We start from the raw sequence: 43,655 nt of genomic DNA, 5'->3' as shown, positions 1-43,655 counted from the left end.
GCCCAGAATGCTCAGCACGCCAATCAGGTCCGTGCGCACGGCCAGCGCATCGCCCAGGCGGCGCCGCACGATGTCGGCCGCCAGGCGGGCACGGGCTTCGGCCTGCACCCCGGCGTATGAAATTTCTGCTTCGGCCAGCCAGCCGCCGCGGTAGCAGACATTGACTTTCAGTTCCTCGGGCCGGGGGTGTCCGGTGATGCCATGCACGGCCACACGGTCGCGGCCCAGCACCTCTACCGAGGCGCCGCTCAGGTCGGCCACGACGTCGGGTGTCAGGTAGCGCGCGGGGTCGTGCACTTCATACAGCAGCTGTTCCTTTACCGTGCGCGCATCCACCGCGCCGCCGGTGCCGTCGGCCTTGCCGATGACGAAGCCGCCGTCGGCGTCGATCTCGGCAATGGGGTAGCCGGCCGCGTGCACATCGGGCACTTCCTTCAAGCCGGGCACGCAGAAATATCCACCCGTGACCTGCAGGCCGCATTCCAGCATATGGCCCGCCATGGTGGCGCGCCCCAGCCTCTGCCAGTCGTCCATGGCCCAACCGTAATGGGCCATGGCCGGCCCCACTGTCAGCGACGGATCAGACACGCGGCCGGCCACCACCACCTGCGCGCCGGCCCGCAGCGCATCGGCAATCTCGGCCGCGCCCAGGTACACGTTGGCGCTGACCACGTCCATGCCGTCCAGCCGCGGCCCCAGGCGTTCGCGAAGCAGGGCGCGCTGTTCGGGCGTGTTCAGCGCATCGCCGTGCACCACCGCGATGCGCGGTGCGGGCAGGCCCTGGCGGCGCGCCAGTTCGGCAATGCAACCCGCCGCCGCCGGGGGGTTGGCCGCGCCGAAATTGCTCACGATGCGGATGCCATGGCGCAGGCAGTCGGCCAGCACGGGGGCCAGCAGGTCTTGTAGCAGGGGTTCGTAGCCGCTGTCCGGGTCGGCATTGCGGGCCAACTGGGCCAGGGCCAGCGTGCGTTCGGCCAGGGTCTCGAAGATCAGCGTGCCGCCGCCGCGTGCAATCAGCGTTTGCACCACGGCCTGCGCGCCGTCGGTGCGGTCGCCCGAAAAACCGGTTGCGCAACCGATCAGGAAAGGAGAAGCAGCCATCTTGGGTCTCATAGCGCGGCGCCCGTGGCGCGTTTGCGATCAGGCGACTATAGGCAGGCTTGCTTCATAAGTGAAATAGAAATATAAGATCAATTAATCCAAAATTTCTATGAATTTATCCGCCCGTCAACTGCGCGCCTTCGTGGCCTTGGCCGACGAAAAGCACTTCACCCGCGCCGCCCAGCGCTGCCACCTGACCCAACCCGCGTTCAGCGCGCTGATACGCGCCCTGGAAGAATCCGCCGGCGTGCGGCTGTTCGACCGCAATACGCGCAACGTGGAACTCACGGCCGAGGGCCGCGTGCTGGACGCATCGGCCCGCCGCCTGCTGGGCGAATTCGACGTGGTCGTGGAAGACTTGCGCGACCACGCCGCGCGGCGCCGCGGGCGCGTCACGGTGGCTGCCTTGCCCTCGCTGGCCGCCGGCTGGCTGCCGGGCCTGCTGGCCCGCTTCCACCACGATTACCCCGGCATCACGCTGCAGTTGCGCGACGCCTTGCTCGACCCCTGCCTGGACATGGTGCAGGCGGGCGCGGCCGATTTCGCGGTGGCGGCGCAGCGCGCCGACATGTCCGACCTGGAAAGCGAGTTCCTGCATGCCGACCGTTTTTTCCTGGTGTGCCGCAAAGACCACCCCCTGGCCGATAAAACGCGCATCCGCTTGCGCGACCTGGGCCGCTGGCCCCTGATCCAGCTGGCCCGCGGCAGCAGCGTGCGGCGCCACCTGGACGAGGCCCTGGGCGGCGCGCCCACCCAGCCCATGCTGGAGGTGGAACACCTGGCCACCGTCACCGGCCTGGTGTCGGCGGGGCTGGGCATTAGCGTGGTGCCCGCCATGACGCTGTTCCACTTCCGGCGCGACGAACTGGCCATCAAGCCCCTGGCCGGCAAGCCCTTGACCCGGCCGCTGTACCTGGTGCGCCGCCAGGGCCGCAGCCTGTCGGTGGCGGCGCAAACGCTTTACGATCTGCTGCTGGAACACCGCGAACAAATAGGCGCAGAGCAGGGGTGAAGCATGGGTATCGGCCGCCCGCGGCGGCAACCCGCCGCTTTCGCAAATGCCTATTGCTGATTACACTTCAATAGTCCAGTCTGTCCCGACTGATCTTCCAAGGATACGGCCCATGAGCAAGCAAATCATCCATACCGACGACGCCCCGGCCGCCGTTGGCCCTTACTCGCAAGCAGTAGCCGCCACGGGCACCAAAACCGTCTACCTGTCCGGCCAGATCGGCCTGGAACCCGGTACCGGCGACCTGGTATCCGAAAACTTCGATGCCCAGGTGCGCCAGGCTTTCGCCAACATGACAGCCGTCATCGAAGAAGCTGGCGGCACCCTGAACGACATCGTCAAGCTCACCTTGTTCCTGACCGACCTGAACAAGTTCACCGCCGCCAACGCCATCATGGCCGAGCTGATCCCGCAGCCGTTCCCGGCCCGTTCCACCATCGGCGTGGCCAGCCTGCCAAAAAACGCGCAGTTCGAAGTCGAGGCCGTCCTGGTCCTGTAACGCCAGGCTCCTGCTCATGCCCGCCACCGCCGCGGCACGCAAAGCGCCGGTAGCCCCCACGGGCGCCGGGCGGTCGCTGACAGATGTGCAGCGCAAGCTGCACAGCCTGGGCCTGATAACGGCCGACGATTGCATCCTGCATTTGCCGTTGCGCTACGAAGACGAAACCCGCGTAGTGCCCATCGGCTCGCTGCGCCCGGGCGCAGCCGCCCAGGTAGAAGGCGAAATCCTGCGCAGCGAAATCCTGTACCGGCCGCGCCGCCAACTGACCGCGGTCATGGCCGACGACAGCGGCGAACTGCAATTGCGCTGGCTGAATTTCTACCCCAGCCAGCAGAAACAGCTGGCCATCGGACGCCGGCTGCGCGCGCGCGGCGAAGTACGCGGCGGCCTGTTCGGCCGCGAAATCGTGCACCCGCGCATGAGCAGCGCCGACACGCCATTGCCCGACGCGCTGACACCGGTATACCCCAGCACCGACGGGCTGTCCCAGCCTTCGCTGCGCAAAGCCATCACCCAGGCCCTGCAGCAGGCCGACCTGAGCGACACGCTGCCGCCGGCGGCGCTGCAGCGCTACGGCCTGATGCCATTCGAACCCGCCATACGCCTGCTGCATGCCCCCCCGCCGGGCGTGTCCGAGCAAGACCTGATCGAACGCGGCCACCCCGCCTGGACGCGTATTAAATTCGACGAACTGCTGGCCCAGCAGCTGTCGCTGGCCGCCGCGCGTGCGGCGCGGCGTACCATCCAGGCCGAACCCCTGCCGGCCGCAAGCGGGCAGGGCGGCCTGGTGCAGCGCCTGTACGCCGCGCTGCCATTTCAATTAACCGCCGCGCAGCAACGCGTGGTGCGGGAAATAGCCGCCGACCTGGCCCAGCCGTACCCCATGCACCGCCTGCTGCAAGGCGACGTGGGCAGCGGCAAAACCGTGGTGGCGGCCATCGCCGCCGCCCAGGCCATTGCCTGTGGCGCCCAGGTGGGATTGATGGCGCCCACCGAAATCCTGGCTGAACAACACTTCCACAAGCTGGTGTCCTGGCTGCAGCCGCTGGGCGTGAACGTGGCCTGGCTTAGCGGCAGCCAAACCGCCAAGGCCCGCCGCCAGGCGGCCGCCAGCGCGGCCGACGGCAGCGTGCAACTGGTGGTGGGCACCCAGGCCCTGATCCAGGACCACGTCGAATTCCAACGCCTTGGCCTGTCCATCGTCGACGAACAGCACCGTTTCGGCGTGGGCCAGCGCCTGGCGCTGACGCGCAAGGGCGAAGCCCCGCAAGGCCGCATCGTGCCGCACCAGTTGAACATGAGCGCCACCCCCATTCCGCGCACGCTGGCCATGACATTCTTCGCCGACCTGGACGTTTCCGTCATCGACGAACTTCCGCCCGGGCGCACGCCGGTGGTTACCAAACTGGTGTCCGACAACCGCCGCGAAGAAGTCATCGCCCATATTGCCAATGCCGTGCGCCAAGGCCGGCAGGCCTATTGGGTGTGCCCGCTGGTCGAAGAAAGCGAAGCCCTGCAGTTGCAAACCGCGGTCGACACTTATGACGCCATGTGCGCCGAACTGCCCGACCTGCGGCTGGGCCTGGTGCACGGACGCCTGCCCCAGGCCGACAAGGCCGCCGTCATGCAGGCCTTCCGCGACGGGCAAATCGACCTGCTGGTGGCCACCACCGTCATCGAAGTGGGCGTGGACGTGCCCAATGCATCGCTCATGGTCATCGAACACGCCGAACGTTTCGGCCTGGCCCAGCTGCACCAGCTGCGCGGCCGGGTGGGGCGGGGCAGCGCCGAATCCGTGTGCGTGCTGTTGTACCAATCGCCCTTGTCGCAAGTGGCGCGCCAACGGCTGCGGGCCATGTTCGAAACGTCCGACGGTTTCGAGATCGCCCGCCGCGACCTGGAGCAGCGCGGTCCCGGTGAGTTCCTGGGCACGCGCCAATCGGGCATGGCGCTGCTGCGCTTCGCCGACCTGGAATCCGACACCGGCATTGCCGAGCAGGCCCGCGACGCCGCCGCCTGGCTGCGCGCCGAACATCCCGCCGCCGTGCAGGCACACCTGGCGCGCTGGATGCGTGGTCGAGAAGACTTCCTGCGCACATGAAACCTAATTGTCTTTCCCGTCGTCAAAGCTCGTTCCATACAAGGTACGCATTGCCATGACTCTGACCGAACTCAAATACATCGTTGCGGTAGCGCGCGAGCGGCATTTCGGGCGTGCCGCCGAAGCCTGCTTCGTCAGCCAGCCCACGCTATCGGTGGCCATCCGCAAACTGGAAGACGAATTGGGGGTCACGCTGTTTGAACGGGGCGGCGCCGAAGTGGGCGTAACCGCCATCGGCCAGCGCATCGTCACGCAGGCGCAGAAGGTGCTGGAAGAAAGCGCCAGCATCAAGGAAATCGCCCGCCAGGGCCACGACCCGCTGGCCGGGCCGCTGCGCGTGGGCGTCATCCATACCATCGGCCCCTACCTGCTGCCGCGCCTGGTGCCCCTGCAAATTGCCCGTACCCCGCAAATGCCGCTGCTGCTGCAGGAAAATTTCACCCTGCGCCTGGTGGAACTGCTGCGCCAGGGCGAAATCGACTGCGCCATCATGGCCTTGCCGTTGCCCGAAGCCGGGCTGGTCACCCAGCCGCTATACGACGAACCCTTCGTCGTGGCCGTGCCCCGCGACCACGAATGGGCCGGCCGCGAAGCCATCAGTTCCGAAGACCTGAAGCAGCAGACCATGCTGCTGCTGGGCACCGGCCATTGCTTCCGCGACCAGGTGCTGGAAGTCTGTCCCGAGCTGTCGCGCTTTTCCGCGGCCAGCGACGGCATCCAGCGCACCTTCGAAGGCTCGTCGCTGGAAACCATACGCCACATGGTGGCCGCCGGCATCGGCGTCACCGTGCTGCCCGTCACCGCCATTCCCGAAACCCCGCAGCCCAAGGCGCTGCTGCGCTACCTGCCGTTCGAAGGCCATCCGCCCGAACGCCGCGTGGTGTTGGCGTGGCGCCGCAGCTTCCCGCGCCTGGCCGCCATCGAAGCCCTGGCCCAGGCCGTGTACGAATGCGATCTGCCGGGCGTAAAGATGCTGGCCAACGAAGCGGCTACCGCATAAGCGAATCTCTTCAGTGGTATTCTTCCTCAGTCCCTGTCCTTAGATAAAGGAGCACTACATGGCCAAGTCGTCCAAAGCCGCCGGCGCCACCGCCGTTCGCATCAACATCGGTATTTCCGACAAAGATCGCACCGCGATCGCGGGCGAGCTTTCCAAGGTGCTGGCGGATTCCTACACGCTGTACCTCATGACGCACAATTTCCACTGGAACGTCACCGGTCCGCTGTTCAACACGCTGCACCAGATGTTCATGACCCAGTATTCCGAAGAATGGGCCGCGCTGGACGACATCGCCGAGCGCATCCGCGCCCTGGGCGTGCATGCCCCCGGCACGTACCGCGAATTCGCCAAGCTGTCGTCCATTGCCGAACCGGGCGACGTGCCCGACGCCATGGAAATGGTGCGCCTGCTGGTCAAGGGCAACGAAGCCGTTTCCAAGACGGCCCGCGCCGCCTTCGACAAAGCCGATGGCGCCAACGACCAGCCCACGGCCGACCTGCTGACCCAGCGCATGGACATCCACGAAAAGAACGCCTGGATGCTGCGCAGCCTGCTTGAATAAGGGCGCCTGCCCCGGTCGACAGTTCCACCGGCTTCCCCTGGCGGGAAGCCGGTGTCGTTTCCGCCGTGCCCAAGCGCCAGCGGCAACTTCATCGTTCTATTCCGCATGACGCCTGTTTCCGCAAATTTTTCCCATGTGCCCGCCTGCGTGCTGATCACCGGCGCCACCGGCGGCATAGGCGGCGCCCTGGCGCTGGAATACGCCCGCGCCGGCACGGCCACGCTGATCCTGCAGGGGCGCAACCGCGGCCGCCTGGACGAACTGGCCCAGGCCTGCGGCCAACTGGGCGCGCGCGTCGTACTGCATGAACTGGACGTGCGCGACCACGACGCCTTGATCCAGTGGCTGACCGAAATGGGCGCCACCGAAGCCCCCGACCTGGTCATCGCCAATGCGGGCGTCAACATCAATACCGGCCCCGGGCAGCAGGGGGAAACCTGGAGCGACATGCACGGCCTGTTCGACGTAAACGTCAAAGCCGCACTGGCTACCGTGCATGCCAGCCTGCCCGCCATGCGCGCGCGGCGCAGCGGGCAAATCGCTTTGGTCAGTTCGCTGGCCGCCTGGCGCGGCCTGCCCGAAACACCCAGCTACAGCGCCAGCAAGGCCGCCGTGAAAGTGTATGGCGAAGCCATGCGCGACCTGCTGGCGGGCGAGGGCGTAAACATCAACGTCATCATGCCGGGGTACGTGGAATCGCAAATGTGCTTCGACATGCCCGGCCCCAAGCCCTTTCTGTGGAAGGCGGACAAGGCCGCGCGCATCATCCGGCGCGGCCTGGCCGCCAACAAGGCGCGCATCAGTTTTCCGTTTCCGCTGAACCTGGGGTGCTTCCTGCTGTCCGTCATCCATCCCGCCGTGTCGGGATGGATACTGAAACGGCTGGGCTATCGTGGCTGATTCCTGGGCCGGCGCGCTGGCCGCCGCCTACCTGGGCGGGCTGCTGCTTTCCTGGGTCGTCGAAGCATTGCTGCAGCCGCGCCCCGCGGCCCCGTGGCGCAGGCCGCCCGCCGCCTGGGCCGCCCATACCGGCACCTGGACCCTGGCCTTCGCCTTCACGCTGTTGCTGTACCAAAGGCCGGTGTTCGCGGCCATCAACGCCCTGGCGCTGGAACTGGTCATCGTGGTGGTCAGCAACGCCAAGTACAAATCCCTGCGCGAACCCTTCGTCTACGCCGACTTCGAGTACTTCACCGATGCCATCCGCCATCCGCGCCTGTACCTGCCGTTCCTGAACGTGTGGTCGGCCGTGCTGCCGCCCCTGGTATTCGCGCTGGCCTGCATTGCCGCCTTTCGCTACGAAACCAGCCTGCCCAGCCAGATGGGCAGCGCAGGCGCGTACCTGGCAGTGGTTGCCGCGCTGGCCCTGGCGGGTGCATGGCTGTGCCGGGCCCGGCCCGGGCCCATGGCCTACGACGCCATCGCCGACCTGCGCGCGCACGGCCTATTGGCCTGCCTGTGGGCCTACGCCCGCGCCGAAAGGCTGGCCCCGGCGCTTGCGCCCGTCCCGTGGCCGGTATTCCCGCCCGGCGCTGCCTTGCCCGACCTGGTCTCGGTACAAAGCGAATCCTTCTTCGACCCCAGGCCGTTCTACCCAGCCTTGCGCCCCGAGCTGCTGGCCGGTTTCGACAAACTGTGCGCCGAGTCCTGGCAGTACGGGCAGACCAGCGTGCCCGCCTGGGGCGCCAACACCGTGCGCAGCGAATTCGAATTCCTGACCGGGCTGCCCGCCGAATCGCTGGGCGTACACCGCTTCCAACCCTACCGCCGCCTGGCCAGGCAGGGCGTGCCGGCACTGGCCAACCACCTGCGCCAGCAGGGCTATCGCACCGTGTGCATACATCCGTATCACCCGGGCTTCTACCGGCGCGACACCATCCTGCCGCTGCTGGGCTTCGACACCTTCATCAGCCTGGACGCCTTCACCGGCAGCCCGAATACCGGCCCCTACATCGGCGACGCCGAAGTGGCGCGCAAAGCCCTAAGCCTGTTGAATGATGCCGACCCTCGGCCCATCTACCTGCACCTGATCACCATGGAAAACCATGGCCCGCTGCATTGGGAAAAAGCCGGCCACGCCGACCACCAGGCCACCACCCGCGCGGCATTGCCCGCCGGTTGTGACGACCTGGTCGTGTATGCGCGCCACCTGCGCAACGCCGACGCCATGTTCGGCATGCTGGCCGACGGGCTGCGGGGCAGGGGCCGGCCAGCCAGCCTGTGCGTGTTTGGCGACCACGTGCCCATCATGGCCGGCGTCTACCAGGCCCTGGGCGAACCCGCCGGCACCACCCCGTACCTGATCTGGGCCAACAGCGACCAGGCGGATGCCCAACGGCGCGATATCGCCCTGAGCGACCTGGCCACGGCCTGGCTACGGCAAGCCGCGCAGCAGGCGAAGCAGCAGCCATAAAAAAAGGCGGCCGAAGCCGCCTTTGCAAGAACATACAGAACTATCTATTTGAAAGGCCGTATCAAGCCGCGCGCTTGCGCTCCGCCCAGTACGAGTAGGTGCGCAGCACATGCAGTTCCAGCACCGCCTGGCCCTGGGCGCCGTGCACCGCGGCGGGAATTACCGCCTTGCCGTTCGTCCAGCGCATGGCCACACCGTGCACGTCCTGCACCGGATGCAGTCCGGCCAGGCCGCTGTCCAGCAGGTCGATATCGCGGCGGCCCGCCTCGTCCTCGATGGTAATGCGGGCGAGGCCCACACCCACCTGGCGCAGGTCGCGGCGCGGATGCGCCGTGGTGTCACGCACCACCGACGAGCGCGACAGAATGCGCAAGTCGCTGGCTTGCACGCCGGCCGGCAACACAAAGCGCATCACGCCTTCCAACTGGCCGGCCGTTTCCGGGCGCACTTCCTGGCCATTCACCTCTACGCGCAGATCCGGCTCTTGCACACGCATCGACTGGGTCAGCGTCTCGGCGCGCTTCAGCAGATGCTTGCGCAGCGCCTCGAGCACGGGGCCCGAGCGCAGCACCTCGATGCCTTCGACCTGCGGCCGTCCTTCGGCCGGCCCGAAGTCGGGGTGCATGGCCACGCTGGCCGCATTCTGGAACATGGAGCGGTTGCCCGTATCCACATACGACTCGGCCGGCACGCCTTCGGCCAGCAGGATGTCGAAGCTTTCCAGCTCTACGTGGAAGTATTCGAACACCGGGCGCGCGAAGTCCTGCGTAATGGTCTTGCCATTCACCAGCAGCATGGCCGGCACCAGCTTGCCGTCGAAGAACACGTGGTGCCCCGGCGACAGGGTCAGGTCACGAAACGGCACGTTCTGCGCGAAGGCACCCTTCTGGATCACCACCGGGAAGGCGCGGATGGCGTCCTTGGCCGGAATGCGCGACTTGCGCAGCGTGCGATAGCCCAGCCACTTCACCGTGGCCACGCCGCCGCTTGCCGTCAGCACCTTGTCGCCCGCTTTCAGGTCTTCCACCTTGGTTTCCCCGTCCGGCGTGGCAATGTGCGTGCCTTTCAGGTAGCAGGCGTAGGTCATGTTGCCGCCTTCGAACGTGACCAGGGCTGGATCCAGGCCTTCGGCTCCGAACCGGCCCACCACGACGCCGAGGTCGTTCGTGAACACCAATTCGTCGCCTACATACGAGCCGCCAGTGGCCCCAATAACCTGAATCTGGTCGCCTTCGGTAATGCCCGTGATATTCGGCGGCGTGGAGACGTCCAGGTTGACACCGGTGGCGTCGAAAATCAGCGTGGAACTGCCGTCGCCATCCATGTTGACGTTAACGGTGTTCAACAGGCCCACGTTCAGGAACGCAGGCGTCATCTCCATGCTGGCGCCTTCCGCCAGGTTGTAATTGAACGTGGTCAGCGCACTGACGCCAGCCAGGCCTGTGAGTTCTACACTGGCGTTTTCTCCCACGTTGATGGTGTGGTTGCCAGCGATACCCAAGCCCAGCGTCTGGTTGATTTCCAGGACGTCGGTAGAGCCGCCCGTGTTGGTGACATTCAACGTCGAGCTGTTGATCAGGTTGACGTTTACTGTCAACGAGTCGCCTTCATAGGTTCCCTGATCGACAGTCTGGGTCGCATTGCCGATGCCAAGATTGATTGTTGCCATGAAGCACCTCTAGGGTTTCTTTCGTTATCCGAGGCGGGTAGGGCATGGAGGCCTGCATGCACTGAAATAAATTGTGCAATACCCGCAACATGTGAGTTGCTCGAGGGCGCAGGCTGTCCCGCTGCCATGCTGTGAGATGGCAATCAAGATAGGATCTGTAGGGGGCGCGCTGCGGTCGAGAGACGGGCTACGGGCGCGCTAGGAGGGCGGCGACATCATCTTTCTCCCATATGGAAAGCTTGCTGTCATGCAGGGCGGAACGGTCCTGCAGGTAACTGCCACTCACACAATCCGAAATGGAGTTACTGCGACGAAGGCTATAGGAAGATATTGAGATGTTAATTTCAAATTATTTTTATTTGTTAAGGGATAAGGCTCAAAATATCTCTATAAATTTCAATATAGTGTGAAAAGTGAGCTGCTTTTGGTCTTGTGTGTGTTTCAGTGTCGATTGGCTGTTGTAACATTTGAGATATTTTAAATTTATTTGATTCATTTTGATGTGATGATTTCGTGCTTTTGGCACAGATGTTGCCAGGCTACATGCCATCCTGGTGTTGGCTGGTTGGCATGATTCGTAACTCATCTGAGGCTTAGCAGCCTTTCTTTGGGGCTTAATGCAGGCATCCCGCCGCCACTTACACCACTGACCATGAAGACGAAATGGCAGTCGGCGCGCATCCTCACCACCAACCCGTTATTACCGATATCCGGCAGAGATCAAGGGTCGGTCGACCCATTGGCGCAAAGTTGCTGAATAGCCATTCGGAGAGCGGCTTGCAGTCTGGGGTGGGTAGTGATCTGCAGGAGCGTTGGCGGTAACTATTGAAGGTGTTTAGACGACGGTCGCGTAAATTGCTTTAGGTTCACTGCCAATTGGGAGAACTGGTTACGAATAGTCGAGTCCAGGTCTGTTAGCATTGCCCGCGCGCCGCCATTCAAGGAGCTTGTCATGCCACTGAAGTCTCATCTTGTCCGTTTCTGCACGCTTGCCGGTTTAGTGTTTTCGTTGCTAATGGCGTGTACTGCCCACGCTCAGACTAAATTGGTTGTGGGTTACCAGTTGATCGTAGGCCCGTTTCTCTCTGCTATTGCGGATGGCAGCTTCGACAAAGCATTGAGGCAGGCTGGTTACGAGGTGGACTGGCGCCAGTTCTCCTCCGCAGGTGATATTTCGACAGCGCTTGCCTCTGGGCGAGTGCCGGTGGGCGTGCTCGGATCCACCGGCATCACTGCCGCTGCCACGCGCGGGGTGGATATGGAGTTGTTCTGGATTCTGGACGATATCGGCCAATCCGAGGCTTTGGTGGCCCGCAACGGATCTGGAATTAATAATCCTCAGGACTTGAAGGGTAAGCGCGTGGCCACGCCATTCGTTTCCACCTCGCATTTTCATCTATTGGTGGCTTTGAATAGACTGTGGGGGATTGATCCCCGTGAACTGCGCATCTTGAATATGCAGCCGCCTCAGATCGTGGCTGCATGGCAGCGTGGTGACATTGATGCTGCTTACGTATGGCCTCCAGCCTTGGTCGAATTGCAGGCGTCGGGTAAGACGATCGCAGACTCGGAATCGATTGGCAAAGCCAGCGTGCCGACTTTTGATGGTTTAGTAGTTGACAAGGCATGGGCCCAAAAGAATCCTGAGTTCATGGCAGCTTTCACGCGGGTGCTCGCAGAAGCATATGCTGAGTATCGGGCTCATGGTGCGGACTGGACTCCTGATTCGCCGCAGGTGCAGGGCATGGTCAAATTGATTGGTGGAAAACCTGACGATATCGTCCAAGCTTTGAAGCTGCTTGGTTTCCCCACTGCAGAGGAGCAGATCTCCCCCCAGTGGTTGGGAAGTGGGAAAGAGTCCGGCGCTGCCAAGGCGCTTGTTGCTAATGCACAGTTCTTGAAAGAACAGAAGCAAATCGACTCGACGCTACCGGACTATATAAAGCACGTGAATGCCAGCTATGCGCAAGCTGTTGCGCAATGATGGCCACCCGCTCTTCAGGCCCCAGAAACCACATATGAACATGTCGTCGACTATCAGCCCACCCAATATCCGGACGCTGCGTGCCGAAGACGTTGGCGTTACGTACCCGGGCGTTCATGACAGTGAGCCTGTCGTGGCATTGCAGGGGGTCAATCTCAATATAGAGCCGGGAGAGTTTGTGGTCGCGTTGGGAGCATCCGGCTGCGGCAAGACGACGCTGCTCAATTTGTTGGCTGGGTTTTTATCTCCATCGCAGGGGCGAATTACGTTGGCCGGCCAACCTATCCAAGGCCCGGGTGCGGACCGTGGCGTTGTTTTCCAGAAGCATGCATTGCTACCTTGGCTAAACGTGCTGGATAACACCGAGTTTGGTCTCAAACTGCAGGGGGTCCCTCGCGCCCACCGCCGCGCGCGAGCTATGGAGAACTTGGAACTAGTAGGCCTACAGGACTTTCACCAACATATGATCTATCAACTTTCTGGCGGAATGCAGCAGCGTGTTGGTATTGCTCGCGCCCTGACCTGCGATCCGGCCATGCTGCTGATGGATGAGCCCATGGCGGCACTTGATGCTCTGACGCGTGAGACCATCCAGGAACTACTACTGCGTATTTGGCACCAAACCGAGAAAATGTTCTTCTTTATTACCCATAGTGTCGAAGAGGCGTTATTCCTCGGTTCCAGGCTGATCGTAATGTCACCACGACCTGGTCGCATCACTCATACATTTGAGTTAAATTTCAATCGTGATTATCTTGAAAATCGCGACAGTCGCGGTATCAAATCAAGCTCGAGTTTTATTGCTATGCGAGAACGCATACTCAGTATAATTTATGGAGATGAGCGAGGAAGCAGTTGCATCGAGGCGCGTAATGCCTAAGTTCTGGCCGCTCTTGAAACGAGAAAAAACTACGGCTGGCGCTGCTTATGGGTCTCCTGGCTCAGGGCGCAGCGAACATATCAGCATCATTACGGTCGCAATACTGGTAGGGCTTTGGATCCTGGCGACTTCTATGGGGTGGGTAAAGCCTCTTTTTCTGCCATCGCCCGCAGCCGTAGGCAAGAAGTTGGTAGTTGCGATGACTGACGGAATAGCTGGATCTACACTGCTGGAGCACGCAAAGGCGAGTTTAATACGAGTGTTTGGCGCATTTTTTTTGGCATGCGCCACCGCAATTCCTGTCGGCATTCTGATGGGCGTGAACCGTTATATGCGCGGTTTTTTCGATCCTATAATTGAGTTTTATCGCCCGCTACCTCCTTTAGCGTATCTTCCCATCATTATTATTTGGTTTGGAATAGGAGAGTTCCCCAAGATTCTGCTCATTTATTTGGCGATCTTTGCTCCGATGGCGATAGCAGCGCGTGCAGGTGTGCGATCAGTTTCGATTGAGCAAATACACGCGGCCTACTCAATGGGGGGAAGTTCGCCGCAGATCGTTTTATACGTCATTTTGAAAGCGGCCTTGCCAGATATTTTTACTGGCATGCGCATCGGCATAGGCGTGGGCTGGACTACATTGGTGGCGGCAGAGATGGTCGCGGCAGATCGAGGGCTAGGTTTCATGGTGTTGAACGCTGCCCAGTTCTTGGCAAGCGATACAGTAATCATGGGCATTGCCGTGATCGGTTTGTTCGCTCTAACCTTCGACTTATTGATGCGGCATTTGATGGCTCGCGCAATTCCTTGGCATGGGCGAAATTAGGCGCCTTTTAATCAGCATAGTGAAGCCGTGGTGGCTTCCTTGACGTCAGCAAAGCAGAGGCGCATGTGTTGAATCACGGGTGTATCTAATATCGACACCCATTCGGCGTGCGAAAGCTACCAATGAGGCCTCGTGGATTCGCTATGAATCCATGGCAGCATGTTAAGGAGCCCAGGGCTTGTCGTGGACTAGTTGCCCAGCCATGCTGGAGTTGGTGCGCCTTCAAGGGCATCCGTATGGAAGGCGCTCCATCCTCTGCAGCCTTGGCACTTTTATTTACCCGGAATTTGCTCAAGCCGATCAATCGTGCTTTGCAGCAACCGCACCATATACACAGCATCGACAGCAGCTTTAGATACGGCTGTTTTCGCCGGTGTCTCGCCCTGAACAAGAAGAGTAGAATGATTCAGAACGCCGCTCTGAATTGCTGACTTGACTAGCTCCAGTGCGATTTCCTTTGTGGTAAGAATCTTAGGAGCACCTTCTTGGGTCATGAGAACCTCTCACTTGGGTTGTGTGGGAAGTTTCCATTGTGCATGGAGCAATGTCGCTACGTCTAGTGTAACGATGGCCAATAGGGCGCCCTGGGTGGGCGACTAATCCTCGACTAAACGGGCTTGCTTGGCCTGATACCTAGGGAAAAAGGGGTGCAGACCGCTGTGTTTCTTAAGCGGTATAAACCATACGCATGCAAAAATTGTGCATCCGTTACAAAATGAGGCTTGAAGGAAAAGCATTGTTATGATGGCTCAAGCCTGTTAAATTTTGTCTTGTTAAGAAAAGCCAAACTCTTGAAATATCTCTGCTGTATAAAGAGGCCAGAAAAAAGCATAAGATTTAATCCTATTTCCATCGCGCAATTACTTCATGGTGTAGAAATATGAATTATTTATTAAAAAGGTGGCAAGCATGATACCTTCAAGTATTTTGCGCATTTTTTTTCTGGTTCTGTTTGGTATTTCTGTTTGCACAGCGGCGCCGGCTATAACTCTTTACGTTGGCCCTAAAGGTAGCGACAGTAACAGCGGTGAGACTGCTGAAACGGCACTAGCTACCCTGCAGCATGCAATGGAGAGAGCTTATGCGGAAGGAGAAAAAACCAGCGGTAGTCATATTCGAATTGAAATTGCTCCTGGCCGTTATTCTAAGCAAAGGATAAAGCTTGGCGAGCCTCCGCCAAACACATATTTTGAGATTACTTCTGAACAAAATGGCGGTTCAAAGCCGGTTTTTGATGGAAAAGGAGGAGGGACGTGGTTCATACTAAAAGGGGCATCTCAGCATGAGGCAAAATTTTCCTTTAGTAATCTGGCAGTGATAAATTATCTTACTGCTATGTCGTTCAATGGAGATCGAGAGAACCCGGATGTTCACCTTGGGGGGAATACTATACGGAATATGAGTTTTCGTAGAATAGGTCAAATTTCTGCCCCTCGAGCGACACGCAGTATGGCGGCCATTCGATTCGTAAATTCTAGAAATAACATTATTGAAAACAACGAATTTATCGAAATAAGAAATAAGAAATGTGATGGCCTGCACACTATCTATATGGCACACCATTCGAGCCATAATAAAATTATGGGAAATACGTTTGATGGTGCCTGCGGGTCTCCAATCCGCATGAGAGACGAATCTAATGGGAATATGGCTTCCGGAAACGTTTTTCGAAATATGCGTACCGGGGCGATTTTTGATGAGTGGTACTGCAATCGAGCCAAGAGCAAGAATTGCTCAAAGACAGACGTGGAATGTCCTTCTTGGGACAATCGCTATGAAAATAATAAGGTAGAAAATTCCGATCAATCGGCCATGACACGCCCAACCTATGTTCGTGTCCCAGAAATCGGCAAAGGTTGTAAAGTGATGCGGACGATGAATGCACAGCGAATATATGCCCCGTAGAGGTACAAATCCGACCCATACAGGCTGCTGAATCAAGATGATGATAAAAGTTTAGAAGCCGCGTAGTCAGGCTGACACGAAATTTTGACGGGCGCGTCTCTATGCGCTATCGAAGAACATGTTTATAGGCTATTGGGTGGCAGATGTCTAACTATTTGATTATCATATCGAAAAAACCGTTTTTAAAGAGAATTGAGGCATGGATTAATAGTGCGATGAGCGATGTTTCCGAGATCGCCCAAGCCAGAATTTCCGAGGACACGAATTTATTATATATAGCGAAAAACGCCCATGACGATTTTAATGGAGTGCGAAGATCTCTGTTTAAAGGGATGGGTGTAAGTTACCGTGAGGAGGCTGTCTTCTTTGGAGAAAAAGGACGTTCGGAGTTCTATGAGAGATTCTCAAGAGCGAATCTGGCCAAAGAACCGGTAGAGGGATGCTATGTCAGTATGACTTGGGATGAGCATCGAGCAATAGTTTCCAATGACACTTTTGCAATGTGTTCAATGCTGTATTTCGCGGAAAAGGGTGTTATTGCAGTATCTGATTCTTTATTTATGCTGGCCAACTTGCGCCAAGCCTTGAATTTGCCTCGATCTTTAAATGATGAGGTCGCAATTGCCCGCTCATGGGGAAACACTATGGCAGGGCAATTGCTTAGTGCAGATACATTAATAGATCAGATAAAGTACATTCAAGTTGGCGGTAAATTGCAGATCGAATATGGCGATGATTTAAATGCTACTGTTTCCCGAAGGACAGTAAATGATTTCTTTTATTCTCCTATGGGAGTGTCTTATGCCGAAACTATCAAGGAGTCGGTTCGTCGTATAGCGAGCCTAACGCATACTCTTTCTGCTATTTCTGTCAACACCGTTCGCATTGCTCTGTCTGGCGGAACTGATTCTCGCGTGATTTTAGCTTGTGCTCTTGCCAGCCCTGCAGTGCGAGACTTAGCAATTTTTAATTGCACGAATACGACACCAGCACATAAAAAAGACTATGATGTAGTTTCGAATTTGAGTGCCCGATTTAATTTTCCTTTGGGGTTGCGGGATCCAAATATAAAACGAAAAGATAAAGATAAAGTGACTAACCCCTTTTCCCTATGGTTGTTGGGGAATGCCGGGATTTATGATTTTCTGGCGAGCTCGACATTTTCATTGAAGCCCATTGGAATTTTTAGTTTTGGTGGTTTTGGGGCCGAGGTGTACAAAGGAATGTACGGCTGGCGTGCTGTGGCCAGGATTGGAAATCATATTAAAAGTCATGACGTCCGAGATGCTTTTATCGCTCAAGCTCAGAAAGGGCTAAGAGCACTTGGAGTAGCTCCAAATGATAAAACTGGCTCGGAATGGCATTATTTGGCATTTCGAAATGCCATACATGCAGGCCGCTCGACTTTGTCCGCTATGACAGGCCTGCGACCTCTTATGCAGAGGGAATTGGTTGGGCTGACCCGCTCGGAGTTAAATCCATTTCCTACGCCCGCGAAAGGAGATAGAAGTATTGTCACGGACATGCTGATTGCAGCTAATCCGGACCTGGCCGTATGCCCATTCGAATCATCTGAAAAGAACATGGCATCAGATTATGTGGAAGAAAGGTCGACTTTTTTGGGTGGTGGGCTCACTTCAGATGATTTATCAGAGTATCAAATATTCGGGTCTGTGGATGAAGTCGCGAATGGGGCTCCGAAATTTTTTTATAATAGAGCCGAAAAATTTTGCTCACGAACAATGACTCATGATGATATATCGAAAACCATGAAAGAAGGCTTCAGCCGTATTTCATCTGAAAGTATAAAGGCCGCATATCACGCAGGTTTCTTGGACGCTGAGAGCGCTCTATCTGTGTCCACTTCGCCTTTGACTCATGCGAAGTCGTATCCGGGAAAGTTAATCAGCTTTCTTCTAGTTGATGATTAAGGTGAACTTTTAATGTGTGTGAATGCTGTTTTAATGTCTTACTCGGGATAGGCTAGCTGACCAATCTGGGTCAGCTAGGGTAAAAGCGTTCATTGATGAGCGGTCTATGAGTGCGTGAATACGCTATCTAGCACCTGCGAGGTGCGGAAGTAAAATTGCTCGAACTCGTTCGACCGCATCAATGGAGTAGGCAATATCATCGTTATTGGTCCGATGATTAACAATTGCGGCACGTAGTACAGTTTGGCCACCGAACTTGGTCGTTGAAAAGACTACAGAGCCATCCATCTGTAATTTTTGAGCAATTTGATTATGTAAGTCGTTATTTTTAGCTTCATTTAACGACGTGCTCGCCGCAGAAAAGCAGCAGATATTTGAAAAAACAGGGGCCGCGAGTGTCAAATTCGGTGAAGCTTTTACAAGCTCACTCATGAAAGAGGCTTGTTCGCAGTTTTTTGTGATTGCATCTGCAAAAGCTTGCTTTCCGTGTGTCTTGAGTGCTGCCCAGACTTTCAATGCCCGGAATCCTCGTGAGAGATCTGTCCCATAATCACAATACCAGGGGTCGCCGCCTGCGAGCCCGAGATCTTGTCCCGCAAGATAAGCGGGTCTTGCCGCAAATGTTGCTCGATGTGCGCTTTCATCTCTTATGAGCACAGCTCCGCAGTCATATTGGACATACATCCACTTGTGAAAATCGAAGGCTAAAGAGTCGGCTCTCTCTAACCCTGCAGCCAAGTCACGCCATGGTGGCGTGGCTAAATTTAGCCAAGCTCCAAATGCTCCATCGACATGGAACCATATCTTCTCAGATGAGCAAAAGTCAGCTATGGCATCGAGGTGGTCAAACTGGCCTAAGTCGACGGAGCCGGCTGTGCCGACTACACAAAAAGGCTTAATTCCACTCTGCCGATCACATTTGACAGCAGCGGCGAGCAATTGCATGTCCATCGAGCCACTGGAGTCTCGCGGGATAGTTCGAAGTGATTTCGAGCCCAAGCCAAGAAGTTCGAGTGCCTTGATTGTGGCATTGTGCACACCGGCTACGGCATATGCGGCCAACGGTGGACCGTTACGTACGCCGTTTCCTCTACTGTCAGGCCCTAGTGCATGTTGACGCGCTGTTGCAAGCGCGACGACCGTTGCTTGAGAGGTCCCTGTAACTAGCAGGCCACTAGCCGTGCGTGGGAATTTGAAGATTCTACGACACCATTCGATCACCGCACGTTCGATGTAAATCGCAGCGTGGTCGCGACCGCCACAATTGCTGTTCATTGTGGCGGCTGCCATCTCAGCGATCAAGCCGCTCGCGAGGCCAGTACCATGCACCCATCCGAAGAAGCGTGGATGGGTATTACCGGTATTGAATGGCAAAATATTCGAGCTCAAAATATCAACAAGTTCTTCAAATCCTTGATTTAACCCATTGTCATCCAAAGTGTATGATTCTCGAATTTCTACTGGGGTTGCTTGCCAGGCATGCTCACGTGCAGCACTCAAGCGATCAATGCAGATGTCTAGCATTCGATGGGCGCTATTACGAAAGGCGTCCCAATCTTCTGGATCAAGTTGAGACGGATATAAAACTGCTTTCTCCATCGGATTCCTCACGCATTCAGTCCTTATGGTTGAAATTCGGGAGACGCCACCATCGAGACGCCAGCATGTCAATTTTTGCAATGGCCCGTGTTGCATCAGCTATTTCGGAATCGAGGGCTGCCATTGATGCGTCCTCTCCAGCAAATCCTACGATAGTGAAAAAACGTGCACCAACTACTAGGCGAAGGACAGTTCTTTGCTCAGTACATGTACGCAGCGTTACGGGCTGGCCAATATGAAATTTTTGCTTGGCTAAGGCTAGTTCGGTCGGTCTCAGGTCTGAAAACAGGAGGCTGACATCCTTATTCAGCATCTCAAATAGATATCTGCATTCTGGCTCATCGAGTGCGCGAAGAGCTCCATCCCATGTACGCCCCATTACCTGGAATGAGACAATTGATTGACGTGCAAACTCTTCCTCTTTTTCACGCATTTCTCCAATGGAAATAGGCTGGAGATACGGAGTTCGGTCGATGCATTGGATTAACGTTGTTCGGAACTGATCAAATATGCTACGGCGGAAGCTTTCAGGTAAGGTATCTAAAAGACGGGCTTCCATCAGGGCGGGGAACCAGCGGAACAAGGAGCCATAGCTCGGGGCTGTGGCGCTGGGCGTCAATTGATTTGACCACCAATCACCCCAAAGCTCACTCGGGCAAATGTGTGGTGCTTTGTCTAAAGCCAATCGCACTGATTGCAAACGTGAGCGGAAGCTATTTGGCAATACCAACGCTCCAGAAAAGGGGGGGCCAGTTAGAAATTTGGATCCAGAGACTTGTAGCATCCAACCTCGTTCGACTGCGGAACTTAGTTCTCTAAAGCTCATTCTCATCTGGCATGCATCGACCACAACGTCGACTTGATCTGGCGCTAGTGCGACTAATTTGTTGACCACAGATGTGGATGGTGCGACAAGACCTGTTTTTGAGGCAAATAAAACGTGTGCTAAAACACGGTCCCCGCGTGATAAAGCACTCTTGCCGGCGGTGAGGAAATCATTGTCAATATCAGAGACTGATCGTGGTGCGCCGTCAGTTCCGCGGATGGCCACCTTCTCTACAGTAATCCGTTGCTCCGGCCATATCAATGCTCCCTTTTCGACATGATCGCCAAAGGCGATGATGTCATCGAAATAGCATCCAGCCCCGGCACTGGCAACACCACTACCGGTTTCCTCAGGCGCAATGAGGATATTTGTCAGAGGACGGCCCTCGTTTCCGGCCTTGCTGACTAGAACCGCCGCCCATTCCGAGTCAGTCCCAGATGCTGTGAATAAGACATCTGCTTCATTCGCTTGTGAGCCCAACATACGCAGAACATGTTGTTCCATTGCGGAGGATGCTCGGCGAACTACTTGTTGCGCAGTGGCGTCGCTACTGCCGATCCGTAAAAGTTGTTGTCGCAGCAGCTCACAGAACGCGAATCCATAGTCACTGATAGCCGATGCGGTGGAGGAAGAAAAATGCACTGCATCGGGCCGCGGTCTTGGAGGAACACCATAACGGTTGTAACCGGAGCTAGGGTCAATTGATAGGCGGCTGTCTCCACCGGCTATCAAGATATCCTCAAGCGGTGTGGCAAGTTCGGGAAGCCTTTCTAGTGCCGGAACTGGACTGATAGACGTGTTCGTAGAGGCGAGGGAGTGCAGCCACTCGATTGCATTTTGGGTCAGATGTACTTTCCCTCCATCCCATACAGTTGCGGCGATTGATTCTGGAAGAAGAGATAGAAAAAGATTGCGGCTTACAGTGTCTATCCGAGCTAGTAAGCGATTGCCGTGATAGAGAACTGCCGCCAAACTTGAGGAGCAGTAATTTTCGTCTCGCACCCGAGCTAGTTCGAGTCCCCAACGAGCTGCTACAGACAATGCCGGAGCATTGTCCAGCAATGCGGGTGAAATCTTTACAATCTGTTCGGAGGAGTGCAAACAGAATGGAGCTAGAGAAATATCTCCAAGTGAGAGCTTCCAAGCGGCCACCGGAAGGATAGCTGCCATGGCTTCATCGGATTGGAGCATTAACCTCAGCCTAGGATGTGGGACCACAGTGTTTATTGGTCGGACGGGAAAGCTTCGATTGAACTCATGGGAGCCCCTTAGCAGCGCGCAGTAATCCCAGTACAGCGCCGTCAAAATATCATCGCGTGACTGATCCAAAGCTTCCTCCGAGTTATCTAGTTATCAGCGACAGCGAACGTACTGTCGTGGATTAATAGGGATGTCTGAGATTTCGGGCAAAAGTGTTCGAATCTTCTTTTGTAAGTACTTTGACGTTGAGCGAATAGTTTGAGGCACGCCAATAAATTTCTTTATTATTTCTCGACTATTGAAGGCAATAATTGTGTCAAATGCCACATCTGATTCAGTCACAACTGCAGCTTGCCATGCGCCCATTCGATGTTCAATAAAGAAAAGATCCCAGGCGCTGACAAATTGTAGAGCGGTAGCTGTATTCGCTTCGTCAAACTGCCTTGTAAACGCTTCGACAATCTGTTTACTTGGCTCGCGTTTCCCAACCATGCAATAGTACTCGGCCAATTTCTCGATCGAGTTTGGGCCGTTAGGAAAGGCAGGATGGCTTCCATGATGTTCAAATAGATTGGAGCGCGCCAATTCCATCAAATTGGTTCGAACATGCACGTAGCGATGGCTGCCAAAGTGCTCTAAATACGCACACGACAAATTTCTCTGGTGGATACTAAAGCTATTTGACTTAATTGCTTCCATGACCTTGGGGTCTGGAGTGAGGTGTCCATAAGCGATTATTTGATGCCGCAACCCGAGAATAGCGGCCAAGTCTGAAGCTACCAAGACATCCAGTTCATGCTGTGGGTGTTGGCCACTGACGTAAGTGAAAAAATCCAATTTTTCCCAGATACCGCGTGTTGCCGCCAGTGTGGAGCGACTGTCCAACCCCCCGGTAAGCGATACTAGAACTGGACGCTCGGATCGCAAGGTAAGGCCGCGGACAACCTGTTGTGCCCGACTGAATGCATGATCCCAGCTCTCTTCAAGAGATGTGACGGGAATATGATCAGTAGGGAAAAATCGGCGTAGTTCCCCTGTATCCAAAAACAGGGAATTATTAGGCGGTAATCGATAGACTCTAGAATATAGAGTGTTGATGCCTGGGTAGCCTAGAGTATAAAATTGTCTGAACTCGACAGCCTCACCACCGTTTGCTGCCCGAGCGACCAACTTCGCATGAGAGCCTGCGACCACGCCTTGGCTGGTTCTTGAAAAATATACGGCACGTAAGCCGATAGCGTCAGTCTGTATTTCGATCTTTCCGCTATCTTCCATAAGGATGACAGCGAAACGTCCAACGAGCTTATCTATTTCTGATTGTTTTTGGTGCCAATGGGAGAGTAATAATTCGGCTATGCCCTGTTGGTCGAGGCCAATATGGTCTGGGTGTATAGGCTCGCCAATCACCATCGCTATGCGGTAAGGTACCCGAGATAAACCATATCGGGTGTTCGCATTGACATACAATGGACATGGAAAATCTATCTTTCTATAATGATCAGGCACCCAGGATAAAGCTTTCCCGATAACAAAACCTAGGGGATAAAGGATATCGGTATTAATTTTCCCGTCGTTCTGTGCCTGCATTTGATCTACCCCAGCTTTTCAGAAGGAGTAGTCTATATGAGAAATAATAATTTTGCACTATTTTTTGGAAATTTGGAGTTATTGTAGCTTATTGAGGTGAGAAGATTCTTTGGGCGATCTGGATCGTGTCGATCGAATGCAATTTTATATATTTTGAAAAAAAAAGAAATGGCATCGATGAGAAATGTTCTTCCTACGCGAGTCAGCGGAGCATGTTTAGCCTGCTACACGTCGCCAGCAAGCGAGGAAGTGCCGCCGAGACACTCATGGCGATGCTAGATTTAGCATAAAAACCACCATTAATTTGTGTGCTATGGATGACCGTGTTACGGAACCATCTGAATAGCCTTGGATCCGGTTGCCTTCCGTGTCGCCAAAAATCGTCAAGATGGCCTTGAAATGTCAGGCCAGGCATATGGTAAATGGCTTGGCCAAGAGCCATCAGCGGTCGGGAGTGCACAAGTGCCGATCCGCCCACTGTGCTATTGACGGTAATAACCCCCCGAGCATGGTTGAGGAGGGCTGGTAATGGGCCGCTCTCTAAATATATTACTCGTTTACGGCATACCGCAAATCTGGCGCATAATTCGTCAATGATTTTTTCATAATTCATTAGGCCAGGATCAAGAGGGTGGTTCTTGATTGCAAGCGATGCGCTCGGATGGCACATCCGGGCGAATGATGCTATGACCTCTTGCAACATATGAGGCATATCTGCATAGGGTGAGTGACATCGGATTTGCGCGTCACTGTTTAATTGGAGAGGAAGAAGCCAAAATGGTGTACGGCTATAAATGAGATTCTGTATGGCCGCAGCATCCGTTGCTTTTCTCCGAAAGATAGATACTGCTCGCTTTGCATATGCTCTATATTCTGCACTCGCCGATACGGGGGCATGTGTTCGGTATTCGGGATAGAGTAAGCGGTTGGCTATTCCCGCTGCCTGGTATACGATGTCGTGATAAGCGCGTGTTGAAAATGAAGATTTAAATTCTTGGCCATTTCCATAATCAGGGATTCGCGGCCCGATCTTGCGATACCAAGCCGGATCATTTGGCAACTCCGATTTTGCATTTACACCGTTTCGCTCCAATGTAATCCAATAGGGGCGGAAATAACCTTCCTCGAATACGTGTACGTTAATCCCACAAGTCTTCGCTACTTGAATAGCGGGCAAATGCACTGGCCTGTGATCGCCGAAGAGAATTATATCCGTGTAACCCTCACGTTCGAATAGCAGGCGATAAAAAATACACAAATCTTCGGCTTTACCCCGATACGACTGACTGCAACCTTGTCGCCATTGGCCTGCATCGCCGCAATTGTAATTCAATTTGGCGATATGATACCCAGCGTCTGCAAGGCCACGGCCTAACTGTGAAAAGAAAGGGGAGCAGGGGCCTTGAAGAAAGAGGAAGCGTCGATTCACGGTTTGCGTAAAAGCCGAGCAATTAAGCGTCTGGCCGGATTTGATCGCGCCTGGTGACGCCATTGTCTCAATTCGTCGACAGCACGTTCGGGAGAGCAAAACTTGCGAGTGATTCGACTAACATAGGTGGGATAAAGAATTAGAACTCCAGCTACTAGTTGGTCTAAAGTCAGTGCTCGGCGTCGACGTGAGCGTGTCTGAGTGGTCAACCCATAATCACGGGTGAGGCCCCAGCCTGCATAGAATGGCTGGCCCCAAGTCGATACCGGTAGGCCACGCAGTAACGCCTCAAATCCGGCTAATGAGCTCATTACATGAACTTCATCGACCGATTCGAGAAGAGTGTGATAGGGAACATCATTAACGATCTCGTCGCACCAGTTTCGCGCCTCATGCTCAGTGACACCCCGGTCGCGTAAGCCGGCAACAACGTCTGGATGTGGTTTGTAAATAATCCAGGCATCGGGATGCTTGGCACGTACCGCACGCAATAGGTCAATGTTTCGGGTTATGTGGGTAGTGCCATAAGTGATAGCGGCATCGCTCTCCACTTGGCCCGGGACTAGTATGACATACCCTGAATTCTCTTCACGTTGCCAGTTGGCTAGACCTGAAAGATTATATTTTGTTATTCCAAGAGAAACTAATTTTTCTCGGAGATCCGCCGCCCGCTTGCACAACGCCTCAGTAAAATGAGCATCAGATAATATATGCTCCAGGCCTGACGGTTTATTGGCGTCGTAATAGATGCCATCCGAGTCGATCACCCACGAAATAGGGCGTACGAATTCGGCTCCAAGCCCTACTGATCTGATGAAGCCATCTTCAATTCGAACTAGCGAAATGGGATGGGGCAAGCTCCGGAACTCGTGAGTATGCTTATGACCCCAGGTGACCGTTAAAGAGCCGGAAGGACAGTCGGTCACAGTATTGGTGAATGTTACTTCGCTGCCTGCCAGGAATTCGTTCACATATTGACGCTTCCATTTTGAAAAGCCATACGCAACGAGTTTTTTGGGGAAGCGATGGCGTTCCTTGCGTTGCAAGGCAAGCCAAGCCAGTAGCGTCTCAACCTCGCATTGCTCATCGCTCTCGGGGTCGAAGTAACGTGGATATTCGATTAGTGCGGCGTGCACAACTTGTTCAAGAGAAGCCGCATTCCGTCGAGCTGGTGTTGCGAGTTGATCGACGGTCAAATCCCAGCCAGCGTAAAATGGCATACCGTATGCATATACCGGTTTCCCCCACAATAATGCCTCGAAGCCGAGTTGCGAGGTGACGGTATATACGGCTTCAGAATATTTCAGGATTAGAGCGGGATGGACATCCTCGGCAATAATTTGAATCCGCGCTATTTTTTTTAGCGTTTCGATGTCAAAATGCCCGTTCTTATGTCCGGCAGCTACCTCTGGATGCACTTTAAGAAGGACTGCGCAATCCGGATTGTGCGCTAGAGCATCTTCAAGCATGGACTGAAAGGACGCTTCGGTAGCCATGCCTCCTGCGATGGAGGCGTCGCCCGCCGTCTGGTCCACTACCAGCACGTATTTTTTTGGAAGGCCTATAAGGTCCGGATCACGCGCGCCATTGTATTTCGACACACCTGCTTCCCTCCAGGCATTAATAAGCGCGGTCGTACGCTGCTTTTGCACGACGTCCAGAGGTTTTCGGATCAATCGTTCAAGGGCGGACGGCCGGCGCGCGTCATAGTAAATACCTTCGTCATCGATGACTAAAGAGTATGAAATGCTATTACTAGATTCGAGAGAGCGCAGAAATCCGTCTTCTAACAGCCAACATGCCCTGTTGTGCTTAGCGGCGAGTGATTGGGCGCGCAATCCGCTTGTCTTTAGACCCCAACCAATATAAGCCGCTGTACCAGGTGCCGGCCATCGGCCAAGCGTGCGACGCACCGGCATGTTTAGCCTAGTCAATAATTTCGTTTGTCGCCATAGCCCCCAGTCAAGCCAATGGACAGCAATTTGTGAGACACCCATGTTTAGGTCAAAAACGTTGACCGATTAACACTGCTTGTACGATCGGCGTGATGATTTTTTGCCATTCGTAGACGGCTGCATTGGTAACATAAATTGCGTCTTCAGGTTGAACCAAGAACTGTCGCGCCAAGAATATTGATTCAGGGTTGCGCATGTTCAAACTAAATACCTGAGCATGAGGTTGATCTGTATCCTCGTTGGTCAGGCGAAAAACGAAGACGCCGGTAGGGTCCGCCTTGCTCTCATCCAAGCCACCGACAACGCCTAAAGTTTCTAGTAAGCTCGGGTTAGCAGAGGGAAGATCATGTAGTCCTGGTGTGTTAACAGCACCCATAGCCACAAAACGCTGGCGGGCTCGCTCTAAGATAATCTCGGACCGTGGCGGCACGGGTTGATTCCGTCCTTCCAATAGCTCTTGATAACTGTAGGCATGAACTTCACTTCCCGTGCGAACAGTGACTTTTGTCAAATGAGGGTCCAGAAGAGGGCCGCCAGCCATGTTTATAGCATCAAGCAGAGTAAGTGGACCTTGCAAGGCGGAAAAGCGGCCAGGCGCTTTGACGCTGCCAGCCACTAACACCGAACCCGATAAGTCACCGACCAATTGAGCATAGACTTGGGGGTCAGTAGCTTTACCTTTCAATCGATTTTGAACCGCTGTTTGAACCTGCGGAAGCGTCATTCCGGAGACTTTCAATTTGCCGACATAGGGAAGCGAAATATTGCCGCTAGCATCGACTGAGACTTTGGGAAACGAGGTACCGCCGATACTCAAAGGAGCGAACAACCCACCTTCAGGAGAGCTGTCAGAAATAAGTAATCCGATCACGTCACCTGGGATCAGACGGACGTTGGAAACTGGCAATTGCGATACGTCGGATGTCAAATGTGGGGCGGGGGGACGTATGTAGGGCGAGATGGTCGCTGCCGTCAAATTAATGAGGTCATAGCGGGGATCAGTTGAATCATCGGTCCAAGTGATGGAGTTTCGGTACGGGCCTGCTCCGGACAATATCCCGCAGCCGCTCAACGTCAACACTAGGGCTCCAATCGCAATGCGACTCAGTAATCGCGACATACCCATGTTTGCTTTAGCGATGGGGCGGTAGTCAATCATAGTGGTATTACTAAAGTGCATGATCTTGCCTAATCTCGGTGGTCTTCTATTGTGGCAATGAGGAAGCGTGCCACGCCATAAAGCAGCAGCAGTAATACGAATAGAGTTCCCAGATTGTAAAGTCGTTCAGGATAAATAGCTGTCTGAGCGAGATTAGGAGCAACGACAGTGACCAAAGTGCGAATCTTCTTGGATGCTTCGATGCGAGCATTCTCCAAAGCCATGACCGCTAATTTGTAGCTTTCTTCCGCTATTCCGGCATCAATTGTGAGGTTGCGGAACTTCGATGCAACGACATTCAATTGATCGCCGTCAGCAGCGGAGACTAGTTGTTTCTTCTCTGCGTGCAGTTGTTGCTCAATTGCACGAATCTTAGTTTGTTGTCGGAGTACTTGAGGGCTATTGGGAGAGAGTGATGATTGGAGTGCTTTTAAGGCAGCCCGCTCAGTTGTTAGTTGTGTTTCCAGGCCGGCGATAATTTGCGCAAGCGATTCAGCTGCGGCGTTCGCATCCAACAGATTATTAGCACTCTGGAACGCAATTAAATCATTCTTTTTTTCCTCATAATTGCGTCGGGCGTTAGCAAGCTCCACATCGAAAAAACGCATTTGATCGCGTGCTATTTTATGCGAAATTTCATTTACGAAACCCTCACTCTCTTTAAGTATGCCATTGAGCATCTGCTCTGCCAGCTCTGGAGTAGGGGCCTGCACTTCAATTGCGAGCAATCCCGTCAGCTCATCGAAGTGTGTGGTGACAATCCTATTGTAGAATTTCAGCAGGTCTTCATCTGAGGCATCTTCGCTAATGAAATAGAGTGGGTCACCACCCTGAGCAGCGTAAGCCTGAACCCAACCAAATTTCTCCTGCAGATCTTTCATCATCTCCGTTGATTGGATGAGTTCTTGCAGGAAGAGAGTTTCCTCTCGAGAAGTCGGGTTGGTGCCCCCCAATAGCAAAGCAAGGCTCGGGATATTCGCCGCCTGGCCATCTTGCTGTTGCCTAACAACCACTTTGGAAACGCTGACGTAGCGATCTATAGCAAAGACGGCATAATATAAAATCGCTATTGCCATCGGCAATAGTACAACGTAGAAAAATAGTGGGACTTTCTTTATTTTATTGAAATTAAACACGAGAACCCCAATAACTAAGCCTGATAGGCTTTGATGCCTTCGACTACGTCCTCATATATGTGGACGCCGCCGTTCTGAACAAGAAGAACAAGATTGCACAGGCGACGAATATCGCCCATTGCATGGCTTACTAAAATGACGTTTGATGTTTTCATTTTCTCTGCAAAAACCTCGTTTGATTTTTTTCGAAAATGAGCATCACCAACGGACATTACTTCGTCTATCAGATAGTAATCAAAATCAAATGCCATGCTAAGGCCGAATGCAAGGCGCGATCTCATCCCGGACGAGTACGATCTGACCGGTTCGTCGAACCATTTCCCTAGGTCAGCAAAATCTTCAACATACTTAATCTTTGAACGCATGCTGTCGGCTAGAGCGCCGTAGACCCGGCAGACGAACTTTACATTATCTCTGCCCGTCATACTTCCCTGGAATCCACCGCTTAATCCTACTGGCCAGGAAATATTCCGATCCGTGATGATTCGGCCGTGGTCCGGCTTATCAACTCCGCCAAGCAGTCTCATTAGTGTGGATTTCCCGGCACCGTTTCTGCCAATCAACCCTATGTTTTTCCCTGCTGGAATTGAAAGATTCAAATCACGGAAAACATAGCGCCGACCTCGCGGCGTGAGGTATGATTTAGTGACATTTATGATTTCAAACATATGCGCCGTATCTTACCTAGCCATAAGCCGGAGTCGGCGCACTCGATAAAAGAAAAGTGCGACAAAGCTGAAAATGATCGTGCATTTTATGACAAACTCCAAGGACACACCATAGTAGAGACGGTACCCGGTGAATGTGTCGTAGCGAATTAATTCTATGATATGCAGATATGGGTTCCACAAAATATATTTTGCAAGCGACTGCGGAAAACTAGAAATAGGATAGATGACGCCCGATAAGAGATATAAAGGCATGAAAAGCAGGCTCAAAGCTGTCTTAGCCTCTGGCACGGCTTCAACTATTATGGCAAATAGAATGCCCAGCGCAAATGAGAAGAAAATTCCAAGGAATACCGTGAATACCCAAGAACTGGGTCGGGCAATGTGTGTATCGAATCCGTACCAAGTTAATCCAAGATAGAGGACGACAAAGACTAGGGCAGAGATACAAAATTCCATGATCGCTCGAGCCACAAAAGCATCGAACGGTTGAATTTGTTTATAGGCGAATAGTGCTTTGTTAGCATCTACACTGTTCATAATTTTGGTGACTATGTTCTTATAGAGCAAAAACGGGGCCAGCCCTACAAGAAGAAATACTAGGTAGTCGTACGAATAGCTGTGCCTGCCTCGCAGTACCATTATTGTGCCCAACACCGCCATGTGGGCAAGCGGTTCCATAAAAGTCCAAAATGCTCCCAGCCGCATGCGACCGAAGCGGCCTCGCATTTCACGCAAAATAAGTGCAAAAATGACTGAGCGGCAAATTTCTTGAGAGGACCTAAGCTTCATTGCTGGTTACGATGGGGTCAATGGTGCGGAATTTTACCGTATATTCTCTGTGCTGAGTCGTAATTTTTATTATAATTCTGCATGCTCACATGAATGCGGCGTAGGCGCAATTGTTGGTAAATCACGCAATTAATTGTCACCATTTATGGCTGCATGTTCTCAAGAAGAAATTTGGAGTGAATTTTGATAGCTTTGCTGAATCCACGGCGTGTTCGGAAGCAGAGGGAGGGGAGATATTCCAAGCTGCGGGTTGCCGTCATTGGAGATTCGCTGACAACCGCATGTTTGTCAGCTGAATGCCAGGTTACGGAGATCACTCCGTTGAACTATAGGTGGGTACTGAGTATTTGGCGTCCAGACCTGTTATTTGTCGAGTCTGCGTGGAAAGGGAAAAGAAATTCTTGGCGCTACAAAATCGCATCTTATCCCGAGTTTCCGGAAAGAAATAATGTGGCACTTCAAAAGGTTGTCTCTTATGCTAAGGAACGTGGCATCAAGACTTTCTTTTGGAATAAGGAGGATGGGGTACATTACGATCGATTTATAGACTCAGCCGAACTGTTTGATCATATTGGAACTGTCGATTCGACGTGCTTGGAACGGTATCGTACAGATCTAGGTCCCGATAAGCCCGTATCAGTGCTTATGTTTGCAGTCCAACCTAAATTCCATTGTGTTGCATTGGAGGATACACGGCATTTCGTTGGTGAGGCGTCGTTTGTGGGAAGTTATAGCACCCATTTACACGAGCGACGAAGACAATGGCAGGATATGATGTTCGAAGTGTTTGCTCCCATGGGATTAGACATTTACGACAGAAATTCTGATCGTTCCTCATTCGTGTATCGCTATCCTTTAATGCCTGGTATGCGTGTGTACCCTGGGGTCAAAAATCAGAAAACGGCGCACATATACAGAAAATACCGTTATTGCTTGAACGTCAATACTATAGAGAATTCGCCAACAATGTTTTCGCGGCGTTTGATTGAGATTATGGCAGTCGGCGGCGTGGCTATCACTACGGACTCACAAGCGGTACAGGAATTATTCTCCAGTTATTGTTATTCATTTTCCTCTAGGGAGGGCTTACTTGGCATAATTGACCAAACCCAAGGGGGGGGCTATCTGCAAGCGCAGGAGAGGGCGCTTGCAGGGGCAGAATATGTGCATACTTACCATACCTGGTGCCACAGATTACAGGAGCTAGAGGCGTGGTCTCTGTTCTGATTGTGTAGTTATTCTGAGGAATTCACATGGCGGTATACGGATGGCGGGCCAAGTTCTTTAGACTCGCATTAGCGGTGGTGAGTGAGGCTAGGCATGACTAGAGTACGGGACGTGGTACATCGACGACAAATGTGGGAGACTATTTTTGCCGACGCAGAAATATTGAGATTGACCCGAGGGCCACCTCAAAAAAAGCGCATTTTGATTTGTTATCCGGTTCTTACTACGAACCCCTATCAAAACCTACTGTATAGTCAAGCTAGCCAATATGGCTATGTTGTTGTTCCAACCCCGGATCTAGTTACTCTAAAGGCGTTGGGGAATGTACAGAACGTAATCCTGCATATTCACTGGCTCGGTGCAATTTTACGTGATGCTTCTGATGAAGATGATGCTAGTCGTCGAATAAACGAATTCGGACAACTCCTAGATGAGTTGTGCTCGAAAGGTGTGCGCATAGTCTGGACTATTCATAATGTTTTGCCCCACGGCACAAAATTTGTCGAGCATGAGGTGAAGGTTAGGAGAGTTTTGCTTGATTACGTAGCTGCCGTTCATGTTATGAACAAGCAAACTCGGTTGCTTGCGTATCCGTCTTATGATATTTCGCAGAAAGAGGAATTTTATGTACCTCACCCTTCCTACGAGGGTTGGTATCCACGTGTAGATAGCCAAGAGACCAGCCGCTTGGCGTTGGGAATATCTTCTTCCTCCCGCGTTTTTTTATGTTTTGGCGCAATTTTACCCTACAAGAGTTTGATTTTCGTAATAGCAGCGTTTCGGCAAGCATTCGATAGGGAAGAAGACGCTGTTTTGATTATTGCAGGACCAGCACCAGACAGGAAATTTCTTTCTCAATTATTGCGTGCAGCGGAGTTTGATGCTCGAATCATTATTGAGCCAGCAAGGGTCGCCGAGTATGATGTTCAACATTATTTTAATTCAGCCGATTTCGTAGTCGCGGCTAATCTTGACTTACTCAATTCTGGAGTTATCGCGCTTGCTACGACATTTTGTGTTCCAGTTATCGCTCGTGCCTCGCCGGCAAGAGGGACTAGCATTGCCGGTGGACTTGGTATTGAAGTGTCACAAATTTCGATAGATCATTTACGGTGCGCTTTCAAAAAAGCTATGCGCCTTGAAAGAAGTCAGTATGACTTCTCAAAACTTCTGCGCGCAATGAAGCCTAATAAAGTGTCTCGAATGTTCTTTGAGAGAATGAGCAATATGATGGAAAAATAAATTATGAGAAATGGAGATACTGACCAGTCGGACGTTACCGCAGGGGATATTTATGAAATTGAACTCACGTCCAAGGCTACACATTTGCCGGCTGTAGCCATAGCCACGTTCGCTTTTTTGAATGAGGCGGGTGATCACTGTCGACATCCCTGCGTCTGTTTTCCATTTTCTAAGAGATATCGTGCATATTATAGATATGCTTATATAAAAAAAGAATTAAACGTCACCACAATTGGCCCAATTCTTGTTCCGCCTAGTTGCGTTAAAATTGTAGTCGGCATTTTTGACCACCCCAAGAATGTCGGCCTGGTATCGTGTGGAGTTAGGCTTGTGTCCATCTCACTAAAGACGGCACATTCTGCTACTTTATGCGCTGCCGATGAAGAGCAACGTATCGCCTTCCTATCGTTACTCTCAGGAAGGCAAATAGAAAATGCTGATAAGCAATTGATTTACGATGTTATCAATAATAGCAGCTCTACGAGAAACCATGGTTTGATTTCCACTTTGTTCACTAAATTCGGTGCAGAGTTTTATTTTGACCCCAAAGTCTATGCAAGTTTTTGCCGTCTTAAAGCTGAGTATAAAGTAGGACGTTTTTTCAGCAGTAACCTTGATCTTCCGGTGGAAAAAAAGGATTGCCTAGATTCCAGTGCTGGGAAGATATTGAAGGTTTCTATACTTCCTTTTGATGGAGAATCGGGAATTTGTAATATCCCGGGGGGGCAGTTTATTTTCTCGCTTGTGTTGGAAAGTGGTGAGGAATATAACTTGGCTGAAGCTCTCGACTATTATATCGCCACTGAGGTTAATGCAATAGATCGGACACGCTTGGATTCATTGAAACAGATTGAACTTTTGGCAGCCATACTGTATGCCTATCTGCGTAGCTGTTACCATGATCCGATTCAAGTTATAGCCACCAGCAACAATGTGAGCTTACTTGCGTTGATCAGCTTTCTCACGAAATATACTGATGGTAATTGTTGATCTTGGAGATGTTTTATCAGTTTGAAAATAGACTCCTAGGTATTTACAGGGTGACTAACACTACACTTGATCTCATGGACTGCGCCTTGCCTGCTACATTTTTGGCAAAACCTGCGACGTAATAGCTTCCTTTTTTATCACATTCAAACGTAAATTTCGGGTCACTGGAATATCGCTGGATGTGCAGTCTGCGTTTGTCTTTAAATAAATAAAATGCGAATTGTAAATCGTCGCCACCTGAATGGCTAATTTCCGCCTTGAGCGTACGATCGTTCTCTAGCGTCAGGGAAACATGCTTGATCCGCTCAGTTGCAGTGGCGCCATCGGTTATAGGCACACGAGGGGGGGGCGCTGTGGAAGCAGTCGCAACCGTGGGGGTAACCGCCTGCTGAGTGCCATCTGTTGGAATTGATTGCGGGGTTTCATACCTTGGCTCTCTGCTGAAAATTGGGCGAATTCCTTCGTCATTCAGAAACGAAGACCAATCGCCTTCATGCGCACACAGTTGTTCCAACAATGATTTCAGCATGTGCTTCGGGGGCGCAATATGGCCTTTACCCCATTGTCCGAGGTATAGGTAAAGGCCAGGCTCAAAGGATGTCCCCCCAAGCGTATTATAAATCGTGTGTCCTAGCGCTTCAAAAAAAGGTTTGCAGTGCCGGTTTACATGCCAATCGGATTGGTTCTGTAAATAGAGAATTGAGTTGGTATGTCCAGCTTCATATAAAGAACACAAATCGGCATGAATTTTTAAAGGGAGTTGGCTCTTTGCTGCCTTGAAACTTTCAATTCCGAACCCCTCCTTGGCGTAGCGCGCTACAGGCTCTTGGCTATATTTCAGAATATTTGTTTGAGGATTGACCGCGATAGCCAGCGTTTTAGGCATCATCCGTGAGTAGTAAAGCGTTGCGAAACCACCTCCCGATGTCCCGACAAATGCTATGTTCGAAGGTTTGGCAAGGCGTATTATTACTTCTAGTATGCTAGGTAGTATTTCTTGCGTGGGAGAGACTTTTGACCCTGCATACCAAGCCAATGTTAAGTCATCAGAGATGCATAATGTTGGATCGCTTACAGAAACAAAGCTGGCATCGCAGCCCGATGTGACTCCAAATCCAGCAAAGAAAGGAAGTTTGAATTTGTCAGTTCTGCTATTAACCGCGCCTTGGAAAAAGACAAAAAGAGGCTTGCCTTTTCGGATATTGATATAAATATCAATAGGAGCTTGGTTCTGTTGGGATATAGCGTGGATCCCTTCAGGTAAGGATTCTGTGCGTTCGAAGTCCTTTAAATGGGCGTGGCGGAAGAGTTTCGTCTTCCACCGCTCAAAGGATCGAGTTTTTGTCAGATCAAGGCTTGTATCCTGTGCCAATATCTTTTCCCTACGATGCGTGTTTCTACTATTGAGATAAGGAATCATAGACCTGCGTAACAATACTGGCTGCATTGCGCCAATCGCGTTCAGACACGACCCACTCTCTTCCTGCTTTCGCCAGGCGAGAGCGTTGTATGTGATCTCCAATAAGTTCCTCTAGCTTGTCCGCCAAATCAGTCACGTTTCCCTTTTCAAATACCCGTCCGTTAACTCTGTCTTCGATAATTTCCGTCAGGGCGGCACAACTCGAGACTAATACGGTTTTTGCTGATGCTAAAGCTTCAAACGGCTTCAGTGGTGAAACAAGTTCGCAGACTAGGAAAGGTTCTCGCGGAAAAGGTGTAATGTCGATCAGACTGTAGTACCGCTGAACCTCCGAATGTGGAACTCGGCCAGTGAATACGACGTGTTTTTGAAGTTCCAGTGCTTGACATTGCTTGACAAGGTCATCGAGTACGGCGCCATCGCCTACAATAAGAACCTTGAACCGTTCGATTTGTCGTTCGCGCAAAATCGCAACCGCTTTGAGTAGATCTTTTAGCCCTTCATAATTGACGACAGATCCAACATAGCCGATCACCACATCGCGCTCGTCGAAGTCGAGCGAAGTAAGAAGTTGCGCATCTTTGTGCTCGCTAGGGGTGAAAAGGTCAGTATGGACGCAATTTGGCACCACAGTTATCTTACTGCTGTCTACACCTCGAGACACCATTAGATCTTTCAGCGCGTGGGTGATGGTGATGACATGGTCCGCAAATTTGCAGGCGTCGGCTTCAGCGCGTGCCATCATGTGGAATTGATCAGTCTTGTCCCAATACAGTTGGCGCGACATTCTTGTGATTTCCCATAAGCCTCGTACTTCATATACGACAGGTAGGCCAAGGGAATGCGCAGCACGAGCTGCTGCTATGCCATTCGGGAAATTGGATGCAGCATGAACTACTGCTGCTTTCTTCTGTCTGGCGACTGTCCTTACCTCCTCAGCAAAGACATCAATATAATCCGATGTAGTGAGATGGCTACGCCTTACCTTTTGGTCACAGCGAATGTATTCTATGCCATCGATGTCTTCAGCGACAGGAATACGGTCTGGTAGCTTTTTGCTGATGTACTTTTGGTGATCGGTTGGAAAGCCCGGCCGAGAAATTGCGTGCGGAATGTACGGACTGATCTTTCGTATACCGGTAAGCAAGCCGTGAGTTCTGGTGGCATAGCCGCCAGAATTGTACGGAAGGGAATTATGGAGTAGGTAAAGAGTATTCTTCCCGGGTTGATAATCTCTGGATTTTCGTAAAGGAGGTTCGTAACCGTAGCGAAGGCGTTTTACATCATCTGAAACGCGTTTATTGGATTGTGACCAGCCTGGGGGAGGGTTGGCTGTGACTTCCACAATGAAGTCATTCAACGCAACCAAATGTCCAAACTCGGTGAGCGTTTTCTGGACCGATTTTGCAATCGAAAGGTCGCTGTTGGCTCTGTACAGTAAACGGCCGATTCCAGGCGCAGTGAGCCTGCCGGCATTGTTAAGATATTCGTACAAGCGAGCCAAATCTGCAGCGTTCTCATCGTCTGCAAATATTCGCTTCAAGGCTCGTTCATAGATTTGTGGGTTGGCGAATTGCTCGTAAGATTCTGTACGTGACTCAATTCCTTCCAAGGCACGCACAGCCTCTGCAAATTTATCGGGGTCCGAAGATTTGACCCTGCGAACGGTTGCCCCAGATCCTAATATGACAGGTACGCCGCTCTTCGGAACAATATCGATTTTGACGCGATGGCACGTTGGTGGAAGAACCAGCATTAGATTAAATGCCGCTCCTGCTCTGGAGGCAGGTAAATATCGATAGTATCCGTACTTCTTGGAAAGAGCCAAACTTTGGCGCTCAGGATTGATTACAAGTTTCTTGTTCTGTTTATCAAAAAAATTGACTGCAAGAATAATAGCTTTATCGAACGAGTCTCCATATATGAGAGCAGAGCCCGATATAATGAGAGCCTCTCGTTCTGCATCTAGACCTGACACATTCATGACAACTTTCTTGTCTTGAAGCTTTCTTTCTTGCTTATTGATAATTATTAAGTCGCTCTTCTTCCAAGACGAGAGTTTCTTTAGAAGTTTGGTTATAAATTTCGACTTAATAAGCACCGGTTGCCTCTACAGGATCGTGAGTGAGGTAAATTGATTAGGGGGCGCACAGAAACATATTCGAGCCAACACCGTGTGTTGGCTCGAGCAGTTGGTTTGGCTCGTTATAGATGTGATCAGTTGGTCTGAATAATTTCGGACAGTCCGACTACATCAACAATAAGTTGGTCTTCTCGCGTGCCTAGGCCCACTTCAATGAACGGATCGTGTTTGACGAGTACCGCGACGACGTGGGCTTCAGCTAATGCTTGTTCCAGCGATACGAGATTACCGCGTTTTAATGAACTGGGTAAAGCGTCGACGTGCGGCTCAACGTACATGATCTTCGCCGACACTTTCTCACTTATCTCCTGTGCGATATGCAACGCGGGACTTTCTCGTAGATCGTCGATATTGGGTTTGAATGCCAATCCAAGCAATGCAACTTTGATTTGCTCGGGATCTACTCCATGAGCCTCTACTTGGCTGACGGCAGCCTGGATCTGCGCTACGACCCAGTGCGGCTTGCCATCGTTGACTTCGCGTGCCGTGCGAGTCAGGCGCGCTTGTTCCGGGGTCTTGTTCACAATGAACCACGGATCCACGGCGATGCAGTGTCCGCCCACTCCGGCCCCGGGCTGCAAAATATTGACACGCGGATGGTGGTTGGCCAGTTGAATCAGTTCCCAAACGTTGATCTGCAGCTTGTCGCAGATCAGCGATAGCTCGTTTGCGAAGGCAATGTTGACGTCGCGGAAAGCGTTTTCTGTCAGCTTGGACATTTCCGCGGTGCGGGCGTTGGTTTCAAGCAACTCGCCCTGGACAAAGATGCGGTAAACCTCTTTCGCTTTTTCCGCCGAAATGGCATTGATGCCGCCCACGATACGGTCGTTCTCGACCAGTTCTCGCACGACTTGGCCGGGCAGGACACGCTCGGGGCAGTAGGCCACATAGATGTCGCTATCGGTGCTGCCTTGCAGCGGCAGCTTCAAGTCGGGACGCAGTTCGGACAGCCACTGCACCATTTGCTCGGTGGTGCCGACAGGCGACGTGGATTCCAGGATGACGACGTTGCCCGGCTTCAGTACCGGCGCGATGGCCTCGGTGGCCGCCTGGATATACGACAAATCGGGCTCGTAATCGCCTTTGAAGGGGGTGGGCACCGCGATCAGGAACGCGTCGGCGGGCTCCGGCTTGATGGTGGCGCGCAGGTAGCCTTCTTTGACCACCGATTGGACAATGCGCTCCAGGCCGGGTTCCACGATGTGGATGGCGCCCCGATTGATGGTGTCAACGGCATGCTGGTTGATGTCCACACCAATGACCTTGACTTGGCGCGAGGCCAGCATGGCGGCGGTGGGCAGGCCGATATAGCCCAAGCCAATGACCGAAAGGGTGGGGTTGTTCATATTCGCGCTCATTTCGGGTTTTGCAGGGATTGAAAATGGTTCAGCAGCGCTTGTGCGATGCGTTGGGAAGCTTGGCCATCACCGTAAGGGTTATGGGCATAAGCCATTTTTTGGTAGGAAATGTCGTTGTCCGTTAGGTCGGAAACCGCTTGCACGATGCGGTCTGTATCCGTGCCTACCATTCGTACGGTGCCGGCAGCAACGGCTTCCGGGCGCTCGGTATTGTCGCGCATGACCAATACCGGTTTGCCCAATGACGGGGCTTCTTCCTGGATGCCGCCGGAATCGGTCAGGATAATAAAGCTCTTGCCCATGAAATAAACAAAAGGCTCATATTCCAGCGGCTCGATCAGGTGCACATTATCCAGGCCGTTAAGCAGGCGATTTACCGGCTCGCGCACATTGGGATTCAAATGCACGGGATACACAAAATGCATATCCGGATAGCGCTGCGACAGTTGTTGAATGGCGCGGCAGATATTTTCGAATCCGCCGCCAAAGTTTTCCCGGCGGTGGCCGGTGATCAGGACAATGCGCTGGCCGCCCTCCAGATAGGGGTACCGGCCTGACAGATTTTGTTGTAGCTCGGCATTGGCATCGACCTTGGTCTTCACGGTAAGCAGGGCGTCGATGACGGTATTGCCGGTAACCAGGATGGAGCTTTCCGGCTTGCTTTCGCGAAGCAGGTTCTGGCGGGATTGTTCCGTGGGGGCAAAGTGCAGGGTGGCCAGGTTACCCGTCAGTTGGCGGTTTGCCTCTTCGGGCCACGGTGAATAAATATTGTGGGTACGCAGGCCGGCCTCGACATGGCCGATAGGAATGCGGGCATAAAAGGCCGCCAGCGAGGCCGCCAGCGTGGTGGTGGTGTCGCCGTGCACCAGCACATAATCCGGTTTGAAGTCGTTCAGAACATCTCGCATGCCTTCCAGCACGCGCGCGGTGATGCTATACAGGTCTTGCCCGGGCCGCATGATGTCCAGATCGTACTGGGGTTTAATGCCAAACAGCTGCAGGACTTGATCCAGCATGTGCCGATGCTGGCCGGTAACGCACACGCGGGAATCAAAACCGCCATGGGCACTTAATGCCGCAACCACGGGAGCCATTTTGATGGCCTCGGGCCGGGTTCCAAAGACTGTCAGAATCTTCATATAACGGGAAACTTCTCCGACGAAAAACGGACCTTGCCGGACATATGCTGGGAACAGGCAAAGTGGGGAAATACAAGGAGATTATTGTGCGCTAGCAATAAGCTAATTGTGGCCAGGAATGGCACGGCGGCGTGGATCACCTCTATTCAAACTGGCGGCCTGTGCGGCCTGTCAAATACGAGAGACTATCAACAAAGTACCCCTGTGTTATGACTGTGATGTGGCGCGGAATAGCATGTTGCAAGTAATTGTTGTAATCCCCGTATATATAGCTATATTTGTTAACATTATTTACACATGGACGCGCGTCCGGCACTGGCCTGCGGGAATTGTAGCCGCAGTGCAGGGAAAAAATACAATTTTTTCCAAATATGCATAAATATGATTCACTGTGATGAAGACGCCAATATGGGTTCCGGTTCGGGCCGTACAAAATAAAGCTGCTGCCAATCCGCGATTTGTTCACTTATGACGCGGGTAAACAGCATGTCGAGGTCGCGGGCCAGTTCAATATGATGTGGGTCATCATTCGGGGCGGGTGCCGGAATATCGTCCAGTATGTGCAGTTCGAATTTCGAGCCTTTAAGACGCCGCATATAAACGGGCACCAGCGGCGCACCGGTTGCCGCGGATAGGCGGATGGCCAGGCTAAGGTTGCTGCCATAGGGCAAGGGGCGCCCGAAGGTGGGAAAGTAAATCTGGCGGCGGCGTGCTTCATCCAGGTGGATAAGTACGGTGCTGCCGGGCTGGCGCAGGTGAGTAACCAGTTGGCGGGTAGCCTTCAGGCCGGGTTCAAGAATGTCGGCGCCGTGCTTGCCGCGCAATTTTTCGCTTAGGCGCTGCCGGAATCGGTTGGGCAGGATGCGGCTGACCGTCATGCCGCGGACGCGGACGATGCGCATCAGGCACATGCCCAGCAGGTCGCCCAGGTTGCCGGTATGCACGGATACAAATATGCGGGACGTCGATTGGGCTTGCAACTGTTGCAGGCGCTGGGCGGGCAGGGCCGTTACGCGTGCGCTGTCGCAGATGCGGTCCATGATCAGGGTTTCCAGCAGGGCGCGGCCGGCGTTGCGGTGCAATTGCCGGATGACCTGCTCGGCCTGAGCCGTCGGTAGTAGCGGCGCAACCAGCGGCAGCGCCTGGCGTGCCTGGTTTTCGTTGGCTCTGCGGGCCTGCCCGGTATAGCGGCCGCGCCAGGCTCCCAGTGCCGAGCACAGGCCGATGGGCAAGCAGCGGAACAAGTAATAGACGGCGAATTCGCCCAGGCCCGCCACGGGGTCGTGGATCCAGTATTGGCGCCAGCGGCGCCGGGCGCTGGCGTCGCCGCAGGCGTCTTGCAGCTTCGGCGGGCCGGCGGCCAGCCGGCTGGCTGGCTTGACCCGGGGAACGTTGCGCTGGCGTCGCGGGGCCATGCGCGACTACAGCGCCCCGCGCAAGGCGGTAACGGTGTTGCGCAGTTCCTCTTCAGTGTGCTGGCAGGAAATGAAGAACCGGAGGCGGGCGGATTTTTCCGCGACGGCAGGGTACAGAATGGGCTGCACGTTGATGCCGCGTTCGAACAAGGCGGCTGACAGGCGCGCCGCGCGTAGGGAACTGGCGATGATGGCGGGCACGACGGCAAACCCTGCGCTCAGGCCCGTGTCTATGCCGGCGGCCTGGGTCAGTTCCAGGAAATATTTGCCGCGGGCCTGCAGGGTGGCGACGCGCTCGGGCAGTTCCTGCATGCGGCGCAGCGCCGCCAGCGACGCGGCGGCCACGCTGGGCGGCATGCCCACGCTGTACAGGAACCCGGGCGCCAGGAATTTAAGATGTTCGACCAGCGCGGCTTCGCCCGCGATGTAGCCGCCGCAACCCGCCAGCGTCTTGCTGAGGGTGCCCATCCAGATATCGACGTCTTTGCCGGCCAGGCCGAAGTGTTCGCGTATGCCGTAGCCGCGCTTGCCCATGACGCCGAACGAATGGGCTTCGTCCACCATCAGGAAGGCCTTGTGGCGGCGCTTTACGTCGATGAAGCGGGGCAGGTCGGGGAAGTCGCCGTCCATGCTGTAGATGCCTTCCAGCACGACCAGCACGCGTTCGAAGTGGTGGCGCTGGTCTTGCAGGATGGCGTCCAGGGCGGCCCAGTCGTTGTGCGGGAACGGCAGGCGGCGGGCTCCGGATAGTTGTATGCCCTGCAGGACGCTGTTGTGGATGAGTTCGTCGTGCAGCACCAGGTCGCGCGGGCCGAATAGGTGGCCGATGGTGGATACGTTGGTGGCGTGGCCGCTGACGAACGTAATGGCGTCTTCCACGTCGTAAACCTCGGCCAGCGCGCGTTCCAGTTCGCGATGGATGGGGCGTTCGCCCGATACCAGGCGGCTGGCCGATACGGATGTGCCGTAGCGGTCGATGGCCGCCTTGGCGGCCTGGACCACGACAGGGTCGCCGGACATACCTAGGTAGTTGTAGCTGGCGTAGTTGACGTAGGGCTTGGCGCCGATGCGGCTAGTTGCGCCCGCCGTTCCCTCGTGCAGTTTGAAGAACGGGCTGTGCACGCCCATGCGCGTGGCGCCTTCGTTCAGGATGCGCAGCTGGCGATAGCCGGGGTGCAGGTCGAACCGGTAGAACTCTTCGGGCACGGCGCTGCGCGTGTGTGCCGCGGCGCCGGCCATGGGGCGCGCCGCCTGTTCCTGGCCGGCCTGGCGCAGCTTGCGTTCCAGCGATTGCTGGATCAGTTTGTCTTTGATACTGGCGCTCAGCCCCGGCAGGCCTTTCTTGGTTTGGTTCACGTTGCTTAATGAATCATTCGTTGCTTGGAACCGCCGGCTTCCAGCTCATTGGCGAATTTGGCCATGAGCTCGCTGGACACTTCGTCGGTGTGCTGGGACACGACGTGCTCAACTTGCGCCAGCATGCTGTTTTGCGCGGCGGGTTCGCCGTCGCTGCGCAGCAGTTGGATCAGCCGGTCGGCCAGTTTTGCCAGGGTAGGGCTTTCGTTCAGCGCCATCACGGGCAGGCGAATGCCGAAGCGGTTTTCCAGGGCCACGACCAATTCCACGCCCATGAGCGAGTCCAGGCCCATATCGTAGATGGATACGTCGGCATTGATCTTGTCGGCTGGCACGCGCAGGATCTCGCCGACCTCGGCCTTCAGCATGTCGACGAAGACGGGATGCAGGGCTTCGTCGTCCAGGGTGGACAACAGGTGGGAAATATCCCGGGCATCGGCGTCGTCGTCGCCGGATTCGCTGGCGCGGCGCGACAGCAGGCTGAATTTGGGTGTGGCGGCGCTGGGCAGGAAGCGCCGCAGGGCGCGCCAGTCTAGCTCTAGCACGCCCAGGCCGCTGGCGTCGGCGGCCAGCATGGCTTCCAGCGCCTGCAAGGCGGTGTCGGATGCCAGGGCTGCGCCGCCCATGCGGCTTTGCAGGGCATCCTTGATTTTCTTGTTGCGCGCCAGGTAGCCGACGTCGTCAATTGCGCCCCAACGCACGCAGGTGGCTGGCAGCCCCTGTGCGCGGCGACGGCGCGACAGACTTTCCAGCCAGCCATTGGCCGCGACATAGTTGGCTTGTCCGGGATTGCCGAAAAGCGTGGTGGCCGACGAGAACGTCACGAAGAAATCCAGCGGGGTGTCGCGGGTGGCGGCGTCCAGGTGCAAGGCGCCCAGCATCTTGGGAGCCAGCACACGGTGGATTTGTTCGCTGGTGGCGCTGCGCACCAGGCCGTCGTCGATGACCATGGCGGCGTGCACGACGCCCTTCAAGGGGGGCATGCTGGCGTTGATGTGCTGGATCAGGGCATCGACGGCGCCAGCCTCGGTGACGTCGCAGGCGCACGCATGCACCGTGACGCCGCGCGCCTGCAAGCCGGCGATGGCCTGGCGTGCGGTGTCGGATGCGGGGCCGCTGCGGCTGGCC

General features: G+C 54.1%; 34 protein-coding genes. 15 read left to right on the top strand and 19 right to left on the bottom strand.

Annotated features, from left to right (window positions below; genetic code table 11):
• On the bottom strand, positions 1–1,101 hold a 1,101-nt coding region (locus LPZ50_RS01875; protein ID WP_230656925.1), incomplete at its 3' end, for an acyclic terpene utilization AtuA family protein.
• 109 nt (positions 1,102–1,210) lie between these two features.
• Here LPZ50_RS01875 and LPZ50_RS01870 point away from each other — a divergent pair.
• The 7 genes from LPZ50_RS01870 to LPZ50_RS01840 all read left to right on the top strand — a co-directional run bounded on the left by LPZ50_RS01870 (position 1,211) and on the right by LPZ50_RS01840 (position 8,691).
• A complete protein-coding gene (locus LPZ50_RS01870; RefSeq protein ID WP_230656923.1) occupies positions 1,211–2,113 on the top strand; it encodes a LysR family transcriptional regulator in 903 nt (300 codons plus the stop codon).
• Between the two features lie 112 nt (positions 2,114–2,225).
• On the top strand, positions 2,226–2,612 hold the full coding sequence (locus LPZ50_RS01865; RefSeq protein WP_230656922.1) for a Rid family detoxifying hydrolase: 387 nt from the start codon (positions 2,226–2,228) through the stop codon (positions 2,610–2,612).
• A 16-nt stretch (positions 2,613–2,628) separates the two neighbouring features.
• Positions 2,629–4,716: an ATP-dependent DNA helicase RecG gene (recG, locus tag LPZ50_RS01860; RefSeq protein WP_230656920.1), complete on the top strand. Its 2,088-nt coding sequence runs from the start codon at positions 2,629–2,631 to the stop codon at positions 4,714–4,716.
• Positions 4,717–4,771: 55 nt separating this feature from the next.
• Positions 4,772–5,716, top strand: a complete 945-nt coding sequence (locus tag LPZ50_RS01855; protein ID WP_230656919.1) for a LysR substrate-binding domain-containing protein — start codon at positions 4,772–4,774, stop codon at positions 5,714–5,716.
• Between the two features lie 58 nt (positions 5,717–5,774).
• Positions 5,775–6,278 carry a Dps family protein gene (locus tag LPZ50_RS01850; protein WP_230656917.1) on the top strand — a complete coding sequence of 168 codons (504 nt, stop codon included), beginning with the start codon at positions 5,775–5,777 and terminating at the stop codon, positions 6,276–6,278.
• Positions 6,279–6,383: 105 nt separating this feature from the next.
• The gene (locus tag LPZ50_RS01845) at positions 6,384–7,178 is read left to right on the top strand and encodes an SDR family NAD(P)-dependent oxidoreductase (RefSeq protein WP_230656915.1); all 795 of its coding nucleotides are present in this window, start codon (positions 6,384–6,386) and stop codon (positions 7,176–7,178) included.
• Entirely contained in the window at positions 7,171–8,691 is a 1,521-nt protein-coding gene (locus LPZ50_RS01840; RefSeq protein WP_230656913.1) for an LTA synthase family protein, read from the top strand. Before LPZ50_RS01845 ends, LPZ50_RS01840 begins: the two co-directional genes overlap by 8 nt.
• A gap of 61 nt (positions 8,692–8,752) precedes the next feature.
• Here the strand turns inward: LPZ50_RS01840 and LPZ50_RS01835 are convergent, their stop codons facing one another.
• Entirely contained in the window at positions 8,753–10,360 is a 1,608-nt protein-coding gene (locus tag LPZ50_RS01835; protein WP_230656911.1) for a Hint domain-containing protein, read from the bottom strand.
• Positions 10,361–11,312: 952 nt separating this feature from the next.
• Between LPZ50_RS01835 and tauA the strand changes: the two genes are divergently transcribed.
• The 3 genes from tauA to LPZ50_RS01820 are packed head-to-tail and all read left to right on the top strand — an operon-like array spanning position 11,313 to position 14,050.
• Positions 11,313–12,344, top strand: coding sequence for a taurine ABC transporter substrate-binding protein (gene tauA, locus LPZ50_RS01830; RefSeq protein ID WP_230656909.1), 1,032 nt, complete (start codon positions 11,313–11,315; stop codon positions 12,342–12,344).
• Positions 12,345–12,378: 34 nt separating this feature from the next.
• The gene (locus LPZ50_RS01825; protein ID WP_230656926.1) at positions 12,379–13,224 is read left to right on the top strand and encodes a taurine ABC transporter ATP-binding protein; all 846 of its coding nucleotides are present in this window, start codon (positions 12,379–12,381) and stop codon (positions 13,222–13,224) included.
• Positions 13,217–14,050, top strand: a complete 834-nt coding sequence (locus tag LPZ50_RS01820; RefSeq protein ID WP_230656907.1) for an ABC transporter permease subunit — start codon at positions 13,217–13,219, stop codon at positions 14,048–14,050. The genes LPZ50_RS01825 and LPZ50_RS01820 overlap by 8 nt, the downstream gene beginning before the upstream one ends.
• 272 nt (positions 14,051–14,322) lie before the next feature.
• On the opposite strand, the gene LPZ50_RS01815 is transcribed toward LPZ50_RS01820, so the two are convergent.
• Positions 14,323–14,544: a hypothetical protein gene (locus LPZ50_RS01815; protein ID WP_230656905.1), complete on the bottom strand. Its 222-nt coding sequence runs from the start codon at positions 14,542–14,544 to the stop codon at positions 14,323–14,325.
• 415 nt (positions 14,545–14,959) lie between these two features.
• Here LPZ50_RS01815 and LPZ50_RS01810 point away from each other — a divergent pair, with 415 nt between their 5' ends.
• The gene (locus LPZ50_RS01810; protein WP_230656904.1) at positions 14,960–15,955 is read left to right on the top strand and encodes a right-handed parallel beta-helix repeat-containing protein; all 996 of its coding nucleotides are present in this window, start codon (positions 14,960–14,962) and stop codon (positions 15,953–15,955) included.
• Positions 15,956–16,098: 143 nt separating this feature from the next.
• On the top strand, positions 16,099–17,886 hold the full coding sequence (locus LPZ50_RS01805) for a hypothetical protein (protein WP_230656902.1): 1,788 nt from the start codon (positions 16,099–16,101) through the stop codon (positions 17,884–17,886).
• 123 nt (positions 17,887–18,009) lie between these two features.
• Here the strand turns inward: LPZ50_RS01805 and LPZ50_RS01800 are convergent, their stop codons facing one another.
• The 9 genes from LPZ50_RS01800 to LPZ50_RS01760 all read right to left on the bottom strand — a co-directional run bounded on the left by LPZ50_RS01800 (position 18,010) and on the right by LPZ50_RS01760 (position 30,237).
• The gene (locus LPZ50_RS01800; protein WP_230656901.1) at positions 18,010–19,485 is read right to left on the bottom strand and encodes a pyridoxal phosphate-dependent decarboxylase family protein; all 1,476 of its coding nucleotides are present in this window, start codon (positions 19,483–19,485) and stop codon (positions 18,010–18,012) included.
• Positions 19,486–19,501: 16 nt separating this feature from the next.
• A complete protein-coding gene (locus tag LPZ50_RS01795; protein ID WP_230656899.1) occupies positions 19,502–21,502 on the bottom strand; it encodes a hypothetical protein in 2,001 nt (666 codons plus the stop codon).
• 162 nt (positions 21,503–21,664) lie between these two features.
• A complete protein-coding gene (locus LPZ50_RS01790; RefSeq protein WP_230656897.1) occupies positions 21,665–23,098 on the bottom strand; it encodes a hypothetical protein in 1,434 nt (477 codons plus the stop codon).
• A 202-nt stretch (positions 23,099–23,300) separates the two neighbouring features.
• Positions 23,301–24,527: a capsule biosynthesis protein gene (locus LPZ50_RS01785; RefSeq protein ID WP_230656895.1), complete on the bottom strand. Its 1,227-nt coding sequence runs from the start codon at positions 24,525–24,527 to the stop codon at positions 23,301–23,303.
• On the bottom strand, positions 24,524–26,446 hold the full coding sequence (locus tag LPZ50_RS01780) for a capsular polysaccharide biosynthesis protein (protein WP_230656893.1): 1,923 nt from the start codon (positions 26,444–26,446) through the stop codon (positions 24,524–24,526). The genes LPZ50_RS01785 and LPZ50_RS01780 overlap by 4 nt, the downstream gene beginning before the upstream one ends.
• An 85-nt stretch (positions 26,447–26,531) precedes the next feature.
• Entirely contained in the window at positions 26,532–27,641 is a 1,110-nt protein-coding gene (locus LPZ50_RS01775) for a polysaccharide biosynthesis/export family protein (RefSeq protein ID WP_230656891.1), read from the bottom strand.
• Positions 27,642–27,670: 29 nt separating this feature from the next.
• Positions 27,671–28,777 carry an ABC transporter permease gene (locus LPZ50_RS01770; RefSeq protein WP_230656889.1) on the bottom strand — a complete coding sequence of 369 codons (1,107 nt, stop codon included), beginning with the start codon at positions 28,775–28,777 and terminating at the stop codon, positions 27,671–27,673.
• Between the two features lie 14 nt (positions 28,778–28,791).
• Positions 28,792–29,445, bottom strand: coding sequence for an ABC transporter ATP-binding protein (locus LPZ50_RS01765; protein ID WP_230656887.1), 654 nt, complete (start codon positions 29,443–29,445; stop codon positions 28,792–28,794).
• Between the two features lie 12 nt (positions 29,446–29,457).
• Positions 29,458–30,237, bottom strand: a complete 780-nt coding sequence (locus LPZ50_RS01760) for an ABC transporter permease (RefSeq protein WP_230656886.1) — start codon at positions 30,235–30,237, stop codon at positions 29,458–29,460.
• 321 nt (positions 30,238–30,558) lie between these two features.
• Here LPZ50_RS01760 and LPZ50_RS01755 point away from each other — a divergent pair, with 321 nt between their 5' ends.
• The 3 genes from LPZ50_RS01755 (at position 30,559) to LPZ50_RS01745 (ending at position 33,696) form a co-directional block, all read left to right on the top strand.
• Positions 30,559–31,464, top strand: a complete 906-nt coding sequence (locus tag LPZ50_RS01755) for a CgeB family protein (protein WP_230656885.1) — start codon at positions 30,559–30,561, stop codon at positions 31,462–31,464.
• A 129-nt stretch (positions 31,465–31,593) separates the two neighbouring features.
• A complete protein-coding gene (locus LPZ50_RS01750) occupies positions 31,594–32,706 on the top strand; it encodes a glycosyltransferase (RefSeq protein ID WP_230656883.1) in 1,113 nt (370 codons plus the stop codon).
• A 3-nt stretch (positions 32,707–32,709) separates the two neighbouring features.
• On the top strand, positions 32,710–33,696 hold the full coding sequence (locus LPZ50_RS01745; protein ID WP_230656881.1) for a hypothetical protein: 987 nt from the start codon (positions 32,710–32,712) through the stop codon (positions 33,694–33,696).
• 43 nt (positions 33,697–33,739) lie between these two features.
• Here the strand turns inward: LPZ50_RS01745 and LPZ50_RS01740 are convergent, their stop codons facing one another.
• The 7 genes from LPZ50_RS01740 to LPZ50_RS01710 form a co-directional block, all read right to left on the bottom strand.
• The gene (locus tag LPZ50_RS01740) at positions 33,740–35,068 is read right to left on the bottom strand and encodes a hypothetical protein (RefSeq protein ID WP_230656879.1); all 1,329 of its coding nucleotides are present in this window, start codon (positions 35,066–35,068) and stop codon (positions 33,740–33,742) included.
• 28 nt (positions 35,069–35,096) lie between these two features.
• A complete protein-coding gene (locus LPZ50_RS01735; RefSeq protein WP_230656877.1) occupies positions 35,097–37,217 on the bottom strand; it encodes a glycosyltransferase in 2,121 nt (706 codons plus the stop codon).
• Between the two features lie 116 nt (positions 37,218–37,333).
• Positions 37,334–38,605 (bottom strand): UDP-N-acetyl-D-mannosamine dehydrogenase, encoded by a 1,272-nt coding sequence (gene wecC / locus LPZ50_RS01730; protein ID WP_230656875.1) that lies wholly within the window; start codon positions 38,603–38,605, stop codon positions 37,334–37,336.
• Positions 38,606–38,613: 8 nt separating this feature from the next.
• The gene (gene wecB, locus LPZ50_RS01725) at positions 38,614–39,756 is read right to left on the bottom strand and encodes a non-hydrolyzing UDP-N-acetylglucosamine 2-epimerase (protein WP_230656873.1); all 1,143 of its coding nucleotides are present in this window, start codon (positions 39,754–39,756) and stop codon (positions 38,614–38,616) included.
• A 386-nt stretch (positions 39,757–40,142) separates the two neighbouring features.
• Positions 40,143–41,171: a lysophospholipid acyltransferase family protein gene (locus LPZ50_RS01720; protein ID WP_230656871.1), complete on the bottom strand. Its 1,029-nt coding sequence runs from the start codon at positions 41,169–41,171 to the stop codon at positions 40,143–40,145.
• Between the two features lie 6 nt (positions 41,172–41,177).
• Positions 41,178–42,527, bottom strand: coding sequence for an aminotransferase class I/II-fold pyridoxal phosphate-dependent enzyme (locus LPZ50_RS01715; RefSeq protein WP_230656869.1), 1,350 nt, complete (start codon positions 42,525–42,527; stop codon positions 41,178–41,180).
• A 5-nt stretch (positions 42,528–42,532) separates the two neighbouring features.
• Positions 42,533–43,655: SDR family NAD(P)-dependent oxidoreductase (locus tag LPZ50_RS01710; RefSeq protein WP_230656867.1), on the bottom strand; the 1,123-nt coding region annotated here is incomplete at its 5' end.

The organism is Bordetella petrii (assembly GCF_020991325.1).
GTDB lineage: Bacteria > Pseudomonadota > Gammaproteobacteria > Burkholderiales > Burkholderiaceae_B > Bordetella_A > Bordetella_A petrii_E.
This window is presented reverse-complemented; position numbering and strand designations above follow the sequence as displayed.

Bases quoted from the DNA above. Each gene is read 5' to 3' on its own strand.
- LPZ50_RS01870 (WP_230656923.1), top strand. From the start codon at position 1,211: ATGAATTTATCCGCCCGTCAACTGCGCGCCTTCGTGGCCTTGGCCGAC.
- LPZ50_RS01865 (WP_230656922.1), top strand. From the start codon at position 2,226: ATGAGCAAGCAAATCATCCATACCGACGACGCCCCGGCCGCCGTTGGC.
- recG (WP_230656920.1), top strand. From the start codon at position 2,629: ATGCCCGCCACCGCCGCGGCACGCAAAGCGCCGGTAGCCCCCACGGGC.
- LPZ50_RS01855 (WP_230656919.1), top strand. From the start codon at position 4,772: ATGACTCTGACCGAACTCAAATACATCGTTGCGGTAGCGCGCGAGCGG.
- LPZ50_RS01850 (WP_230656917.1), top strand. From the start codon at position 5,775: ATGGCCAAGTCGTCCAAAGCCGCCGGCGCCACCGCCGTTCGCATCAAC.
- LPZ50_RS01845 (WP_230656915.1), top strand. From the start codon at position 6,384: ATGACGCCTGTTTCCGCAAATTTTTCCCATGTGCCCGCCTGCGTGCTG.
- LPZ50_RS01835 (WP_230656911.1), bottom strand. From the start codon at position 10,360: ATGGCAACAATCAATCTTGGCATCGGCAATGCGACCCAGACTGTCGAT.
- tauA (WP_230656909.1), top strand. From the start codon at position 11,313: ATGCCACTGAAGTCTCATCTTGTCCGTTTCTGCACGCTTGCCGGTTTA.
- LPZ50_RS01825 (WP_230656926.1), top strand. From the start codon at position 12,379: ATGAACATGTCGTCGACTATCAGCCCACCCAATATCCGGACGCTGCGT.
- LPZ50_RS01820 (WP_230656907.1), top strand. From the start codon at position 13,217: ATGCCTAAGTTCTGGCCGCTCTTGAAACGAGAAAAAACTACGGCTGGC.
- LPZ50_RS01815 (WP_230656905.1), bottom strand. From the start codon at position 14,544: ATGACCCAAGAAGGTGCTCCTAAGATTCTTACCACAAAGGAAATCGCA.
- LPZ50_RS01810 (WP_230656904.1), top strand. From the start codon at position 14,960: ATGATACCTTCAAGTATTTTGCGCATTTTTTTTCTGGTTCTGTTTGGT.
- LPZ50_RS01805 (WP_230656902.1), top strand. From the start codon at position 16,099: ATGTCTAACTATTTGATTATCATATCGAAAAAACCGTTTTTAAAGAGA.
- LPZ50_RS01800 (WP_230656901.1), bottom strand. From the start codon at position 19,485: ATGGAGAAAGCAGTTTTATATCCGTCTCAACTTGATCCAGAAGATTGG.
- LPZ50_RS01795 (WP_230656899.1), bottom strand. From the start codon at position 21,502: ATGCTCCAATCCGATGAAGCCATGGCAGCTATCCTTCCGGTGGCCGCT.
- LPZ50_RS01790 (WP_230656897.1), bottom strand. From the start codon at position 23,098: ATGCAGGCACAGAACGACGGGAAAATTAATACCGATATCCTTTATCCC.
- LPZ50_RS01780 (WP_230656893.1), bottom strand. From the start codon at position 26,446: ATGCCGGTGCGTCGCACGCTTGGCCGATGGCCGGCACCTGGTACAGCG.
- LPZ50_RS01775 (WP_230656891.1), bottom strand. From the start codon at position 27,641: ATGATTGACTACCGCCCCATCGCTAAAGCAAACATGGGTATGTCGCGA.
- LPZ50_RS01765 (WP_230656887.1), bottom strand. From the start codon at position 29,445: ATGTTTGAAATCATAAATGTCACTAAATCATACCTCACGCCGCGAGGT.
- LPZ50_RS01760 (WP_230656886.1), bottom strand. From the start codon at position 30,237: ATGAAGCTTAGGTCCTCTCAAGAAATTTGCCGCTCAGTCATTTTTGCA.
- LPZ50_RS01750 (WP_230656883.1), top strand. From the start codon at position 31,594: ATGTGGGAGACTATTTTTGCCGACGCAGAAATATTGAGATTGACCCGA.
- LPZ50_RS01745 (WP_230656881.1), top strand. From the start codon at position 32,710: ATGAGAAATGGAGATACTGACCAGTCGGACGTTACCGCAGGGGATATT.
- wecC (WP_230656875.1), bottom strand. From the start codon at position 38,605: ATGAACAACCCCACCCTTTCGGTCATTGGCTTGGGCTATATCGGCCTG.
- wecB (WP_230656873.1), bottom strand. From the start codon at position 39,756: ATGAAGATTCTGACAGTCTTTGGAACCCGGCCCGAGGCCATCAAAATG.
- LPZ50_RS01720 (WP_230656871.1), bottom strand. From the start codon at position 41,171: ATGGCCCCGCGACGCCAGCGCAACGTTCCCCGGGTCAAGCCAGCCAGC.